This window comes from Arsenicicoccus piscis (genome assembly GCF_022568835.1).
Lineage (GTDB): Bacteria > Actinomycetota > Actinomycetes > Actinomycetales > Dermatophilaceae > Arsenicicoccus > Arsenicicoccus piscis.
On sequence record NZ_JAKZHV010000005.1, the window covers coordinates 115,344 to 173,014 of the forward strand.

The 57,671-nt window shown below is 72.8% G+C and carries 49 protein-coding genes and 3 pseudogenes (2 of these 52 cut by a window edge); 34 read left to right on the plus strand and 18 right to left on the minus strand.

Annotated features, from left to right (window positions below):
* The 4 genes from MM440_RS10860 to rsrA all read left to right on the plus strand — a co-directional run.
* Positions 1-408 carry the 3' portion of an SOS response-associated peptidase gene (locus MM440_RS10860; protein ID WP_241444318.1) on the plus strand. Its footprint begins 393 nt before the window's first position, so 408 of the gene's 801 nt are visible here — the last part of the coding sequence; its start codon lies off the left edge, out of view; the stop codon is at positions 406-408.
* Complete coding sequence (locus MM440_RS10865; protein ID WP_241444319.1) at positions 405-1,142, plus strand: alpha/beta hydrolase family protein; 738 nt, start codon at positions 405-407, stop codon at positions 1,140-1,142. The genes MM440_RS10860 and MM440_RS10865 overlap by 4 nt, the downstream gene beginning before the upstream one ends.
* A gap of 83 nt (positions 1,143-1,225) precedes the next feature.
* Positions 1,226-1,939 (plus strand): sigma-70 family RNA polymerase sigma factor, encoded by a 714-nt coding sequence (locus MM440_RS10870; protein ID WP_420914159.1) that lies wholly within the window; start codon positions 1,226-1,228, stop codon positions 1,937-1,939.
* Entirely contained in the window at positions 1,936-2,199 is a 264-nt protein-coding gene (gene rsrA, locus MM440_RS10875) for a mycothiol system anti-sigma-R factor (RefSeq protein ID WP_241444320.1), read from the plus strand. The genes MM440_RS10870 and rsrA overlap by 4 nt, the downstream gene beginning before the upstream one ends.
* An 84-nt stretch (positions 2,200-2,283) precedes the next feature.
* On the opposite strand, the gene MM440_RS17620 is transcribed toward rsrA, so the two are convergent.
* A complete protein-coding gene (locus MM440_RS17620; protein ID WP_369853652.1) occupies positions 2,284-2,358 on the minus strand; it encodes a 50S ribosomal protein bL37 in 75 nt (24 codons plus the stop codon).
* A gap of 104 nt (positions 2,359-2,462) precedes the next feature.
* Between MM440_RS17620 and MM440_RS10880 the strand changes: the two genes are divergently transcribed.
* Positions 2,463-2,933 (plus strand): hypothetical protein, encoded by a 471-nt coding sequence (locus MM440_RS10880; protein ID WP_241444321.1) that lies wholly within the window; start codon positions 2,463-2,465, stop codon positions 2,931-2,933.
* A gap of 101 nt (positions 2,934-3,034) precedes the next feature.
* Here the strand turns inward: MM440_RS10880 and sodN are convergent, their stop codons facing one another.
* A complete protein-coding gene (gene sodN / locus MM440_RS10885; RefSeq protein WP_241444322.1) occupies positions 3,035-3,433 on the minus strand; it encodes a superoxide dismutase, Ni in 399 nt (132 codons plus the stop codon).
* 122 nt (positions 3,434-3,555) lie between these two features.
* Positions 3,556-3,951 (minus strand): S24 family peptidase, encoded by a 396-nt coding sequence (locus tag MM440_RS10890; protein ID WP_241444323.1) that lies wholly within the window; start codon positions 3,949-3,951, stop codon positions 3,556-3,558.
* A gap of 82 nt (positions 3,952-4,033) precedes the next feature.
* Between MM440_RS10890 and MM440_RS10895 the strand changes: the two genes are divergently transcribed.
* Positions 4,034-5,002: a zinc-binding dehydrogenase gene (locus tag MM440_RS10895; RefSeq protein ID WP_241444324.1), complete on the plus strand. Its 969-nt coding sequence runs from the start codon at positions 4,034-4,036 to the stop codon at positions 5,000-5,002.
* Between the two features lie 80 nt (positions 5,003-5,082).
* Here the strand turns inward: MM440_RS10895 and MM440_RS10900 are convergent.
* From MM440_RS10900 to MM440_RS10910, 3 genes and pseudogenes are all read right to left on the minus strand, one after another.
* Positions 5,083-5,688: pseudogene (locus MM440_RS10900) on the minus strand (GDSL-type esterase/lipase family protein); the annotation flags it as partial.
* Positions 5,689-5,755: 67 nt separating this feature from the next.
* Entirely contained in the window at positions 5,756-5,932 is a 177-nt protein-coding gene (locus tag MM440_RS10905) for a DUF6104 family protein (RefSeq protein ID WP_241444325.1), read from the minus strand.
* Positions 5,933-6,027: 95 nt separating this feature from the next.
* Positions 6,028-9,933, minus strand: a complete 3,906-nt coding sequence (locus tag MM440_RS10910) for a multifunctional oxoglutarate decarboxylase/oxoglutarate dehydrogenase thiamine pyrophosphate-binding subunit/dihydrolipoyllysine-residue succinyltransferase subunit (protein WP_241444326.1) — start codon at positions 9,931-9,933, stop codon at positions 6,028-6,030.
* Between the two features lie 259 nt (positions 9,934-10,192).
* On the opposite strand from MM440_RS10910, the gene MM440_RS10915 reads away from it, so the two are divergent.
* Positions 10,193-11,536, plus strand: coding sequence for a hemolysin family protein (locus tag MM440_RS10915; RefSeq protein WP_241444327.1), 1,344 nt, complete (start codon positions 10,193-10,195; stop codon positions 11,534-11,536).
* Positions 11,533-12,621, plus strand: a complete 1,089-nt coding sequence (locus MM440_RS10920) for a hemolysin family protein (RefSeq protein ID WP_241444328.1) — start codon at positions 11,533-11,535, stop codon at positions 12,619-12,621. Before MM440_RS10915 ends, MM440_RS10920 begins: the two co-directional genes overlap by 4 nt.
* Positions 12,622-12,637: 16 nt before the next feature.
* On the opposite strand, the gene MM440_RS10925 is transcribed toward MM440_RS10920, so the two are convergent.
* From MM440_RS10925 to cofD, 3 genes are all read right to left on the minus strand, one after another.
* Positions 12,638-13,264 carry an AMIN-like domain-containing (lipo)protein gene (locus tag MM440_RS10925; RefSeq protein WP_241444329.1) on the minus strand — a complete coding sequence of 209 codons (627 nt, stop codon included), beginning with the start codon at positions 13,262-13,264 and terminating at the stop codon, positions 12,638-12,640.
* An 87-nt stretch (positions 13,265-13,351) separates the two neighbouring features.
* Positions 13,352-14,620, minus strand: coding sequence for a coenzyme F420-0:L-glutamate ligase (locus MM440_RS10930; RefSeq protein ID WP_241444330.1), 1,269 nt, complete (start codon positions 14,618-14,620; stop codon positions 13,352-13,354).
* A gap of 9 nt (positions 14,621-14,629) precedes the next feature.
* Complete coding sequence (gene cofD, locus MM440_RS10935) at positions 14,630-15,751, minus strand: 2-phospho-L-lactate transferase (RefSeq protein WP_241444331.1); 1,122 nt, start codon at positions 15,749-15,751, stop codon at positions 14,630-14,632.
* Between the two features lie 338 nt (positions 15,752-16,089).
* Between cofD and MM440_RS10940 the strand changes: the two genes are divergently transcribed.
* From MM440_RS10940 to MM440_RS10950, 3 genes are read left to right on the plus strand one after another with little or no spacing between them, the layout of a single operon-like run.
* The gene (locus MM440_RS10940) at positions 16,090-16,356 is read left to right on the plus strand and encodes a WhiB family transcriptional regulator (protein WP_241444332.1); all 267 of its coding nucleotides are present in this window, start codon (positions 16,090-16,092) and stop codon (positions 16,354-16,356) included.
* Between the two features lie 5 nt (positions 16,357-16,361).
* A complete protein-coding gene (locus MM440_RS10945) occupies positions 16,362-19,859 on the plus strand; it encodes a glycosyltransferase (RefSeq protein WP_241444333.1) in 3,498 nt (1,165 codons plus the stop codon).
* Positions 19,856-21,373 (plus strand): DUF5719 family protein, encoded by a 1,518-nt coding sequence (locus MM440_RS10950; protein ID WP_241444334.1) that lies wholly within the window; start codon positions 19,856-19,858, stop codon positions 21,371-21,373. The genes MM440_RS10945 and MM440_RS10950 overlap by 4 nt, the downstream gene beginning before the upstream one ends.
* A 4-nt stretch (positions 21,374-21,377) precedes the next feature.
* Here MM440_RS10950 and MM440_RS10955 read toward each other — a convergent pair whose 3' ends face one another.
* Complete coding sequence (locus MM440_RS10955; protein WP_241444335.1) at positions 21,378-21,860, minus strand: metallopeptidase family protein; 483 nt, start codon at positions 21,858-21,860, stop codon at positions 21,378-21,380.
* Between the two features lie 89 nt (positions 21,861-21,949).
* Here MM440_RS10955 and MM440_RS10960 point away from each other — a divergent pair, with 89 nt between their 5' ends.
* The 14 genes from MM440_RS10960 (at position 21,950) to secA (ending at position 39,783) form a co-directional block, all read left to right on the plus strand.
* Positions 21,950-22,426 (plus strand): DUF3499 domain-containing protein, encoded by a 477-nt coding sequence (locus MM440_RS10960; RefSeq protein WP_241444336.1) that lies wholly within the window; start codon positions 21,950-21,952, stop codon positions 22,424-22,426.
* A 1-nt stretch (position 22,427) separates the two neighbouring features.
* Positions 22,428-23,906 carry a phosphomannomutase/phosphoglucomutase gene (locus MM440_RS10965; protein WP_241444337.1) on the plus strand — a complete coding sequence of 493 codons (1,479 nt, stop codon included), beginning with the start codon at positions 22,428-22,430 and terminating at the stop codon, positions 23,904-23,906.
* A complete protein-coding gene (locus MM440_RS10970) occupies positions 23,903-24,127 on the plus strand; it encodes a Trm112 family protein (protein WP_241444338.1) in 225 nt (74 codons plus the stop codon). The genes MM440_RS10965 and MM440_RS10970 overlap by 4 nt, the downstream gene beginning before the upstream one ends.
* A gap of 3 nt (positions 24,128-24,130) precedes the next feature.
* Positions 24,131-25,297 (plus strand): SIS domain-containing protein, encoded by a 1,167-nt coding sequence (locus MM440_RS10975; RefSeq protein WP_241444339.1) that lies wholly within the window; start codon positions 24,131-24,133, stop codon positions 25,295-25,297.
* Between the two features lie 61 nt (positions 25,298-25,358).
* Entirely contained in the window at positions 25,359-26,834 is a 1,476-nt protein-coding gene (gene ahcY / locus MM440_RS10980) for an adenosylhomocysteinase (protein ID WP_241444340.1), read from the plus strand.
* A 120-nt stretch (positions 26,835-26,954) separates the two neighbouring features.
* The gene (gene mtrA, locus MM440_RS10985) at positions 26,955-27,632 is read left to right on the plus strand and encodes an MtrAB system response regulator MtrA (RefSeq protein ID WP_284283595.1); all 678 of its coding nucleotides are present in this window, start codon (positions 26,955-26,957) and stop codon (positions 27,630-27,632) included.
* Positions 27,633-27,636: 4 nt separating this feature from the next.
* A complete protein-coding gene (gene mtrB / locus MM440_RS10990) occupies positions 27,637-29,460 on the plus strand; it encodes an MtrAB system histidine kinase MtrB (protein ID WP_241444341.1) in 1,824 nt (607 codons plus the stop codon).
* Entirely contained in the window at positions 29,457-31,226 is a 1,770-nt protein-coding gene (locus tag MM440_RS10995; protein ID WP_241444342.1) for an LpqB family beta-propeller domain-containing protein, read from the plus strand. The genes mtrB and MM440_RS10995 overlap by 4 nt, the downstream gene beginning before the upstream one ends.
* Positions 31,227-31,338: 112 nt before the next feature.
* Positions 31,339-32,151, plus strand: a complete 813-nt coding sequence (locus tag MM440_RS11000; RefSeq protein ID WP_241444343.1) for a ComF family protein — start codon at positions 31,339-31,341, stop codon at positions 32,149-32,151.
* Between the two features lie 176 nt (positions 32,152-32,327).
* On the plus strand, positions 32,328-33,095 hold the full coding sequence (gene hpf / locus MM440_RS11005; protein WP_241444344.1) for a ribosome hibernation-promoting factor, HPF/YfiA family: 768 nt from the start codon (positions 32,328-32,330) through the stop codon (positions 33,093-33,095).
* 86 nt (positions 33,096-33,181) lie between these two features.
* A complete protein-coding gene (locus tag MM440_RS11010; RefSeq protein WP_241444345.1) occupies positions 33,182-33,889 on the plus strand; it encodes a response regulator in 708 nt (235 codons plus the stop codon).
* A 3-nt stretch (positions 33,890-33,892) separates the two neighbouring features.
* Positions 33,893-35,122: a winged helix-turn-helix domain-containing protein gene (locus MM440_RS11015; RefSeq protein ID WP_241444346.1), complete on the plus strand. Its 1,230-nt coding sequence runs from the start codon at positions 33,893-33,895 to the stop codon at positions 35,120-35,122.
* A 61-nt stretch (positions 35,123-35,183) separates the two neighbouring features.
* Complete coding sequence (locus tag MM440_RS11020) at positions 35,184-36,836, plus strand: GGDEF domain-containing protein (protein ID WP_241444458.1); 1,653 nt, start codon at positions 35,184-35,186, stop codon at positions 36,834-36,836.
* A gap of 154 nt (positions 36,837-36,990) precedes the next feature.
* Positions 36,991-39,783 (plus strand): preprotein translocase subunit SecA, encoded by a 2,793-nt coding sequence (secA, locus tag MM440_RS11025; RefSeq protein WP_241444459.1) that lies wholly within the window; start codon positions 36,991-36,993, stop codon positions 39,781-39,783.
* 11 nt (positions 39,784-39,794) lie between these two features.
* Here the strand turns inward: secA and MM440_RS11030 are convergent, their stop codons facing one another.
* Complete coding sequence (locus MM440_RS11030; RefSeq protein WP_241444347.1) at positions 39,795-40,313, minus strand: Rv3235 family protein; 519 nt, start codon at positions 40,311-40,313, stop codon at positions 39,795-39,797.
* Positions 40,310-41,110 carry a LysM peptidoglycan-binding domain-containing protein gene (locus MM440_RS11035; RefSeq protein ID WP_241444348.1) on the minus strand — a complete coding sequence of 267 codons (801 nt, stop codon included), beginning with the start codon at positions 41,108-41,110 and terminating at the stop codon, positions 40,310-40,312. The genes MM440_RS11030 and MM440_RS11035 overlap by 4 nt, the downstream gene beginning before the upstream one ends.
* A 274-nt stretch (positions 41,111-41,384) precedes the next feature.
* Here MM440_RS11035 and MM440_RS11040 point away from each other — a divergent pair, with 274 nt between their 5' ends.
* Positions 41,385-41,921, plus strand: coding sequence for a hypothetical protein (locus MM440_RS11040; RefSeq protein WP_241444349.1), 537 nt, complete (start codon positions 41,385-41,387; stop codon positions 41,919-41,921).
* Positions 41,922-42,063: 142 nt separating this feature from the next.
* Here MM440_RS11040 and MM440_RS11045 read toward each other — a convergent pair.
* Positions 42,064-42,258: pseudogene (locus tag MM440_RS11045) on the minus strand (helix-turn-helix domain-containing protein); the annotation flags it as partial.
* 222 nt (positions 42,259-42,480) lie between these two features.
* Between MM440_RS11045 and MM440_RS11050 the strand changes: the two are divergent.
* From MM440_RS11050 to MM440_RS11070, 5 genes are all read left to right on the plus strand, one after another.
* On the plus strand, positions 42,481-43,206 hold the full coding sequence (locus MM440_RS11050) for a hypothetical protein (RefSeq protein ID WP_241444350.1): 726 nt from the start codon (positions 42,481-42,483) through the stop codon (positions 43,204-43,206).
* Positions 43,203-44,588, plus strand: a complete 1,386-nt coding sequence (locus tag MM440_RS11055; protein ID WP_241444351.1) for a CpaE/TadZ family protein — start codon at positions 43,203-43,205, stop codon at positions 44,586-44,588. Before MM440_RS11050 ends, MM440_RS11055 begins: the two co-directional genes overlap by 4 nt.
* A gap of 340 nt (positions 44,589-44,928) precedes the next feature.
* Positions 44,929-46,398: a sugar transferase gene (locus tag MM440_RS11060; RefSeq protein ID WP_241444352.1), complete on the plus strand. Its 1,470-nt coding sequence runs from the start codon at positions 44,929-44,931 to the stop codon at positions 46,396-46,398.
* 46 nt (positions 46,399-46,444) lie between these two features.
* Positions 46,445-47,866, plus strand: coding sequence for a WS/DGAT/MGAT family O-acyltransferase (locus MM440_RS11065; protein WP_241444353.1), 1,422 nt, complete (start codon positions 46,445-46,447; stop codon positions 47,864-47,866).
* Positions 47,867-47,920: 54 nt separating this feature from the next.
* Positions 47,921-48,340 (plus strand): DUF6912 family protein, encoded by a 420-nt coding sequence (locus tag MM440_RS11070; protein WP_241444354.1) that lies wholly within the window; start codon positions 47,921-47,923, stop codon positions 48,338-48,340.
* Between the two features lie 78 nt (positions 48,341-48,418).
* Here MM440_RS11070 and MM440_RS11075 read toward each other — a convergent pair whose 3' ends face one another.
* From MM440_RS11075 to MM440_RS11085, 3 genes are read right to left on the minus strand one after another with little or no spacing between them, the layout of a single operon-like run.
* The gene (locus MM440_RS11075) at positions 48,419-48,916 is read right to left on the minus strand and encodes a DUF2505 domain-containing protein (RefSeq protein ID WP_241444355.1); all 498 of its coding nucleotides are present in this window, start codon (positions 48,914-48,916) and stop codon (positions 48,419-48,421) included.
* Positions 48,913-49,401 carry a hypothetical protein gene (locus tag MM440_RS11080; protein WP_241444356.1) on the minus strand — a complete coding sequence of 163 codons (489 nt, stop codon included), beginning with the start codon at positions 49,399-49,401 and terminating at the stop codon, positions 48,913-48,915. Before MM440_RS11080 ends, MM440_RS11075 begins: the two co-directional genes overlap by 4 nt.
* A gap of 31 nt (positions 49,402-49,432) precedes the next feature.
* Entirely contained in the window at positions 49,433-49,711 is a 279-nt protein-coding gene (locus MM440_RS11085) for a hypothetical protein (protein ID WP_241444357.1), read from the minus strand.
* Between the two features lie 265 nt (positions 49,712-49,976).
* On the opposite strand from MM440_RS11085, the pseudogene MM440_RS11090 reads away from it, so the two are divergent.
* A pseudogene (locus tag MM440_RS11090) lies at positions 49,977-54,739 on the plus strand (NAD-glutamate dehydrogenase domain-containing protein); the annotation flags it as partial.
* 10 nt (positions 54,740-54,749) lie between these two features.
* Positions 54,750-56,240, plus strand: a complete 1,491-nt coding sequence (locus MM440_RS11095) for a sensor histidine kinase (protein WP_241444358.1) — start codon at positions 54,750-54,752, stop codon at positions 56,238-56,240.
* Between the two features lie 175 nt (positions 56,241-56,415).
* Here the strand turns inward: MM440_RS11095 and MM440_RS11100 are convergent, their stop codons facing one another.
* On the minus strand, positions 56,416-56,664 hold the full coding sequence (locus tag MM440_RS11100; protein WP_241444359.1) for a WhiB family transcriptional regulator: 249 nt from the start codon (positions 56,662-56,664) through the stop codon (positions 56,416-56,418).
* A gap of 429 nt (positions 56,665-57,093) precedes the next feature.
* Between MM440_RS11100 and MM440_RS11105 the strand changes: the two genes are divergently transcribed.
* On the plus strand, positions 57,094-57,474 hold the full coding sequence (locus MM440_RS11105; RefSeq protein ID WP_241444360.1) for a hypothetical protein: 381 nt from the start codon (positions 57,094-57,096) through the stop codon (positions 57,472-57,474).
* A gap of 32 nt (positions 57,475-57,506) precedes the next feature.
* On the opposite strand, the gene MM440_RS11110 is transcribed toward MM440_RS11105, so the two are convergent.
* Positions 57,507-57,671, minus strand: partial view of an FtsK/SpoIIIE domain-containing protein gene (locus MM440_RS11110; protein ID WP_241444361.1) — the 3' portion only. The gene runs 4,152 nt beyond the window's last position; the window shows 165 of its 4,317 coding nt (coding positions 4,153-4,317); its start codon lies beyond the right edge, outside the window; its stop codon occupies positions 57,507-57,509.

Below are 57,671 nucleotides of genomic sequence, written 5' to 3' on the forward strand. Positions count from 1 at the left end.
CCACGCAAGCAGCCGTTCTTCGTGCACCGTCGGGACGGGCAGCGGCTGACGATGGCCGGGCTCTACGAGTTCTGGAAGGACCCGAGCGTCGACCCGGACGACCCGGCGGCGTGGCTGACGACCTTCGCGATCATCACCACGGCGGCCGAGCCCGGCATGGAGCAGCTGCACGACCGGCAGCCGCTGGTGCTCGACCCCGAGCAGTGGGCCGGCTGGCTGGACCCGGACGAGCAAGACCCGGACGTCGTGCGCGGCTACCTTGAGGGGGCCGCGCCGGGACGGCTGGAGGCCTATCCGGTGAGCCAGGCCGTCAACCGGCGGGAGAACGGCCCCCAGCTGCTGGAGCCTGCCGACCCCGCGACTCTCGAGGGGGTCGTCGACCTCGCCACGGGGGAGATCGTCGGATGAGCAGCCGCCGGGTCAAGGAGATCCCCACGTCGGTGGGCCTGGCCCGCGCCGAGATCCACCGGCCGGCTCGCGGCACGGCGGAGCGCGGGACGCTGGTGCTCGGCCACGGGGCCGGCGGGTCGGCCTGGTCCGCCGACCTGCGCGCGCTCACGGGGCTCGCCGACGAGGGGTTCGTCGTCGTGCTGGTCGAGCAGCCCTGGCGGGTCGCCGGCAAGCGGGTCGCCGCCCGCCCGCCCGTGCTCGACACCGCCTGGACCGAGGTGCTCGTCGCGCTGCGCCGCTCACGGCTGCCCCGACCGCTCGTGGTCGGCGGTCGGTCCGCGGGTGCCCGGGTGGCCTGCCGGACCGCGGCGGCGCGCGGCGCGCACGCCGTCCTGGCGCTGGCGTTCCCGCTGCGGCCCCCGGCGCCCGCGCGGTCCGCATCCGGGGCGGCGCAGCCGCGGGGTGTGCCCGCCCGGGCGTCGCGGGTCGACGAGCTGCTGCTCCCGGGCCTGGCCGGGCTGGACGTGCTGGTGGTGCAGGGTCTACGGGATCCGTTCGGCGCGGGCGCTGCGGTGCGTGCTGCCGTGCGTGCCGGTTCGCCTGGTGCGGTCCCCAGCCCGGCCGTGGGGGTGGTGGAGGTCGTCGACGTGCCTGGCGGGCACGGTTTCGGCGCCGATCCGACCCCGGTGGTCGACGCGGTGCGGGCCTGGCTCGAGGGGATCGCGCCGGCGGCCGGACGAGCCCGGGAATGAGAGCGCGACGGCGCGGCGTTGAACGGCCTGGGAGCCCCCATCGAGGTCTCCAGGAAGGGAGTCGCTCCATGCTTGTCGCAGCCATGCTGCCCTCCGTAGAGCTCGAGGGCTCGCTGGGCGGTGGGCACCGACCCACCGGTGGGGCCGCCGACGCGGGGTTAGGCTTGTCGGTGATGACTGACATCGACCGCGCGGACGCGTCCGCCGAGACGCCGGAGCAGCGGCAGGCCAGGTTCGAGGCGGAGGCGCTGCCCTTCCTGGACCAGCTCTACAGCGCTGCGCTGCGGATGACGCGCAACCCCTCCGACGCCGAGGACCTGGTCCAGGAGACCTTCGCCAAGGCGTACGCCGCGTTCCACCAGTTCCGGCCGGGCACCAACCTCAAGGCGTGGCTCTACCGGATCATGACGAACGCCTACATCAACACCTACCGCAAGAAGCAGCGGGAGCCGCTGCAGTCGGACGCGGCCGACATCGAGGACTACCAGCTGCACCGCGCGGAGTCGCACAGCTCGAGCGGCCTGCGGTCCGCCGAGACGGAGGCGCTCGACCACCTGCCGGACAGCGACGTGAAGCGGGCGCTGCAGGCCATCCCTGAGGACTTCCGCCTCGCGGTCTACCTCGCCGACGTGGAGGGCTTCGCGTACAAGGAGATCGCCGAGATCATGGACACCCCGATCGGGACCGTGATGTCGCGGCTGCACCGTGGCCGCCGTCAGCTGCGCGAGCAGCTCGAGGACTACGCGCGCGAGCGGGGCTTCGGGACGGCGCAGCCCCGGAAGGGAGCGGAGTCATGAGCTGTGGCAACCCCCACGAGACGCCGTGCGACCACATCCGGGAGCACTGCTACGAGTATCTCGACGGTGAGATGACAGAGGAGGAGTGCCAGCGCATCGCGGCGCACCTCGCCGAGTGCCCGCCGTGCCTCGCGGAGTACGAGCGCGACCGGGCCCTCAAGGCGCTGATCCGACGCTCCTGCGCCTGCGAGCCGGCGCCGACGACGCTGCGCACCCAGATCATCGCGAGCTTCACCTCGATCCGGAGCGAGTACTACTGATCGAGTCGTGCTGATCGGGTCGTCGCGACCATGCGAAAGCCCCGCACCTGCCAGGCAGGTGCGGGGCTTTGTGCTGAACGCGGCTCAGGCGTTGGGCTTCTTGCCGTGGTTGGCGGCGTTGCCCTTGCGGGAGCGGCGCTTACGAGCGCGCTTGCTCATCGGGGCCTCCTTCAGGTCGGGGGATATCCGCACCAGTCTCTCACAGAGTCCTGCGTGGCAGGTGCGAGTGGCCGGTGGCCGGTGACCTGGGGGAGGATGGCGCCATGACGACGAGGGAGGACGAGCAGCGCGCAGCCCTGCGGCAGGTCCACGAGTGGGCGGCCCGCAGCGCCGAGGTGCTGTCCGGGGCCGGGGTGCCGCTCTGGGGGCTGCCGGCCCGCGGGTTCCGCGGCCTGAAGACCTGGGCGACGGCGTGGCCGCTCACCGGGCACGGGCTGACCGGGCTCGGGGTGACGCCGACCGGTGAGCTGGTGCGCCTGCCGCGGTCGGCGGCGGCCTACGACTACACCGAGAAGGTGCTCGCCTGGGTGGCCGACAACGGCTACGGCGGGATCCTGCAGGGGGTCGTGCCGCTGCAGCCGGGGGACGTGGACGTGGACGGCTCGAACCCGCCCGGCACCGCCCTGGTGCGGGTGGCCGGCGACGGCCGGATCCGGGTCGTCGCCACCGCCATGGCGCTCGAGGACGCCTTGCTGGAGGCCACCGCCCAGCTGGTGCGCGAGCAGCGTCCCTGAGGCCGGGCTGGCTGAGGTCGTGACATGGCTCGGCCCGCCGCTGGAGAACCAGGGCGGGCCGAACGTGGTGCGGGAGCGGAGCGCGAGCTCCGGGAGGGGCCTCAGGCGGCCTTCTTGGTCTCCCAGAAGATCGCGGCGATCTCGTCGATCTTGGCGAGCAGGTCGTCGGCGACCTTGGGGTCCCACGAGCCCTTGGTGCCGCCCGCGCCGGCCAGCTTGGTGGCCTCGTTGAACAGCTGGTTGAGCTGCGGGTACTTCTCGAAGTGCGGGGGCTTGAAGTAGTCGGTCCACAGCACCCACAGGTGGTGCTTGACCAGGTCGGAGCGCTCCTCCTTGATCATCAGGGCGCGATCCTTGAAGGTCTGGTCGTCGCTGTCGTTGGCCTTGGTCATGCAGGCCTTGACGGACTCGGCCTCGAGGCGGGCCTGAGAGGGGTCGTAGATGCCGCACGGGAGGTCGCAGTGGGCGCTGACCTCGACGGTGGGGGCGAAGACGAACACAGGCGTTCCTTTCGCTAGCAGGGCGGTGACGTCACCGACAGCGACGGGCGCTGCAGGACATGCTGCCAACCTACCCCCGAGGGCTACGGAAGACACTCCTGCAGTTGGTTCGCAACAAGGGCTCAGGCGCCCGCGGGCGGCGAGAAGCGCGGCAGCCGGGTGAGGGGCGTCGGGACTCGCTTGATGACCACAGCCTCGATGTCCTGGTCGGCGAGGGCGCCGACGTGCCAGGAGTCGATGCCCTCGCGCGGGTTGTCGCGCTCGACCCACCAGCCCTGACCCGTCTTGGGGTCGCGGCCCATGACCCGCTTGACCGAGAGCGGTCGGGGACCGGTGGACCCGTCGGGCAGCCGCACCAGCGCCATCCGCCCGATGATGGGCGTCACGCCGTAGGCGACCAGCAGCCAGTCTCCCTCGTGCAGCGTGGGCTCCATCGACCGGCCGTGGACGATCGCGAACCCGAGACGGCGACGGATCGTCCCCGAGGGATGGGTGGAGAGGCGGCGGGTCCGGTGCACCGACCGATCATAGGTGTGCTGCAGCCCACACGAAAGGTGCCCGCCCGCGCCTGCGACGGTTGGTGCGGGTAGGTTGAGGATCATGCTCGCCTGCTTCGCTGCCAGCCAGTCCGCCGACAACCCGCTCTCGGGCCTGCAGATCGGGGAGCAGCCCGCTCCGGTCGCCGAGGACGGGTGGACCGTCGTCACCGTCCGCACCGCCGGGCTGAACCACCACGACCTGTGGTCGCTCAAGGGGGTGGGTCTGCCCGCCGACCGGCTACCGATGATCCTCGGCTGCGACGGGGCCGGCACCACCCCGGACGGCGCGGAGGTGCTGCTGCACGCCGTCGTGGCCTCGCCGGGCTGGCGCGGGGACGAGACGCTGGACCCGCGCCGCACGCTGCTGTCCGAGCTGCACCCCGGCACGTTGGCCGAGCAGGTGGCCGTGCCGACCGCCAACCTGGTCCCGAAGCCCGCGGGCATGTCGTGGGAGCAGGCGGCCACCTTGTCGACGGCCTGGCTGACGGCCTACCGGATGCTGTTCACCAACGCCGGCGTCGCGCCCGGTGCCACGGTGCTCGTGCAGGGTGCGGGCGGCGGGGTCGCGACCGCGCTGATCCAGCTGGGGTCCGCGGCCGGTCTACGGGTGTGGGTGACGTCGCGCGACGAGGCCAAGGGCGCGGCGGCGGTGGCTCTCGGCGCCGACGCGGCGTTCGCCTCCGGCGAGCGGCTGCCCGACCGGGTGGACGCGGTGCTGGACACCGTGGGGGCCGCGACCTGGAAGCACTCGATCAAGTCGCTGCGTCCGGGCGGCACGCTGGTCACGTCGGGCGCCACGTCGGGCGACCCGGCCCCGATGCTGCTCACGGACATCTTCTTCCGCCAGCTGCGTGTGGTCGGCTCGACGATGGGCACCCGGGACGAGCTCGACCGGCTGGCGCGGTTCGTCCTGGCGGCCGGCATCACCCCGGCCATCGACTCGGTCGTGCCGCTCGCGGACGCGCGGCAGGGCTTCGAGAAGATGGCGGCGGGGGAGCTGATGGGGAAGGTGGTCGTCAGCGTCGGCTGACGGGGCGTCAGCGGGCCGGAGTCAGCGGGAGAGGCGCATCCACTCGTCCCAGCCGCCGTGCAGGACCAGCCAGGCGATCAGGCCGTAGCCGGCCTGGCCCGGGTGGAACCCGTCGGCGGAGGAGTCGAGGTCCGCGGTCCACTGGTCGTGGCCGAGGAGCGGCTTGTAGCAGTCGACGAACGGGACGCCGCGGCGTGCGCACACGTCGGCCTGGGCCTCGTTGACGATCTCGAGGGTGGCGTTGAAGACCTGGTCCGCGCTCGGGGAGTGCCGACGACGAAGGCCGCGATGCCCTGGCTCTGCGCGTCGTCGAGGATGTTGGCTAGGTTGAGCCGCGAGCGCGCCGTGGTGATGCCGCGCTGCACGTCACCCGCGCCGACGCCGATGACCAGGCGCCGCTCGGTGCGGGCCGCCCAGCGCGGCGGGCACTCGGTGCGCCAGCGGGCGAGGACGTCGGCCGAGGAGTCGCCGCGGATGCCGAGGTTGTAGCTCGTCAGGTCGAGGTCGGGGTGCTGGGTGCGGGCGACGACGCGCGAGACCCAGCCCAACCCCTTGGGGTCGCCGTAGCCGGCGACCAGCGAGTCCCCGATGAACACGAGGCCCACGTCGCGCGGACCGGCAGCGGGGTCCGCCGAGGCGTCGGCGTGCGGGGAGGGGTTGAACTGCTGCGGGTCGCGGAACACCACGGGGTAGGTCCTGTTCTGTCGTGCGTGCGTTGGTCGTGCCCGAGGGGGATCGGGCGGGTGCGCTGCGTCAGTCCTCGTCGTCGTCGAGCCGGGCCAGCCAGGTGGCGAGCCGCTCGACGGGGGTCTCGAACTCGGGGTTGAGGTCGACGAAGGTGCGCAGCTGCTCGGCGAGCCAGGCGAACGTCACGTCCTCGTCGCCTCGACGTGCCTCGAGCTCTTCGATCCCCCGGTCGGTGAAGTACACGCCCCACATTCTGCCCTACTCGTGCGACGAGGGTCCGTCACCTCGCAGGTGACGGACCCTCGACGGTCGCCGGTGGCGCGGGTGGGGCGCTCCGGTCAGCGCGCGAACGCGCGCTCGACGAGATCGGCCTGCTCGGCCGCGTGCTTCTTGGACGACCCGGTGGCAGGCGACGCCGACGCCGGACGGCTGACCAGACGCAGCGGTCGCGTCTCGCCCTGGTCGACCAGCAGCTGGCGGTTGAGGTCGACGAACGACCACGCGCCCTGGTTGGCCGGCTCTTCCTGCACCCACACCAGCTCGGCACCCGGGTAGGCGGCGACCTCCTTGGCGATCTCGGCCGCGGGCAGCGGGGCGAGCTGCTCGAGGGTGAGGATCGCGGTGCGGGTGTCCTTGCGCTTGGCGCGCTCGGCGTCCAGCTCGTAGTAGACCTTGCCCGCGCACAGGAGCACCCGGTCGACCGACCCGGCGTCCAGGGCCGGCTCGGAGCGGTCGTGCATCACCGGACGGAAGGTGTCGTCGGTGAACTCCTCGACGCTCGAGGCGGCGGCCTTGAGGCGCAGCATCGACTTCGGGGTCGCGACGATCAGCGGCCGGCGCGGCCTGGCGTAGGCCTGGCGACGCAGCAGGTGGAAGTAGGACGCCGGCGTGCTCGGGTAGGCGACCGTCATGTTGTCCTGCGCGCACATCTGCAGGTAGCGCTCGATGCGCGCGGAGCTGTGGTCGGGCCCTTGACCCTCGTAGCCGTGCGGCAGCAGCAGCACCACCGAGGAGCGCTGGCCCCACTTCTGCTCCGAGCTGGAGATGAACTCGTCGATGATCGTCTGCGCCCCGTTGGCGAAGTCGCCGAACTGGGCCTCCCAGAGGACCAGGGTCTCGGGGCGCTCTACGGAGTAGCCGTACTCGAAGCCCATCGCGGCGTACTCGGACAGCAGCGAGTCGTGCACGGTGAACCGCGCCTGACCCGACCCGAGGTAGAGCAGCGGGGTCCACTCCTCGGCCGTCACCTTGTCGATCAGGACCGCGTGGCGCTGCACGAAGGTGCCGCGGCGGCTGTCCTGGCCGGCGAGGCGCACCGGGGTGCCCTCCATCAGCAGGGTGCCGAAGGCGAGCAGCTCGCCCATGCCCCAGTCGATGCCACCCTCGCGGACCATCTGGGCGCGCTTCTCGAGCAGCGGCCGCAGCTTGGGGTGGACCGTGAAGCCCTCGGGGATCGCCACGAAGGCGTCGCCGATGTGCTGCAGGATCGCCGCGTCGACGGACGTCTTGATGTCGCGGGCCGGGGTGCGGTTGTCGACGGCCTGCGCCTCGGGACGCTCCAGACCCGCGTTGTCGCGCGGGTTCTCGCCGGTGCCGGCCTTCTTGGCCGCCCGGGTCTCGACGAAGACGCGCTCCAGCTGCTGCTGGTAGTCCTTCAGCGCGCCCTCGGCCTCGTCCATGGTGATGTCACCACGGCCGATCAACGACTCGGTGTAGAGCTTGCGGACGCTGCGCTTGGCCTCGATGAGGTTGTACATGAGCGGCTGGGTCATCGACGGGTCGTCGCCCTCGTTGTGGCCGCGGCGGCGGTAGCAGACCATGTCGATGACGACGTCCTTGGCGAACCGCTGGCGGTACTCGAAGGCGATCTCGGCGACCCGCACGCAGGCCTCCGGGTCGTCGCCGTTAACGTGGAAGATCGGCGCCTGGATGGTGCGCGCCAGGTCCGTCGAGTAGACCGAGGAGCGGCTGCTCGACGGGGCGGTGGTGAAGCCGACCTGGTTGTTGACGACCACGTGGATGGTGCCGCCGGTGCGGTAGCCGCGCAGCTGGGACAGCTGCAGCGTCTCGGCCACGACACCCTGGCCCGCGAAGGCCGCGTCGCCGTGCATCAGGATCGGCAGCACGGTGAACGCCTCGCCGGCGAGGCCGAGCCGGTCCTGCTTGGCGCGCACGATGCCCTCGAGCACGGGGTCTACGGCCTCGAGGTGGGAGGGGTTCGCGGCGAGGTAGACCTTGGTCTGCGCGCCCTCCTCGGAGGTGAAGGTGCCCTCGGTGCCGAGGTGGTACTTGACGTCACCGGAGCCCTGGACCGACTTGGGGTCCTGGGTGCCCTCGAACTCCTGGAAGATCTGGCCGTAGGACTTGCCCGCGAGGTTGGCGAGCACGTTGAGCCGGCCGCGGTGCGGCATGCCGATGCAGACCTCGTCGAGGTCCTCCTCGGCGGCCCGCGACAGGATCCGGTCCAGCAGGGCGATCACGGACTCGCCGCCCTCGAGGGAGAACCGCTTCTGCCCGACGAACTTGGTCTGCAGGAAGGTCTCGAAGGCCTCCGCCGCGTTGAGCCGGCGCAGGATCCGCAGCTGGTCCTCGGAGGACTGCTTGTCGGCGCGGTGCTCGACCTTGTCCTGGATCCAGGCGCGCTGCTCGGGGTCCTGGATGTGCATGTACTCGACGCCGACGGTGCGGCAGTAGGAGTCGCGCAGGATGCCGAGGATCTCGCGCAGGGTCATGATCGGCTTGTTGCCGAACCCGGCGGTGGGGAACTCACGCTCGAGGTCCCACAGGGTCAGGCCGTGGTTGGCGACGTCGAGGTCGGCGTGCCGGCGCTGTTGGTACTCGAGCGGGTCGATGTCGGCCATCAGGTGACCGCGGACGCGGTAGGCGTGGATGAGCTCCTGGACGCGACCGCCCTTGGAGACGTCGTCCTCGTGCCCGGCGGAGATGTCCTGGATCCAGCGGACCGGCTCGTAGGGGATCCGCAGGGACACGAAGATCTCGTCGTAGAACCCGTGCTCGCCGAGCAGCAGCTCGTGGATGATCTTGAGGAACTGGCCCGACGCGGCGCCCTGGATGACCCGGTGGTCGTAGGTGCTGGTCAGCGTGAGCATCTTGCTCACGGCCATCCGGTTGATCGTCTCCTGGGAGGCGCCCTGCCACTCGGCTGGGTAGTCGAGCGCACCGACGCCGATGATCGTGCCCTGGCCCTTCATCAGCCGCGGCACCGAGTGCACGGTGCCGATGCCGCCGGGGTTGGTCAGCGAGATGGTGGTGCCGGCGAAGTCGTCGATCGTCAGCTTGTTGTTGCGCGCCTTGCGGATGAGGTCTTCGTAGGCGGTCCAGAAGTGGACGAAGTCCATCTGCTCGGCGGCCTTGATGCTCGGCACGACGAGCGAGCGGGTGCCGTCGGGCTTCGGCAGGTCGATCGCGATGCCGAGGTTGACGTGACCCGGCTTGACCAGGGCGGGCTTGCCGTCCTGCTCGCCGAACGAGTAGTTCATGTCGGGCATGATCTCGAGCGCCTTGACCATCGCGTAGGCGATGACGTGGGTGAACGAGATCTTGCCGCCGCGGCTGCGCCGCAGGTGGTTGTTGATGACCGTGCGGTTGTCGATCAGCGCCTTGGCGGGCACCGAGCGGACGCTCGTCGCCGTCGGCAGGGTGAGGCTCGCGTCCATGTTGGTGACGATGCGTGCGGCCGGACCCTTGAGCGCCACGACCTGGTCCTCGGTGGAGGCCTCCTTGCGCTTGACCTGGGGGATGTCGCGCGGCATCGCCTGGGCGGCCTGGGCCACGGGGGCGTTGGGCGTCGGCGCCTCGACCTGAGCAGTGGGCCGCGAGCTCGGCACCTGGGCGCTGCCGGCGAGGTCTACGGGACGCTCGGAGGCGCGCACCGGCCGACCGCCGTGGTCACCGGGGTCGGTGGGGGTCTCGCCCGATTGGTCCGCCGGGGCCTTCGCCTCGGGCCGGGACTGGGTCGGCTGGGGCCGCTCGGACGGCACCGTGGCCGGGGCCTGGTTCTGAGCACTGGACTGATCCTCGGACTGAGCCGTGGGTCGAGCCGAGGACGTCGCGGCGGCGGCGCCGGCAGTGGGGGTGCCGGAGCCGTTCTTGCCCGACTGCTCACCCGTGGGCTTGTAGTTCTGGAAGAACGGCCACCACGCCTTGTCCACGGAGTTCTTGTCCCTGAGGTACTGGTCGTACAGCTCGTCGACCAGCCACTCGTTGGCTCCGAAGGAGGCCATGGAAGGAGTCGGGGTAGCGGACACGGCGCGAATTCGCCTCTTTCTTGCGTGGAGGTTGTCAGTCGCTGACATCTGCGACCTGGCCCCGGCCTGCTCCGGGCGGACGGCAGGGTGCACGACGGGCGCAACGCTGCACGGGACACACTCGCAGGCAAGAAACCAGGAATCGTAGCCCAGCCTATCTCGCGCGCGGCGCCGCTGCAGACCGACGACCAAGGTGAGGGGGTCTGTCGGTGCCGAACCGTAGACTTCGGGGACTATGAACGAATGGCTCCTGCTGGCACTCGGCGTCCTGCTCACGGCGGGCGCCGCCGTCTTCGTGGCCGCGGAGTTCTCGCTGGTCGCCCTCGATCGCACGGGCGTCCAGCGGGCCGTGGACGGAGGCGACCAGCGCGCCGCCACCGTCCTGGACTCGCTGCGACACCTCTCCACCCAGCTCTCGGCGGCCCAGGTGGGCATCACCTTGACCACCCTGCTCGTCGGCTATCTCGTCGAGCCGTCGCTCGGCACCCTGCTCGTCGCCCCGCTGGAGGCGCTCGGGCTGCCGGCCGAGGTGGTCCGCACCGGCTCGACCGCCCTCGCCCTCGTCGTCGCCACCGTGTTCTCGATGGTGATCGGCGAGATCACGCCGCAGTTCCTCGGCATCTCGGCCCCGCTGGCCACGGCCAAGGTGGTCGCCGGGCCGGTCCGCTTCTTCAGCATCGTGGCGCGTCCGCTCGTGGTCGTGCTGAACGGCTCGGCCAACGCCTTCCTGCGCTGGGTCGGGGTGGAGCCCCAGGAGGAGCTGTCCGGTGCCCGCACCCCGCAGGAGCTGTCGTCGATGGTGCGCCGCTCGGCCGAGGCCGGCACGCTGGACGAGGACACCGCTCGGCTGCTCACCCGCACCCTCAGCTTCGGGGAGCGCACCGCCGACGACGTGATGACGCCGCGGGTGCGGGTCACCACCATCGAGCGCACCGCGAGTGCCTACGACGTGCTCACCCTCGCCCGACGCACCGGCCACTCACGGTTCCCGGTCACCGGTGAGGACTTCGACGACATCGACGGCGTCGTGCACGTCAAGCGGGCGCTCGCGGTGCCGCACGACCGCCGCCGCGACGTGCCCGTCTCGGCGCTGATGGCCGACACGCTCTACGTGCCCGAGACGATCCGGCTCGACCCGTTGCTGCTGCAGCTGCGCGAGAGCGGCTTCCAGCTCGCCATCGTGCTCGACGAGTACGGCGGCACGTCCGGGGTGGTGACCCTCGAGGATGTCGTCGAGGAGATCGTCGGCGAGGTCGCCGACGAGCACGACCGTGGCGACCGGATGGCCCGGACCAGGGCCGACGGCAGCTGGAGCCTGCCCGGGCTGTGGCGCTGCGACGAGGTGCGCGACCGGCTCGGTGCGGCCATCCCGGAGGGGTCGGCCTACGAGACGGTCGGCGGCTTCGTCATGGCCCAGCTCGGTCGGATCCCGGTCGTCGGGGACGTTGTGACGTTCGACGGGTGGTCCCTCACGGTCGAGGGGATGGAGGGCCGCCGGGTGGATCGGCTGCGGCTCACCCGCGCCGCGTCGGACCCGGTCGACGGGCCGGACGCCGCCGAGGACGGTGAGCGCCGATGAGCACCGCCACCGCCTTGTGGGTCTCGCTCCTCCTGCTGCTCGGCAACGCCTTCTTCGTCGGCGCCTCGTTCGCGCTGATGGCGGCTCGCCGCTCCCAGCTGGAGCCGCTCGCGGCCGAGGGGTCACGCAGCGCCCAGCTGTGCCTGGACGCGCTGGAGCGGGTCGCGACCCTGCTCGCCGGTGCCCAGCTCGGCATCACCGTGTGCTCGCTCGGCCTCGGTGCGCTCGCGGAGGTGGCCCTCGAGGTCCTCTTCGAGGACCTGTTCCACTCCCTGCACGTGTCCGCGTCGCTGGCCACGCCGCTGGCGCTGGTCGGCGGCCTGCTCGTCGTCATCTACCTGCACGTCGTGGTCGGCGAGATGATCCCGAAGAACCTCGCGCTGGCCGGGCCCGATCGCGCGGCCCTGCTGCTCGTGCCGCCCCTGCTGTACTTCGCGCGCGCGTTCGGTCCAGTCATCACCGTGATGGAGCACCTCGGCAAGCTGCTCGTGCGCTGCTTCCGGGTGGAGCCCAAGGACGAGGTCACCTCGACCTACACGATCGAGGAGGTCGGGCTGATCGTCGAGGAGTCCCACCGCGAGGGGCTGATCGAGGCCGACCGGCACGGTCTGGTGCAGGGCGCGCTGGAGTTCAGCGACCGGCTGGCCCGTGAGGTGGCGGTGCCGCTGGACCGGCTCGTCACGCTGCCTCTCGGCGCGACCCCGGAGGACCTGGAGCGTCTGGTGGCCAAGCACGGCTACTCCCGCTACCCGGTCGTGAGCGACGAGGGCGACCCGGTCGGCTACCTGCACCTCAAGGACGTCCTCTATGCCCGCGACGAGGACTTCGACGAGCCGGTGCCCGCCAAGCGCGTCCGCCGTCTCGCGACCGTCGGCACCGACGACGAGGTGGAGGACGTGCTGGCGACGATGCAGCGCACTGGCAGCCACCTCGCGCAGGTCGTGGACCGCGAGGGTCGGGTGCGCGGTGTCGTCTTCCTGGAGGACGTGCTCGAGGAGCTCGTCGGCACCGTCACGGACGAGTCCCAGCGGGCGCTGGAGCGTCGGGCCGAGCGGCAGCGGCTGAGCGGCGTCGAGCGCAGCTGAGCCGCTGAACGCTGCGCTACCAGCGGTGCGCCACGTCGACCACGATGCGGCTGTTGCCGCCCGGGCCGGCCAGCAGGAACACCCGGAACGGCAGCCGGGCCCGGGTCAGGGCGCCGAGCGCGTTCACGCTCCCGGTGCCGCCGGTGGTCTTCACCGAGCCGGCGTTGACGAGGCCGCGGACGGTCGGCAGGCCGGTGGGGGAGTATGCGCCGACGGGCACGCCGCGCGGGACGACCTGGGTGGTCGACACGACCGCGAGGGCCCAGCCGGCGGCGGTCGAGCCGCCGTAGGCGGCGGCCACCTTGCCGGGGCGGCCCTTGAGCTCGATGACGACCCGGTCGTAGCAGGTGTGGTGGCCGGTGCGCAGCTGGGCCACCGGCGTCACCGCCGCGGTGTTGCTGAGTCCCACGGCCTTGGGCAGCGAGCCCCAGGAGACCCGGCAGGTGGCGGCTGGCGCGGTGGTGCGGGCCGGGGCTGCTGCGGTGACGTGGGACGGGGCTGCGGTGGTCGTGCGGGAGGGTGCTGCGGTGGCCTGCGCGGAGGGCGCGGGGGCGATCAGCCCGACCGCTGCCAGCCCGAGGGCGAAGGTCAGGGCACCAGAGGTGGCGGGTGTGCGGGTGAGTCGACGGCTCGTGGTGGACATGGTTTCCCCTCATGACCAGGCCATCGGAGGTCCGCTGGGGCCAGCGGCGGTGCTGGTGAGCCGACAGTAGAGCTCAGCGCCGACTGATCATGGCCGAACGCGAGATCCTTGCGCCGAGTGAGTGGTGGGGACCGGGTGCAGGGCGACCCGCGCCGAGTGCTGGTCCGGTGCAACCTCCGCCAAGGCGTGCAGGTGGTCGGCCCAGGCTGCCACCTCGAGGCGGGCGAGCAGTCGGCCGAGATCGAGGGGGGTGTCCGCGCTGACCTGGATGGCGCTCTGGCGGGCGGTCGGCTCTGCGGGCGGGTCTGCGGGCGAGTCTGTGGGCGGGGCCGCCTCGACGAGCGCCCAGGTCGCCCCGGGGACGGCGTGGGTGGCCAACCGGGCCACCCGGGTCAGGCGTGCCTCGGCGGGCTCGTCGTGCACCGGGACCAGCCCCACGGCCTCGCTCTCGGGGCTACCAGGCGCGACCCCGAGGGCGGCGCGGACGGCTTCGACGTGACCCAGGGCGAACCAGTCGCCCGGTCCGGTGCGGACGAGCGACCGGGCGCCGGGGACGGGGTTCACCCGCGGCGGGTCGCAAGGGTCCGGCGCTCCCGGTGAGGGGTCCGTGACCTCGGCCGGGAGGTCGCGTAGCACCGCGGCGGGCACCTGCCACGCCTTGCCCTTGACCAGGTCCGCGGCGGCAGCCAGCTCGTCGGCCACCGCGCGGGCGGTGACCGCGATCGGACGCCCGTCGGCGTCCACCTGACCGCGGCGATCGTCCAGCACGGCCAGCCCGGCCGCCCCGAGCGCGAAGTCGGTCTGACCCACCCGCCACGGTCGGCCCGCCGTGTCGGAGACGAGCAGGCCCAGCCGAACCGGGGCGCCGAGGCGGCGCAGGTCGGCGAGCAGCCGGGCGGCTGCGGCGTCCGGGTCGGCCGGCAGCAGCAGGTAGGACTCCCGCGCGCCGGTGTTGGACGCGTCGATCCCGGCGGCGGCCATGACCGGGCCCGCCAGCGCCTCGACGACCCGGGTGGTGCCACCAGGCGTCGCTCGCTCGGCCACCACGCGGTGGGACTGCTCGAGGACCAGGGCGGCCTTGTCGTGGGCGGGGGATGCGCGCAGGCCGGCGGCCTTGGAGAGCACCTTGCTCGACACGACGAGCACGTCGCCGGGCGCCAGACCGCCGATCGGAGGGCGCGCGATCGCCCCGAGCAGCGCCGCCGCCAGGTCGGTGCCCTCGTCGATCTCGGGGAGGCCGCTGACCGGGTGGATGGTGACCGGGTTGATGGTGACCGGGTTGATCGAGGTCGGGTGGGTGGCGCCCGGGTGGGTGGTGGCGGGGTGGGTGGCGCCCGGGTGGTTGTCGGGAGTCATGCGCCGGGGTCAGGCGGTGGCGGAGCCGGGCCCAGCGTCCCGGCGGCGCTCCGCGAGCCGCACGCCGAGGTCTACGGCTGCGGCGGCGATGGCCTCGGTCGCGTCGGGACCGGACATGAGCAGCGGGTGGGCCTCGACCACGAGGTCGGGCTGCGTGCGGCGCAGCGTGTCGACCGCGTCGTCGTCGGAGTCCGCGACGAGCCAGCCGTCCAGGAAGTCGGCGTAGAGCCCGGCCACCGCGGCCGCGCTCGTCTCGACGCCGATGGCGTCCAGGCAGGCGTCGGCATGACCGCGCACCGGTCGGCCCGCGACGATCGGGGAGATGCCGACCACGGGGGCGGAGGTGCCCCGCAGGGCCTCACGCACGCCGGGGACCAGCAGGATGATGCCGATCGACACGACCGGGTTGCTCGGGGGCAGGACGACCAGGTCCGCGCCGCGGATGGCGTCGAGGACGCCGGGTGCGGCGCTCGCGCGGTCCAGGCCGGCGACCACGAAGCGGGACGCCGGCAGCGCCGCCTGGTGGCGCACCCACCACTCCTGGAAGTGGATCGCCCGCTCGCCGTCGGTCGCGGCCGAGTCAGCCTGCTCGGCGTCGGGGAAGGCGGACTCGGGGACGATCACGTGCGTCTCGACCGGCTGGTCGGTCATCGGCAGCAGCCGGATGTGCTGCTCCGGCAGCCCCCAGCGGTCGGCCAGGCGCGCGGTCACCTGGGAGAGGGTGTCACCCTGGGCGAGCAGCCGGCTGCGCATGATGTGGGTGGCGAAGTCGCGGTCGCCGAGCCCGAACCAGTCCGGCCCGCTGCCGTAGGCCAGCAGCTCGGTCTGCACCGCGAAGGTCTCGTCGGCCCGGCCCCAGCCCTGGCCCTCGTGGACGCCCCCGCCGAGGGTGTAGAGCAGGGTGTCCAGGTCCGGGCTGACGCGTAGACCGTGCAGCCAGATGTCGTCGCCGGTGTTTCCGACGATGGTGAGCTCGACCGGGCCGTCGAGCGAGGGGGCCAGCCGGTCGAGGTAGGCGCGCAACCCGCGCAGGAAGCGGGCACCGCCGATGCCGCCGGCGAGGGCGGTGATGCGGGTGGGACAGCGACCGGGCAGCGACGGGGTCGACGGCGAGGCGGGCGTGGACGGCATGAGCGGCATCTTCTCATACACTCTTTCGGCGTAACTTGTCCGGCGGCCTGCCTGACCCTGTGCGACAGCCGTCACCCGGCCGTGACGTGCGCGGATGGGCCGTTGGGGCGCCGTGGATACGGTCCGTGCACGCTCGGGAGCACGAATTTTTCGGCGGACAACCCCCCGCTGCTAGCACTGATGGGCTTGACTACCAACGTATGACACGCATGTAATTTGATCGTTGCTCGCCCTCGCCACGGGGTTCCGAGCCGGTTTCGCTAACAAAACGTAGTCATCTGGTAACTGAAAGCATCAGCTGCCGACACCGCATTCACGACCTGGTCGAGGAGGGGCACGTGCACGAGCTTCAGCTGGTTCCGTTGATCGACGGCGATGACGAGACCGAACTGTCCTGGCAGGAGCGGGCGCTGTGCGCCCAGACCGATCCGGAGGCATTCTTCCCCGAGAAGGGCGGCTCCACCCGCGAGGCCAAGAAGGTCTGCGTCGGGTGCGAGGTCCGGGCCGAGTGCCTGGAGTACGCCCTCGCCCACGACGAGCGCTTCGGCATCTGGGGCGGTCTGTCCGAGCGCGAGCGGCGCAAGCTCAAGAAGCGCGCCGTCTGAGCCTCGTGGTTGCCGGCGCCGTCCACGCACCACCGCGCCTGACGCAGGGGCCGGCGGCCTCGCCCGTCGATGCGATCCTGGTCGTCCACGACGGTGGCCGATGGCTTGCCGCCACGCTGGCGGCGATCGCCGACCAGACCGTGCCGGTGCGCCGGCTCGTCGTCGTCGACACCGGCTCCCTGGACGACTCGCCGGCGCTGGTGGACCAGTTCCGGCAGGCCCGGGCCGGCGGCCCGACCGATGTCATCGTCTGCTCCCTCGACCGGTCCGCCGGCTATGCCGACGCGGTGGCCGCCGGCCTCGCGGAGCTCACGGCCGGCGCGGATGGCGCCGTCGGCGGGGATGGCGCCGTCGGCGGGGATGGCGCGGTTGGTGGGGATGGCCCGGGCCGCCCTGACACAGCGGACCAGGCGCCCGAGGCGGAGTCCTGGGTCTGGCTGCTGCAGGACGACTGCGCGCCGAGACCCACCGTGCTGGAGCAGCTGCTCGAGGTCGCCGCCACCTCGCCGGTGCGACCGGCGATCCTCGGCCCCAAGTACGTCGTGGCCGACGACCCCTCCCGGCTGGCCGAGGTCGGCCAGCGGGTGAGCCGGACCGGTCGGCGCGGCGGTGCCCCGCAGCACGGCGAGCTGGACCAGGGGCAGTACGACGGGCGCACCGAGGTGCTGGCCGTCGGCACCGGCGCCGCGCTCGTGCGGGCCGACGTGCTGCGCGAGCTGCACGGCCTGGAGCGGGCCCTGCCCGGTGCCACAGACCTCGACCTGTGCTGGCGAGCCCGGCTCGCGGGGCATCAGGTGGTCGTGGTCCCGCAGGCGGTGGCGCTCGATCATCGCGCCGGGGCGACGGGTGTCCGCGGGCTGCCGGACAGCCCGCACCAGGGCGCCAGCACCCGGGAGCTGCTCGACTCCGGCGCCGGCCTGCGGGCCATCGCCCGGGAGCGGCGCGAGTGGGACCGCACCCGTCGCCAGCGGGCGCGCCGGGCGCATCGCGCCGAACGACGAGCGACGCGGCTCGTGGCGCTCACCCGGGCGCCCTGGTGGGCCGCACCGTTCCTCACCGTCTGGATCGTGCTCGCCTCGCTCGCCACCGCCCTCGGCATGCTCGTGGTCAAGCGGCCGCGCACGGCCCTCGCGGAGGTCGGCGACCTCGGCGCGCTGGTGCACCCGCTCGGCTCGCTGCGCTCGCGGTGGAGGGAACGTCACGGCACCGTGCCGGGTGGTCGAGCGGCGGTCGCCGCGTTGTTCGTCTCGAGCGGCTCCGCGCTGCGGGCCGTCGCGGACGAGCTCTACGAAGGCCTGCCGCACCTGCCGGGGCTGGGCCGGCGCGACCGCGACCCGCTGCTCGAGCCGGTCGAGCCCGGGCCCGTCCCCGAGGAGTCCGTAGACCTCGTGGGGCCTGGGGGGAGCGCCGCCCGTCACCCGGGGGTGCTCGCGACCCTGGCCGCCCTGGTCGTGGCCCTGATCGCCTGGCGGCCGCTGCTGCTGGCGCACCCGGTCGACCTGTTCACCCACGGCGTGTCCGGGGGCGAGCTCGCCGGCCTGCACAGCGACGCCGGGACCGTGCTGCAGTGGATGCGCCAGGCGTTCGACCCCTCGGGGCTCGGCCGCCCGGGGGAGGCGCCGGCGTGGGCGCCGGTCGTGGCCGCCGGCTCCTGGCTGGTGGGGCTGCTGCCGAGCGCGGCGGGCGGCTCGGCCAGCGGCGTCGCCGTCGGCCTGACCCTGCTGCTGGCCATGCCGGCGTCGGCGCTCAGCGCCTACCTCGCCGGCCGGGTCCTCACCCCACGCCCGTGGCCCCGCGCCCTGGTCGCGGTGCTCTGGGCGCTGCTGCCGGTCCTCACCCAGGGCCTCGCCGAGGGCCGGGTCGGCATCGTCGCGCCGCACGTGCTGCTGCCGCTCGTCGTCGCCGGCGTCGTCCGGACGATGTCGGGCGAGGCGTCGTGGACGGTCGTCGCCGCCACCACGCTGGCCCTGGCCGTGGCGGGCGCGTTCGCCCCGATGCTGCTGGTCCTCGGCGCGCTCGCCGGGCTGGCCCTGCTCGTCCGCGGCCCCGGTCGCTCCCGGCTCGCCGGGCTCGTGCTCGCGCTCGGCCCGGCGGCGGCCCTCGGGCCGGCCCTGCTGCGGTGGTGGCACACCCCGGCGCTTCTGCTCACCGGGCCCGGCCTGACCCAGTGGGGTGGCCCGTCGGCGACGGCGCTGCCCTGGCAGCTGGCCCTGCTGTGGCCCTCGAACCCTGACACCTGGAGCGACTCCACGCCCGTGCCGGGACCGGTGGGCAGCTGGCTGCCAATGGTGCTACCGCTGCTGACCGTGCCGGTCGTCGCGGGTGGCGTGCTCGCCCTCGTGCGCCGGGGGCGGGTCTCGGCAGGCCTGTGGACGCTCGGTGCGCTCACCGTCACCGGCCTGGTGCTGGCCCTCGTCGCCCCGCGCGTGACGATCGGCCGGGCCTACCTGGACGCGAGGCCGGGCCACACGGGGAAGCTCGCGAATCTCACCACCTGGCCGGGCGTGCCGCTCGACCTCGCCGCCATCGGCCTGCTCGGGGCGCTGCTCGTCGTGCTCGGCTCCGGCTCCGGCGGTCTCGTCGAGGGGCGCTGGCGCCGCGGCCTGCGGGTCGGCGCGACCGGTGTCGCGGCCGCGGGCCTGACTCTGTGCGCCCTGGCGCTCGCGGTGGTCCTCGGCTACCGCACGATGGGGGCCACGATCACCACCGCGGGGGACGCGGTGCCGCAGGCGGCCCGCGACCAGCTGAGCTCGCCGCTCGCCAACCGCTATCTCGTGGTGGAGGTCCGGGGTGGCCGACTGGGCTACGAGCTGTGGTCGGACGCGTCCGGCACGCTGGCCCGCGAGCTGCCGACCGGCGAGGCACCGCCCGCGGTCGAGACCGAGGCGCTCGATCGCGCGCTCGCGTCGGGGAGCGCCTCGACGGCCGGCCCGGACGCTGCCGCTGCTCTCGCCGACCTCGGGGTGGGCTTCGTCGGAGTCACCAGCGCCACCGAGGCCCCCGTGATCACCCGGCTGGACACCACGGCCGGCCTCTCCCGGGCCGCGGGCGAGGGCGAGATCAACCTCTGGCGGGTGCTGCCCCGGACCTCACCGACCCACGGCGAGGCGGTGCCGAGCTCACGGCTGCGCCTGGTCGACCCCGCCGGGGTGCCCCTGGCCATGGTCCCGGTCTCGGGACCCGGGCTCACGGTCGACACCGAGCTGGACGCGGCCGACGCCACGGCCGGCGCCCGCCTGGTCGCCGCCCAGGACCCGCGCTGGAGCGCCGCGGTCCGGGTGAGCGCGGACGGTCGGACGATCGCCGCGAGCCCAGGGACGGGCTACCCGAGCTATGTCCTGCCGCAAGGGGCCAAGCATCTGCAGGTGGAGTCGCTCGCGGCGCACTCCTGGTGGTGGTGGGCGACGATCGCCTGGGTCGGGCTGCTCCTGCTGCTCGCCCTGCCGTTCGGCACGCGGAGCCGTCAGCCCGGGGCCGGCCCAGCGCGGGAGGGGATCGCATGAGGGGGTCCGCCGTGCTGCGCGCCGCACTCGTCGCCGCCGTCGGCGCCGGGGCGGTCACCGTCGCGACGATCGGGCCGCAGACCAGGGTCATCCTCGCCGGCGCGCCGACCCAGGAGGCCGCGGCCCAGACGGCGCGGCCCGTGCCCGTGACCAGCCGCGTGCTGGTGTGCGGTGGCCAGGCGCTGCGCGGTGTCGACGGCATCTCGGACGCCGGGCGACCCGCTCCGCCCCCGGTCTCCGTGCTGTCGGCGATGGCGCCGGCCGGCCTGGCGGGGATCCTCCCCGCGGGGCCCGGCACGCCTGGACTCACCGCTCGACCGCTGCCGTTCGGCAGCTCGACCCCCACCCCGCTGGCGCCGGGTGCCGTGCCGGTCGCCACCGCCGTCACCGGCGCGACCGCCCTGCAGCTCGCCGCGACCGGGTCGGCCGCGGCCACGCTGACCGGAGCGCAGCGTCAGCTCGCCGCCGGCACCGACAGCCGAGGGCTCGCCGCCGCGCCGTGCGGCACGGCTCGCGCCGACAGCTGGATCGTCGGGGGCGGCGGGGAGCCCGGACGCCAGGAGCGACTCGTCCTCACCAACCCGAACCCGACGGCGATCTCGGTCGATGTCACGGCCTACGGCGAGCGCGGGCCGATCAGCTCGCCCAACGGTCTCGGCATCGCCGTCGGCGCGCACGAGCGCCGGGTCGTCCTGCTGGACGCCCTCGACAACGGCGAGACCGCCCCCGTCTTCCGCGTCCAGGCCTCGGGCGGGGTCGTGCACGCCCAGCTGCACGACTCCTGGCTGGACGGCATCGTGCCGCGCGGCGAGGACGACACGGTCGCGACCGCCGGCCCAGCCACCGCCCAGGTCGTGCCAGGAGTCACCCTGCGCGGCAACCAGGACCACCTCTCGGTGCGGGTGGCCGTCCCCGGCCAGGTCGGCGCCACGGTCACCATCCGCTCGCTCGGGCTGCCGGGGCAGCAGGTGCCCGCGGCGGCCACCGCCACCATCAAGGCGGGCGGCGTCAAGGAGGTCGAGCTGCCCGACGCCTCCGGTGCGCTCGGGCTGAGCATCACGTCCTCGGCGCCCGTGGTCGCGTCGGCTCTGGTCACCCGCGGTGATGCGACGGGCGGGGTGCAGGACTTCGCCTGGGTGCCCGCGACCCCCGCGCTCACCGGCCCGGCCGGGCTGCCCCTGCAGGTGGCGCCCCCGGCCGGCAGCGCGGTGCCTGCGGGGTCCGGGGCGCGGCTCGTGCTCTCGGCCCCTGCGGCGGCGCAGACCGCCACCGTGTCGCTCGTCGACGCCCAGGGCGCGATCTCGCCGCAGCCGGTGCGGGTGAGCGCGGGCTCCTCGACCAGCGTCGACCTGACCGGCGCGACGGCCGTGTGGGTCACGCCCGGGTCGGGGGCGCTCTACGCCGCGGTGGTGGTGACCCAGGCCAGCGGGGACGCCGAGCTGGTGGCCGCGCTGCCGCTGGAGTCGCGGCCCCAGCAGGAGACCCCGCCCGTGGTGGAGCCGCTGCACCCGTGACGGCTCAGAGGTCGTCGAGCCCGTCGTCGTAGCCCGGGTCCAGGTCGTGCGGGTCGACCGACAGCAGGCTGGCCATCTGCTCCACGAGCACAGACGAGACCAGGACGGCGAGCTCGCGGTCGTCCGCGGCGCGCACCTCGATCGGACGCCGGTAGAGCACCACGCGCGTCCGCGACCGCCCGCTGGCCGCGATGACCTCGCCCAACGGGATCTCGGGCGTCAGGTCTGCGGTCGACAGGGCGGGCGACACGGCCGGCGTCGTCTCGACGACCACGTCGATCTCGTCGAGGATCGCCCCGGCGCGCGGCTCGATCCGCTCCACGGCGTCGAGGACCAGGTCGTCGAAGCGCTCCGAGCGGGTCCGCATCGCCGGCACCGCGGGCCAGGCCAGCGGGCCGCGCACCCCGCGACCGTGGCGGTCCCGGCGCACGGGACGCGGCCGCTGCAGGGCAGCGGGGCGCTCGGGACGGCGCTCTCGACGACTCACCAGGTCAGCCTACGTCTCGCCCGCGTCGGTGCGTCGCCACGGGCCCGGCGTGCGCGTCCCGGCCCGGAGATAGCGGATAAGGTGCGAACGTGACCGTCCAGCGCCTGTGCTCCAAGACCCCCTGCGGGCGGCCGGCCGTCAGCACCCTCACCTATGTCTACGCCGACTCGACGATCGTGCTGGGGCCGCTGTCGACCCAGGCCGAGCCCCACACCTACGACCTGTGCGCCGACCACGCCCGGCGGATGACGCCGCCGCGCAACTGGGAGGTCGTGCGGCTGACGTCGGACTTCACCGAGCCGCCCCTCACCGACGACCTGCTCGCGCTCGCGGACGCCGTCCGCACGCCGGCCGAGCCGTCGGCGCGCACGGTGGTGGCCGAGGCGGGTCAGCAGGGTCAAGCGGCTCAGCCAGGCCAAGCGGGTCAGCCGGGTGGGCCCGCGCGTCGGGTCGAGCGATCGGCCGCGGCCGAGCGCGCCGGGCTGGGACAGCCCCGCTCCGTCAGCGAGGTGGCGGCCGTCGAGATCGGGCGACGAGGTCATCTGCGCGTCCTGCGGGACGAGTGACGTGCCCGAGCCCATCGACCTGGCGACCTTCGTCAAGGCCTACGACGTCCGCGGGCTGGTGCCCGACCAGCTGAACCCCCAGGTTGCGCGCGCCCTCGGGAGCGCGTTCGCCACGGTCGTGGTGGTGCCCGAGGGCGCCCGCGAGGTGGTGGTGGGGGAGGATATGCGCCCCTCCTCGCCGGAGCTGGCGCGTGCGTTCGCCGACGGCGTGGCCGAGCACGGGGTCGACGTCCGGCTGATCGGGCTGTGCTCGACGGACGGTCTCTACTACGCGTCGGGCGTCCGGGACGTGCCGGGCGCGATGTTCACGGCCAGCCACAACCCCGCGACCTACAACGGCATCAAGCTGTGCCGCGCCGGTGCTCGCCCCATCGGTCAGGACACCGGCCTGGACGAGATCCGGCGCCGGGCCCAGGCGCTGCTGGACGGTGGTCTGGACAGTGGGCTGGACGGTGGTGAGGACAACGAGCCCGACGGCTCGACGGGGACGATCGTGGCGGCGGACGAGCTGGGCGGCTACGCCGAGCACCTGCGCACGCTCGTCGACCTCACGGCGCCGCAGCGCCGGGCACCCCTGCGGGTGGTCGTCGACGCCGGCAACGGCATGGCCGGTCTGACCGTGCCCGCGGTGCTGCAGGACGCGGCCGGCCTGGCCGCGCTGCCGCTCGAGGTGATCCCGCTGTACTTCGAGCTCGACGGCACCTTCCCCAACCACGAGGCCAACCCGCTCGAGCCGGCCAACCTGGTCGACCTGCAGGCGGCGGTCCGCGAGCACGGCGCCGACCTCGGGCTGGCGTTCGACGGCGACGCCGACCGGTGCTTCGTCGTCGACGAGCAGGGGCGGGCCGTCAGCCCGTCGGCGATCACCGGCCTGGTCACCACCCGCGAGATCGCCAGGGCCCGCGCGAGCGGTGCCGACCCCGGGAGGCTCGCCGTGGTCTACAACGTCATCTCGTCGCGCGCGGTCCCCGAGGTGATCGCGGAGGCCGGCGCTCGGGGCGTGCGCACCCGGGTGGGGCACTCGTTCATCAAGGCCGAGATGGCCGAGCACGACGCGTTGTTCGGCGGCGAGCACTCGGCGCACTACTACTTCCGCGACTTCTGGTTCGCCGACACCGGGATGCTGGCGGCCCTGCACGTGCTCGCGGCGCTCGGTGAGCAGGAGGGACCGCTGTCCGAGCTGGTTGCCGAGTTCGACCGCTACGTCGCCTCCGGCGAGCTCAACACGCGGGTCGCCTCGCAGGCCGACACCCTGGCTCGGGTGCGCGCGTTCGCCGAGCAGCGGGGGCTCGCGATCGACGAGCTGGACGGCCTGACCGCGACCCACGAGCCGGGTGACGACGGACCGCTGTGGTGGTTCAATGTGCGCGGCAGCAACACCGAGCCGCTGCTGCGGCTCAACGTCGAGGCCGCGGACGCGGCCACGATGACCCGGGTGCGCGACGAGCTGCTCGCCCTGATCCAGGAAGGTGCCGCATGACCGCCACCATCGAGCCTTGGCTGCGTGCGATCCTGCGCTCGCCCGGAGGCCAGCACCGGCTGATCGACCACGATGGCCCGGAGGGTCCCGAGCTGGCCTGCCCCGCGCTCGGCATCGCCTACCCGGTCGTCGACGGCATCCCCGTCCTGCTCCAGGACGAGGCGCGCGAGCTCACCGCCGAGGAGATCGAGGCGCTCGGCGCCGGCCCGGAGCAGGGCTGACCCGTGGCCTCGCTGGACGAGCGGATCCTCGACGACCCGGACGAGCTCGCCGCGCGGGACTCCCTCGGCCACCTGCGGGCGCTCGCTACCGCCGGCGCGCAGGTCCGCGAGGCCATCGCCCGCACCACCGAGGCCGGCATCGACCGGCTCGCGGGTGAGGAGCGCCCCCGGTCGGTGCTGCTCGCGGCGCTCGGCTCGTCCGCGATCGTGCCCGCCGCCCTCGACGCGCTGACCGACCCCGCGTCCGCCGTCGCCGTGGCCGCCCGGCGCGGCGGACCGTTGCCCGGCTGGGTCGGCCCGATGGACGTCGTCGTGGCGATCTCGTTGTCCGGCAACGCTCCTGGCCCGGTGCGTCTCGCCGAGGCTGCCGGCCGCCGGGGTGCGCTGCTGCTCACCGTCGGTGCGGCCGGGTCCCCGCTGGCGGACGTCAGCGCCCGCTACCGCGGCATCCACGTCGACACCGGGAGGGGACGGGTCTCGACCCGCACCAGCCTCTGGTCGCTGCTCACCCCGGTGCTCATGGCGGCGGACCGGATGGACATGCTGGACGCCGGTGACGGCGTGCTGCACGAGGTCGCCGCGCGCCTCGACGTCGTCGCCGAGGCCTGTAGACCGAGCTCGGAGTCCTTCATCAACCCCGCCAAGGTGCTGGCGGCGGACCTGGTCGAGACGGTGCCGGTCTTCCTCGGCGACGGCCGCCTGACCGGTGCGGCCGCGCAGCGTGGGGCCGGCATGATGATGCGGACCACCCGGATCCCGGCGACGCACGGCATGCTGCCGGACGCCGCCTCGGCCATCGTCGCGACCTTCGGCGGTCCCTCGACGGCGATCGCGGGGGAGGGCCTCGAGGGCTCGGGTGCGCGCCGGCGCGGCGACGACATCTTTGCCGACCCCTTCCTCGACGGGCCGGCGAGCACCCCGCTCGGCCTGACCCTGCTGCGCGACGCCGTGCCGCGCCCCGACCCCGAGGCCGTGCGGCTGGCCGAACGGGTGGAGGCCGAGGCGCGCCGCTGCGGCGTCCGGGTGCGGGTCGTCGAGGCCGAGGGGGTCGAGCCGCTCGAGCGGCTGGCGTCGCTCGTCTCGCTGCTCGACTTCGCCACCACCTACGGCGCCATCGGGCTCGGCTACGACCCCGACCAGGCCCCGACCGTCGCCCACCTGCGCGACTGACGCCTGAGCGCGGCCCGACCGGCGGTGGGGGTGTGTCGGTGGGCTCGGCTAGGCTGCGGCCATGCCATCGCAGCCTTTCGACCACAACGTCCGCGACCTCTCGCTGGCCGCCGCCGGCCGCCACCAGATCCGCCTCGCCGAGCACGAGATGCCCGGCCTGATGGCCCTGCGCGAGATGTATGGCGAGAGCAAGCCGCTGGCCGGCGCTCGCATCGCGGGCTCGCTGCACATGACCGTGCAGACGGCGGTCCTGATCGAGACCCTGGTCGCCCTCGGCGCCACCGTCCGCTGGGCCAGCTGCAACATCTTCTCGACCCAGGACGAGGCCGCCGCGGCGGTCGTCGTCGGCCCGCACGGCACCGTCGAGGACCCCCAGGGTGTCCCGGTCTTCGCCTGGAAGGGCGAGACCTTGGAGGAGTACTGGGACTGCACCGAGCAGATCCTCACCTGGGGCGAGGACGAGGCGGGCGAGCCGGTCTACGCCAACATGATCTTGGACGACGGCGGCGACGCCACGATGCTGGTCCACAACGGCCGGGCCTGGGAGCAGGCGGGTGTCGTGCCCCCGACCGATGACGACGACAGCGTCGAGGTGGGCGTCTTCAAGGCGCTGGTGCGACGCACCCTCGCGCAGGACCCGACGAAGTGGACCCGGGTCAGCGAGCACATCCTCGGCGTCACCGAGGAGACGACGACCGGCGTGCACCGGCTCTACGAGCTGGCCCGGGCCGGTGAGCTGCTGTTCCCGGCGATCAACGTCAACGACAGCGTCACCAAGTCCAAGTTCGACAACAAGTACGGCTGCCGGCACAGCCTGATCGACGGCATCAACCGCGCGACCGACGTGCTCATCGGCGGCAAGGTCGCCGTCGTCTGCGGCTACGGCGACGTGGGCAAGGGCTGCGCCGAGTCGCTGCGCGGCCAGGGTGCGCGGGTCATCGTCACCGAGGTCGACCCGATCTGCGCCCTGCAGGCGGCGATGGACGGCTACCAGGTCGCGACGCTGGACGACGTGGTCGGCCAGGGCGACATCTTCGTCACAGCCACCGGCTGCTTCGACGTGATCCGCGCCGACCACATGCTCGCGATGAAGAACAAGGCGATCGTCGGCAACATCGGGCACTTCGACAACGAGATCGACATGGCCGGCCTCGCCCGCGTGCCCGGCGTCACCAAGACCGAGATCAAGCCCCAGGTGCACGAGTGGACGCTGCCGGCGACCGACGACCAGCCCGAGCGGTCGATCATCGTGCTGTCCGAGGGCCGGCTGCTCAACCTGGGCAACGCGACGGGCCACCCGAGCTTCGTCATGAGCAACTCGTTCGCCAACCAGACGATCGCCCAGATCGAGCTGTTCACCAAGCAGGACGACTACACCACCCAGGTCTACGTGCTGCCCAAGCACCTGGACGAGATGGTCGCCCGGCTGCACCTGGATGCCCTGGGGGTCGGCCTCACCGAGCTCAGCAAGGCCCAGGCCGAGTACCTCGGCGTGGACGTCGCCGGCCCCTACAAGCCGGAGCACTATCGCTACTGACCCTGCTGATCGCTCCTGACCCCGATCGGGCCGCAGGTCGGCGCGCCGCCGTGACCATTCCGTTACGGCGGCCACGGGGTGTGTCACGATGTGGTCACCGCAACGGAGGAGGCTAGCTGCGTGAAGAGCCGGATCCTGGTCGTCGACGACGACCTCGCTCTCGCCGAGATGCTCGGCATCGTGCTGTCCGCCGAGGGCTACGACGTCACCCACGTCGCCACCGGCACGGCCGCGGTGCCCGCCTTCCGCGACACCAAGCCCGACCTCGTCCTGCTCGACGTCATGCTGCCCGGCATGGACGGCATCGAGGTCTGCCGCCGGCTGCGCGCCGAGTCCGGCGTGCCGATCGTCATGCTGTCGGCGCGCACCGACACCACCGACGTGGTGGTCGGCCTGGAGTCGGGTGCCGACGACTACATCGTCAAGCCGTTCAAGCCCGCCGAGCTGCTCGCCCGGATGAAGGTCCGGCTGCGGCGCGGCGAGGAGGCCGACCAGGTGCCGCTGTCGATCGGTGACCTGGCCATCGACGTGGCCGGTCACACGGTCCGCCGCGGCGAGGAGGTCCTCAACCTCACGCCGCTGGAGTTCGACCTGCTCGTCGCGCTGGCCCGCAAGCCGTGGCAGGTCTTCACCCGTGAGGTGCTGCTCGAGCAGGTCTGGGGCTATCGGCACGCCGGTGACACCCGCCTGGTCAACGTCCACGTCCAGCGGCTGCGCTCCAAGATCGAGCACGACCCCGAGCACCCCGAGATCGTCGTGACGGTGCGCGGCGTCGGCTACAAGGCCGGCACGGGCTGACCCGGTGGCACGCACGCTGCGTCAGGACCTGGCGACGCTGCGTGCGGCAGCGGCGCGGACCGCGCGCGCGGCGCAGCACCGGCTGGGCCCGGCCTTCGAGGACGCCTCCGAGCGGGCCTGGGCGCTGTGGCAGCGCTCCCTCGGCCTGCGGGTCGCGCTCTCGATCGTGGTGCTCGGCTCCGTCGTGCTCCTCGTCGTGGGCAACTACACCTACGGTCGGATCGCCGACGGGCTGCTGAACGACAAGCAGGTCTCGGCCCAGCGCGACGCCGAGACCCAGGGCAAGATCGCCCAGCGCGTGTTCGACGTCATCGACAAGACCGACCAGACCAGCCTGCGCCAGGCCACCCTCGACGTCGCCGAGAACCAACGAGCTCCCGACCACACCCGGGAGCTGATCATCACCCCGGCGCTCGGCAACAACCGGCAGGTCATCTCGACCACCACCTCCAGCAGCACGATCGGGCTGGAGGTGGTCCCGACCGAGCTGCGGCGCGCGGTGATGGCCGACCGCTCGCGCCAGCAGGTGCAGATCGCCCCGGTGCCCGAGGGGGAGGACACCGTGCCGGCCGTCATCGTCGGCCAGGTGCTGCAGCTGCCCCCCAACGCCGGCCCGATGGAGCTCTACTTCGTCTATCCGATGAGCGCCGAGACCGGTGCCCTGCGGGTGGTCGTGCGCTCGCTAGCGTCCGCGGCGATCTTCCTCGTCCTGCTGCTCGCGGGCATCGCGTTCGTCGTCACCCGCCAGGTCGTCGAGCCGGTGCGGCGCGCGGCGCAGGTCGCCGAGCGGCTGGCCTCGGGCCAGCTGGACCAGCGGATGGCCGTCCGCGGCACCGACGACCTGGCCTCGCTCGGCCGGTCGTTCAACCGGATGGCGGCCAGCCTGCAGGCCCAGATCGGCCAGCTGAAGACCCTCTCGACGCTGCAGCAGCAGTTCGTCTCGGACGTCTCGCACGAGCTGCGCACCCCGCTGACGACCGTGCGGATGGCGGCCGACCTGCTCTACGACTCGCGGGCGGACTTCCCCCGGCACACGGCCCGCTCGGCCGAGCTGCTCAACAACGAGCTCAACCGGTTCGAGACGCTGCTGGCCGACCTGCTCGAGATCAGCCGGTTCGACGCCGGAGCCGCCCAGCTCGCCGCCGAGCCGGTCGACCTGCGCGACGTCGTCAACCAGGTGGTCGACGACGCGGAGCCGCTCGCCCGGCACAAGGACACCCAGGTGCGGGTCGTCGCCCCGGCCGAGCCGGTGGTGGTCGAGATGGACAGCCGACGGATCAGCCGCATCCTGCGCAACCTCGTCGTCAACGCCATCGAGCACAGCGAGGGCAAGCCGGTCACGGTCGAGGTGGCGGGCACCGCCCAGGCGGCCGCGGTGGCGGTCCGTGATCAGGGTGTCGGGCTGCACCCCGGCGAGGCCGCCAAGGTCTTCACCCGGTTCTGGCGCGCCGACCCGGCGCGGGCGCGCACCACCGGCGGCACCGGTCTCGGGCTCGCCATCGCGCTCGAGGACGCGCACCTGCACCACGGCTGGCTCGAGGCCTGGGGGCAGCCCGGGAAGGGGTCGACCTTCCGGCTCACCCTGCCGCGCACCACGACCGGCAAGATCACCGAGTCGCCGCTGCGGATGCGCCCGGACGGGCTGCTGGCCATCGAGGCGCCGCCGGCCCGCGAGCCCGAGCCGGAGCAGATCCCGGGCGTGCTGCCGGTGGGCCCGCTCACCGAGACGGCGCAGTCGTTCGTGCTGCACGGCGAGGTGCCCGACTACGTGCCGCACGGCCTCACGCTGAACCCGCCCGGCAGCTCCCATGCGACGGACGAGCCATGACCTGGCGGATGCCGGCGACCGCGCTGGTGCTCGTGCTGGGGCTGCTGCTCGGCGGGTGCACCGGCCTGCCGGAGCACAGCACCGTGCAGCCCGGCCTGGTCGTCGACGGGCCGGACGAGGAGTCCGTGCGCGAGGTGCCCGCCGGGCCGGTCACGGGAGCCAAACCGGTCGACATCGTCTGGGGGTTCCTGCGCGCCGGCATCGCGGTGTCCGACGACGTCGCGGTGCCGCGCTCCTTCCTCGCCCCGGCAGCCGAGCAGAAGTGGGCGCCCGACGGGTCCGCCTATGTCTACGGCAGCACCGAGAACGTCAGTGTCAGGTTGATCGGGCCCCGCGAGGTGGCCGTCGTCGCGCACGTGGTCGGGCGGATGGACTCCGACGGGCACTACCAGGAGCTGCCCGCCGGCTCGACCCGCTCGCTGCGCCTCGGGCTGGAGCAGGTCTCGGGGCAGTGGCGGATCGCCTCGGGTCTGCCGGACGCCTCGGTGCTGCTGAGCGCTGCGGACTTCGCGCGCTACGACAGCTTCCCGACGACCTACGTCTCCGCGCGGGCCCCGATCCTCGTGTCCGACAATCGCTACCTGCTCAAGGGCTCCGGGCTCGCCACCCGCCTCGCCCGGGCCCAGCTCGCGCCACCGCCGAGCTACCTGCAAGGGGCCGTCGGCACCGGCATCCCGGAGTTCACGACGCTCGTCGGCTCGGTCACCGAGGACAACGGCGTCGCGACGGTGACGCTGAGCGAGCGGGCCAGCAGCACGGACGAACGCCAGCGCCGCGCCATGTGGGCGCAGTTCGCGCAGACGCTCACCCAGCTGCGCACGGTCACGGCCGTCCAGCTCGAGGTCGCCGGCAAGAAGCTGTCCATCGCGGGCCTGCCGGACCGTCCGCTCACGGTCGGGGACCTGGGCTACACCGGTGTGGCGCTGGACGCGAGCGTCGCCTTCCTGCGCTCCGGCACCGCCGTCCAGGCCGTAGACCCTGCCTCGCTCGCCGTGCCCGCGGACCCCGCGAGCCGGGACGCCCCGACGCCACCGGTCCGCCAGATCGACAACCACTGGTTCATGCTCGCCGCGGCGGCCGACCGCAGCGAGCTGGCCGCGGTCGGCGGTGACCTCAAGGAGCTCAGCCGGTGGCGGGGTGGCCGCCAGCTGCGGCTGCCGCACTTCGCCACCGAGCTGTCCCGGCCGGTCTACGACCGCAACGGCTATCTGTGGGTGGCCGGGCGCACCGCTGCGGGCACGCGCCTGTTCGTGCAGCCCACCACCACCACCGCACCGGCCCTGCCGACCGCCCTCAACGTGGCCTGGCTCGAGGGCCGCACGGTGACCAGCTTGAAGCTCGCCGCGGACGGCCTGCGCATCGCCGTCGTGTCGGTCGACCCGAAGACCGAGACCTCACGGATCGACGTGGTGGGGGTCAACCGCAACGCGGCCGGTGCCCCCGTGGCGCTGTCGGCGGCGACCGCCGGCTCCACCTTGCAGATCGGTGCTCGGGTGACCTCGGTGACCGACCTGGTCTGGGTCGATGACCAGACGCTCGGTGTGCTCGGCCGGGTGGGGAAGGGGCAACCGGTGCGCGTGGTGCTCGTGCCGTTGAGCGGGCCGTCCCAGGACCTCGGACAGGTGGCCGGGGGACAGGCCATCATGTCCTTCGGTGGCCCGCGCTCGATCGCGGTCGTCACGGACCGGCACGAGGTGCTCGTGCGGGCCGGCAACGGGTTCCTGCGCCAGGGCAGCGGCACCGACCTGGCCGTGCCGGGCCGCTGAACGAGGGCGCTGAGCGACGCGTTGGGGGGTTTCGGAGCTATGCGACCCCGGCGCCGTCCACAGGACGCACCTCGCGGGTGACGCCGGCCCCGGCACCCGGCACGCTCGGCTCATGTCTGCTCGCCGCGCACCGCCCCTCGCCCACTCGACCCGCCACCCGGCCATCCGCTCGGCGCTGGCCCAGGGTCTCGACCTGGTCCTGCCGCGCGCCTGTGCGGGCTGCGGGGCGCATGCGACGGCGCTGCAGCAGGGGCTCTGCCTCGGCTGCGCCGGTGACCTCGGCGACCAGCTGTTCACCGGCGGCCCCGCCCTCGTGCGCCCGGTGCCGTGCCCGGCGGGGCTCCCGCCGGTGGTGGCTGCGGGGCACTACGCCGAGCCGCTGCGCAGCCTGGTCCGCGTCTTCAAGGAGGAGGGCCGCGACGACCAGCTCCGGCTGCTCGTTTCCCTGCTCGCGAGCGCCCTCACCACGCTGCGGGGTCCGGTCCTCGGCCTGCCCGCGGACCGTGGCGTGCTGCTCGTGCCGGTGCCGTCGTCGCGGTCGGCCTGGCGCGCCCGCGGCGAGCTGCCGACCCGGCGGCTGGCCCGCGAGGTGGCGGGTGCGGCCGACCGCGCGGGCCACCCGACCCGGGCGGCCGACCTGCTCGCGGTGCGGCGGGCGGTGGCCGACCAGAGCGGGCTCGGCGCCGAGGCCCGGGCCCGCAACCTGCACGGCGCGCTCGGGGTCCGGCCCCGCCGACGCGCCAACCCTGCCCAGGCCCTCCCTGCGCAGCTGCACCCCACCCAGCCCGACCCCGTCGTCGTGCTGGACGACATCCTCACCACCGGCTCGACCCTCGTCGAGGCGACCCGGGCGCTGCGGGAGGAGGGGGTGCCGGTCGTCGGTGCGGTCGTGATCGCCGCGACGCCGCGCCTGGGACTTTGCTGACGATCCTCTGGGCGGGGTGCGGCTCTGCTTCCGTGCGGCCCCGCCGTGTACTAGGTTCTTGTCATGGCCCCCACGGGGGCGTGCTTCCTTTGATGGGAGGGGTGATGCCGCGCGAATCCCGGCCTGGCGCAGGCCAATTCGAGAGTGAGCAGCGAATACCCCTAGGAGGGCAAGCCATGGACATTCAGGTCACCGGTCGTCACGTCCCGATCTCGGACCGATTCCGTGAGCACATGCAGAGCAAGCTCGGCAAGATCGAGCAGCTGGCATCGCGAGACCCGCGACTGGACGTCGTGGTCTCCAAGGACCAGGGCTCCCACTCCGACACCGCCACGAACGTCGAGATCACCTGCCACGTCAAGGGCCCGGTGATCCGCGCGGAGGCGCGATCGGATGACAAGTACGCCGCGTTCGACGCGGCGGCGACCAAGCTGCTCGACCGGCTCCGCAAGGCCAACGACCGTCGGCGCGTCAGTCGACGCCGGGCCGCCAGAGCCGAGGCCATCCCTGATCCGGACGTGACCCTGCCCACCCCGCTGCCCCCTGCCGCGGCGCCGCCGGCCGAGCCCTCGTCGGGCGCGGGCCGGACCGGCGCGGCCCCGAGCTCGAACGGCAGCCGGAGCGGCGTCGGCTCGAGCGGCCAGAGCGGTCAGAGCGGTCAGAGCGTCCCCGACGCCGAGGACGGACCGGACGTGCGCGACGTGGCCGGGAGCCCGATCGAGGTCCGGGTCAAGCACCACCAGTCCGACCCGATGAACCTGGAGCAGGCGCTCTACGAGATGGAGATGGTCGGGCACGACTTCTACCTGTTCACCGACTCCGAGACGGGGCTGCCGAGCGTGATGTACCGCCGCCGCGGCTGGTCCTACGGCGTCCTGCACCTCGAGCGGGCGTCCGGCGGGGCGGCGGACGTCGAGGAGGACGTGCGGGTCGAGGCGGTCTGACCTCGATCGGTCCACATCACCACCTGGCGACCCGGGGAGCGCGCCGCACCCCGGGTCGCCTCGATGCTCGTGCGAGGATGCAGGACATGACTCCCGTGGCTGAACCGTCCGGTCCGGCTGACCCGACCGTCGAGCGGATCCGGGTGCTCGTGGCGGACGACCACGTGCTCTACCGGCGTGGGCTCGAGATGGTCCTCGGTCAGGAGGGCGACATCGAGATCTGCGGCGAGGCCAACGACGGCGCCGAGGCGATCGTGCAGGTCGAGGAGCTGCTGCCGGACGTGGTGCTGATGGACGTGCGGATGCCCCGCCTGTCCGGGCCGGACGCGACCGCGCAGATCAAGGCGAGCGTGCCGTCGACCCGGATCATCATGCTGACCATCTCCGACGAGGAGCAGGACCTCTACGACGCGGTGCGGGCCGGGGCCAACGGCTACCTGCTCAAGGATGTCCCGGGTGAGCAGATCGCCGACGGGATCCGTCAGGTCCACGCCGGTCAGTCGCTCATCTCGCCGTCGATGGCGTCCAAGCTGCTCGCGGAGTTCGCGTCGCTGATGAAGCGCGCGGACGAGCGGCCGGCCATGCCCGTCCCGAAGCTCACCGATCGCGAGCTCGAGGTGCTCAAGCTCGTCGCGCGCGGCATGGCCAACCGGGACATCGCCAAGGAGCTATTCATCTCCGAGAACACCGTGAAGAACCACGTGCGCAACATCTTGGAGAAGCTCCAGCTGCACTCGCGCATGGAGGCCGTGATGTTCGCGGTGCGCGAGAAGATCCTCGACCTGCCCACCTGATCCATGGCGCTGCGACAGATCTCGGCGGCGCAGGCGCGTCGCACGGCGCTCGCCGCGCAGGGGTTCGGCCGGCCGGTGCCACCGGGTGGGGTCACGGCGCGCCAGCTGCTCCGGGTCGTCGACGACGTCGCGGTCGTGCAGATCGACAGCGTCAACGTGCTCACCCGAAGCCACTACCTCCCGTTCTACTCCCGCCTGGGGCCCTACGACCGCGCCCGGCTGGACGCGCTGCGGGACCAGGCTCCGCGCCGGCTGGTGGAGTACTGGGTCCACGAGGCGAGCCTGATCGCGCCGGACCTGTGGCCGCTCCTCGGCTTCCGGATGCGTAGAGCGCTCCAAGACTCCTGGGGCGGCATGCAGCGCGTCGTGCACGAGAACCCCGCGCTGGTCGCCGCCGTGGCCGCGGAGGTGCAGGCCCGGGGACCGCTCACCAGCCGCGAGCTGGAGCGAGCCCTGGCGCACGACGTCCCGCGCTCGCGCGACGACTGGGGCTGGAACTGGTCGGCGGTCAAGAACGCCCTGGAGCACCTGTTCTGGTCCGGGGTGATCACGAGCGCGGGCCGCACGAGCAGCTTCGAGCGGCGCTACGCCCCGCTGGAGCGGGTGCTGCCGGCCGCACTGCTCCCGCAGGCGCGGGTCGCCCCCACCACGCCGGAGCTGGACGCCGACCGGTTCCGGGCGCTCGTGGAGCGATCGGCGCGCGCGATCGGGATCGGCACGGCGCACTGCCTGCGGGACTACGTGCGGCTGCGGCCCGAGCAGGCGAACCCCGCGATCGCCACCCTCGTCGACGAGGGCGTGCTTGAGCCGGTGCAGGTCGAGGGCTGGCGGCAGCCGGCCTACCGGCACGTGCTGGCCCGCAGCCCTCGGCGGGTCGAGGCCCGCGCCTTCCTCAGTCCGTTCGACTCGCTGATCTGGACCCGGCCGCGGGTGCGCGCGCTGTTCGGCTTCGACTACCGGCTCGAGATCTACACCCCGGCGGCGCAGCGCCGCCACGGCTACTACGTCCTGCCGCTGCTGCTCGGGGACCGGCTGGTCGCCCGGGCCGACCTCAAGGCGGACCGCCAGAGCGGGGTTCTGCGCGTCCACCAGCTCACCTGGGAGCACCCGCCGATGGCCGCCGAGGTGGAGGCCTGCCACGAGGAGCTGACCGTGCTCGCCGCGTGGCTGGGTCTGGACACCCTGACTCTTTCGGACATTTCGTCGCTGTATGCACGCAAAGTTGGGCTATAGTCACAATCAGTAGCAAACTTCCGCTCACCGCGGGTGCATCGCAGGGGAGGCGACAACGGTGATGGAGCACACGACGACGACGGCCTTGCGTCTGGAGCCCGACCGCGATGCGGACTCGTTGGCGCTGAGCGAGACGGCGTGGGGCCGGCGCGTGGGTGCGGGCGGGGAGGCCCGCGAGCTCGCCGAGCGGGCCAGCGAGCTGGCGGTGGCGTCGGGGGACTGCTTCGCCCAGGCCGCCGCGGCGGTGGTGCTGGCGCGGCTCGCGTTCAAGGCCGAGGACTTCGGCGAGGGGCTGCAGCTGGTGGTGCCGGCGCTCACCCGCCTCGAGGACTACCGCACCAGCGGCTGGCTCGGCCGGGCCCACGGCGTGCTCGCGGGTGCCTTCGCGATCCTGGGTCAGCGCGAGCGCTGCCTCGAGCACCACTTGCACGCCCGCACCATCGGTGAGCACGTCGGAGATCTGGAGCTGCAGGCCACGGCGGTGCACAACCTCGCGCTCGCCATGCCGGCCGGCGCGGACCAGGTCGCCGCCTTCCAGCGGGCCGAGGAGCTCTTCGAGCAGTGCGCGGCGGTCGACCCGCAGGCGCAGGCCGCGCTCGCGTTCGCCCGCTTCAACCTGCTCTTCGCGCGCTTCGAGCTGGGTGAGACCGAGCAGGTCGCCGAGCTGCTGCCCGAGGCGCTGGCCGAGGCACGCCGGCTGCACCTGGACGACCTGGTGCTGCTGGTCGTGAGCCTGCAGGCGCGCACCCTCGCCGCGCAGGGCGCGACGGCACCGGCGGTCGAGGCCGCCCTGCACGCGCTCGCGCAGGCCCGTGAGCAGCGTCGCACCCTGTTCGGCGACCTGGTCTGCGACGTGGCACCCATGCTGATCGAGGGGGGACGCGCCGGCGAGGCCATCCCGCTGCTGCGCGAGGCCATCGTCGAGGCCGGCGACAACCAGGAGCGCCGGTTGCGCGCCTACGACAGCCTGGCCCGCGCGTATGCCGCCGAGGGAGACCACGGCAGCGCCTACCAGGCGCTGGTCGCCTTCGACCGCATCGACACCGACCTCAACTCCGAGAGCGCGAGCCGGCGGATGGACGCCATGCGCACCTTCCACCGCACCTGGGCGGCCGAGCACGAGGCGGCCGAGCAGCGACGCCTGAGCGCCAGCCTCACCGACGAGGTCGGGCGGCTGCTGGCCGTCCAGCACGAGGTGCAGGAGCTGTCCTCCCGCGACGAGCTCACCGGCATCCACAACCGCCGGTTCTTCATGGCCGAGCTGGCTCGACGCGCCGGTCGGCAGGTGCTCGGCACCTCGCTCACCAGCGTCGTCGTCATCGACGTGGACCGGTTCAAGCGGGTCAACGACGGGCACGGGCACGCCGTGGGGGACCGGGTCCTCGCCGAGGTGGCGCGACTGCTCGCCGACACGGTGCGCGCGGGGGACCTGCTGTGCCGCTACGGCGGCGAGGAGTTCGCGGTCATCCAGTCGCACCCCGACCGCCGGTCCGCGTGGCGCGCCGCCGAGCGGCTGCGGACCGCCGTCGAGGAGCACGACTGGTCCGTCTTCGGCCTGAACGACGACCTGACCGTCAGCCTCGGCCTCGCGGCGCGCTTCACCCCCACCGTCCCGGAGGCGCTGCTGGCCTCGGCGGACGCTGCGCTCTACGAGGCCAAGCGGCGCGGCCGCAACCAGGTGTGCGACGGCAGCGACGTGCCGCAAGCCTGTTGACGGACCCGCCCGGACGACGGCCCGTCCGAGATGACAGCTCGCTGAGGGCGGGCTGACACGAGGCCACGGCGTGAGCGACTACCCTGGTCCGAGCGTCGGCGCCCGGCCCGGGCCGTCGACCCGTTCCATCGGTGGCACCAAGGGAGAGACACACGTGGCGATTCTCGAGCGGCTGCTGCGCGCAGGCGAGGGCAAGATCGTGCGCCAGCTGCAAGGCATCGCGGCCCAGGTCAACGCGATCGAAGAGGACTTCGAGGCGATGACCGACGCCGAGCTGCGGGCCGAGACCGACGTCTTCCGCAAGCGGCTCGCCGACGGCGAGTCGCTGGACGACCTCCTGCCGGAGGCGTTCGCGGCCGTCCGCGAGGCGAGCAAGCGCACCCTCGGCAAGCGGCACTTCGACGTGCAGATCATGGGTGGCGCCGCGCTGCACATGGGCAACGTCGCGGAGATGAAGACCGGTGAGGGCAAGACGCTCGTCGCCACCTTGCCGTCCTACCTCAACGCGCTGAGCGGCAAGGGCGTGCACGTCGTCACGGTCAACGACTACCTCGCGCAGTACCAGTCCGAGCTGATGGGGCGCGTCCACCGGGCCCTCGGGCTCGAGACGGGCTGCATCCTCGCCTCGATGACGCCCGAGCAGCGCCGCGCCGAGTACGCCAAGGACATCACCTACGGCACCAACAACGAGTTCGGCTTCGACTACCTGCGCGACAACATGGCGTGGTCCACGGCCGAGCTGGTGCAGCGCGAGCACAACTTCGCCATCGTCGACGAGGTCGACTCGATCCTCATCGACGAGGCCCGCACGCCGCTCATCATCTCCGGGCCCGCCGACCAGGCGACCAAGTGGTACCAGGAGTTCGCCCGGCTCGTCGGCCGGCTGCACCGCGGCGAGGACGGCGAGGGGGACTACGAGGTCGACGAGAAGAAGCGCACCGTCGGCGTGCTCGAGAGCGGCATCGCGAAGGTCGAGGACTACCTCGGCATCGACAACCTCTACGAGAGCGTCAACACCCCGCTGATCGGCTACCTCAACAACGCCATCAAGGCCAAGGAGCTGTTCAAGCGCGACAAGGACTACGTCGTCCTCAACGGCGAGGTGCTGATCGTCGACGAGCACACCGGCCGCATGCTCGCGGGCCGGCGCTACAACGAGGGCATGCACCAGGCGATCGAGGCCAAGGAAGGCGTCGAGATCCAGAACGAGAACCAGACCCTCGCGACGATCACGCTGCAGAACTACTTCCGCATGTACGACACCCTGTCGGGCATGACGGGCACCGCCCAGACCGAGGCTGCCGAGCTGCACCAGATCTACAAGCTGGGCGTGGTGCCGATCCCGACGAACCGGCCGATGATCCGCAAGGACCAGGCCGACCTGGTCTACCGCACCGAGGTGGCCAAGTTCGAGGCCGTCGCCGACGACCTGATGGAGCGGCACGCGAAGGGCCAGCCGGTCCTCGTCGGCACCACCTCGGTCGAGAAGTCCGAGTACCTCGCCGAGTTGCTGCGCCGCCGCGGCGTGCCGCACGAGGTCCTCAACGCCAAGCAGCACGAGCGCGAGGCCGCGATCGTGGCCGACGCCGGCCGCAAGGGCGCCGTGACGGTCGCCACGAACATGGCCGGTCGAGGCACCGACATCATGCTCGGTGGCAACCCCGAGTTCCGCGCGGTCGCCGAGCTGAAGGCCCGCGGCCTGGACCCGGTCGAGACGCCGCAGGAGTACGAAGCCGCCTGGGACGAGGCGCTCGCCGCCGCCGAGAGCGCGGTCGCCGCCGAGCACGACGAGGTCACCGAGCTCGGGGGGCTCTACGTCCTCGGCACCGAGCGGCACGAGTCGCGCCGCATCGACAACCAGCTCCGCGGCCGGTCCGGTCGCCAGGGCGACCCCGGTGAGTCGCGGTTCTACCTGTCCTTGCAGGACGACCTGATGCGCATGTTCAACGGCGCCCTGGTCGACCGCATCATGACCTCCGCCGGCGTGGGGGACGAGGTGCCGATCGAGTCGAAGATGGTCACCCGCTCCATCGCGAGCGCGCAGACCCAGGTCGAGGCCCGCAACTTCGAGATCCGCAAGAACGTCCTGAAGTACGACGACGTCCTGAACCGACAGCGCACCGTCATCTACGACGAGCGCCGCAAGGTGCTGCACGGCGAGGACCTGCACGAGCAGGTGCGCCACTTCATCAACGACGTGGTCTCCGGCTACGTCACCGCCGAGACCGCCGAGGGCTTCCCCGAGACGTGGAACCTCGAGCGGCTCTGGACGGCCCTCGGTGGGGTCTACCCCGTGGGCGTGTCGATCGAGGAGCTCGAGCAGGAGGCCTCCGGGCGCTCCGGGCTCACGGCCGACCAGCTGCGCCTCGAGCTGCAGTCCGACGCCCAGCACGCCTACGACGAGCGCGAGCGCTCGCTCACGCCCAGCGTCACCCGCGAGGTGGAGCGTCGGGTCGTCCTGTCGGTGCTCGACCGCAAGTGGCGCGAGCACCTCTACGAGATGGACTACCTGCAGGAGGGCATCGGCCTGCGCGCCATGGCCCAGCGCGACCCGCTCGTGGAGTACCAGCGCGAGGGCTTCATGCTCTTCGAGGCGATGACGGACGGCATCAAGGAGGAGTCCGTCGGCTTCCTGTTCCACCTCGAGGTCGACCCGGCCGAGATCGAGGCCGCTCGGGCCGCCGAGGCCGAGGCTGCCGCGTCCGGCGGTGGTGCGGAGGGCGGGGCCGAGGGTGGCTCCGAGGGTGCTGCCGGTAGCGCCATCAAGGGCCTGGAGCCGCAGCGCCCCGCCGGCCGGCTGCACTACAGCGCGCCGTCCGAGACGGGCGAGGTCGAGGTGCGCGAGGAGGGTCCGGGCGGTTCCTCCGGTAGCGCCGGTGGCTCCGGTCCGCGCCTGTCGCGCGCGGAGCGTCGGGCCAAGAAGGGCAAGGGCAAGGGCAAGCGCTGAGCCGGGGCGGGTCAGCCGACGTGCAGCGCGTCGACGACCCAGCGGCCGTCGCGGCCGACGAGGCGGAACGCCAGCGCATAGGCCCGATCGTCGGCGAGCCAGATCACGGCGCTGACCTCGGCGACGCCGTCGCGGCAGTCGTCGACGAGCACCGTGCCGACGCGCGGTCGGCGACCGGGCCGGGCGCTGAGGCGCCGAGCCCGCTTGCTGTGGCCGCTCAGCCGGGCCTGGACGTCCAGCGTGGTGTGGCGCACCAGCTGGGCCGGGCTGCGGTGCCCGGAGGTCACCTCGCAGATGGCCTGGGCCAGCTGCCGGGCCCACGGTCCGACGTCGCACAGGTCCTTGGTGCTGGTGCGCCGGTAGCCGAACAGGTCGTCCTCGTCGTCGAAGCGCAGCGCGAGGGCTGGGCGCTCGGCGACGTCGTGGACCGTGGTCGGGTGGCCGGCCCGGTCGACGAGGGCGTCAGGGGAGATGACCTCGGGGTCGGTGCTCGGTGCGCACCGCACCACCAGTGCGTGGTGGGCGCTCATGCCCGACCTCCCGTCGGCGGACGCAGCCGCTGCCCCGGCAGGAGCAGCCCGGGGTCGCTGCCGATGACCGCCCGGTTGCGGGCGTACCACCGCGGCCAGGCCGCTGCGACCTGCTCCACGGTCGCGCCGGGGCCGAGGTGGCGGGCCGCGAGGTCCCACAACGTGTCGCCGCGCCGCACGACGACCTCGTCGTCATGCACCAGCCGGTGCGCGACGGCAGGCGGCGGGGTGTGCACGATGCGCGGTGGCGGGCTGGGCACGAAACGGGGCACGACGGGCTCCTCGGGGGTGTCGCCATCCGCGGTGATGGCGTGGGTCGGGCTGGTGCTGGTGGGGCTGGTGCTGGTAGGGCTGGTGCTGGTGGGGCCGGCGCTGGTGGGTCCGGTGTTGATGGCGCCGGCGGTGGTGGGCCGCGCCGTGGCGTGAGCGAGGCCGGACGCGGGTCCGCTCAGCAGCGCCGCCCCGACCAGGGCGGCCGCCAGCCGGCGCAGCGCGGAGGGGGCCAGTCGCTCGGCGACCCTCGCCACGGGCCGGTGGGGGAGGGCTACGGCCAGCGCGGCGAGCCCGACGCCGGTCGCGATCCACGCGACCAGCAGGCAGGCCGCCACCGTGGCGATCGCCACGAGCAGCGCGGCGCTGGTCGGCTGGGGGCCGTGGCCACCGATCACGGCCTGGACCGTCGGCGCTCCCTGCTGCCAGGCCAGCAGGAGCGCGAGGCCGGCCGCCGCGACCGCGCTGACGAGCAGCGCGGCCACCCGCAGGGGTGCGGGGCCGGGCCGGGGCATCGTCGACGTCATGGCGACGACCCTATGCGCAGTTTGATGCTGTTTGCGTGTGTTAGAGCCTAAAGAGGAGGATCCGACGCAGACAGGGACGACGATGTGACATGAGGTGATCGAGGTTGGTTCAATCGGGTTTGCCGATATTTGCGCCAAACGAGTGACTTTCACACGTCTGGGCGTACAGATGAGACTGTTCTCTTCCGCACCCTCCGCTCTCACCCGACTCGCCTGGGCCAGGCCCTGTGGACAACCACAGAGGCGCGGCGCGGACGCCCGTAGCCTCGCCTCCATGCGCTGGGATGCCCTCTTCGACGATCTCGATGGCCAGTGGGACGCCGAGCAGCGCCTCGAGCGTGAGGGTGAGGTCGTCGACCGGCTGCGCCGCGAGCAGGCGGCGCTCACCCTCGACGACCGGCTGGCGGCGACCCACGGCCGCCGGTTGTCGGTCGAGCTCCTCGGTGGGCTACGGCTCAGTGGTGCGGTGGTCGACCTGGGGGACGGCTGGTTCCAGCTTGAGGACGCCGGACGCGCCCTGGTCGTGACGTCCGCGGTGACCACGCTCACCGGCCTCGGCCGTGGCGCGGGGCCGGCCGGTGGCAGCCGGCGGCTGGGGCTGGGCTACGCGCTGCGACGCGTCAGCCGCGATCGGCGCTCCGTGCGCATGCACCTGGTGGACGGCCAGGTGCGCGAGGGGCACCTGGGTGCTGTGGGAGCGGACCACGTCGAGCTGCACGAGCACCCGGTCGACGTCTCCGCGCGTCGGCGAGAGACCCGGGCGGTGGTCGTCGTCACGCACCGGGCGCTCGCCGCGGTGCTGGAGGCCTAGCAGGTCCAGGCCGGCCGGGTCACGCCTCGTGCTGCTCGCGCTCGACCTCGGGGGCGGCCTTGCTGGTGGTGTCCTTGCTGGTGCCGTCGGCGGGCTCCGCGGACCCGGCCTCGATCGACTCGGTCCCGCCGAAGGGGTGCCGGTCGACGAAGTCCCGGGTCTCGGAGTACATCCGCTGGATGTAGCCCTCGAGCTCGCTGACCTCGACCCGCCACTGGCCGCGGCCGCCCACCTTGATGGCGGGCAGGTCGCCCGAGCGCACCAGGGCATAGGCCTGGGCCGAGGAGATGTCGAGGATCTCGGACACCTCGGCGAGCTGGATGAATCGCTTGGCCATGGGGTGCTCCTGGTCGGTCGGCTGTGCTGGGGGAGGGCGCGACCTGCGCCGAATGGCGCTGCTTGTGTCGTTAGCGGCAGTTTACGCGCATTCATGGGCACTGGACGCGGCACACCAGGGGTCTGTGGATAACTTCTGAACCGGGTTCCTGGGGTGGGCCATTATGGCAAGCCAGCCGGCCGGCCCGTCCCTGGTCGGCCCGTCTCGTGGAAGGAATCGCCCGTGAGCGCTTCGACCCTGGCCGGTCCCCGGTCGTCCCGTCCTGCACGTGACACCGGGCGGGGTGGGTCCGCCGCAGGAGGCACGCGGGCGCGTCGCCTGCAACCGCCCTCGTGGCGCGACGCCCGGCTGCTCGGCGGCGTGGCGCTGGTGCTCGCCTCCACCGTCGCCGGTGCCAAGGTGGTCGCGAACGCGGCCGACACCACGAGCTACCTGGTGATGACCACGGCCGTCGCGGCCGGTGAGCCGCTCACCGCCTCGGACGTGCGCCAGGTCGACGCACGCCTCGGCGACCGGGCCGACAGCTATCTGCCGGCCACCACCGACCTGACCCAGCCCCACTTCGCGACGCGTGATCTGGTGCCCGGTGAGCTGGTCCCGGTGGCCGCGGCCGGCGACCAACGCGTCGCCGAGCGGCGCCAGCTCGCCCTCCCGGTGACGTCCGGAGCTCTCCCGGCGCTGGTGAAGGGCACCCAGGTCGAGGTCTGGGTGAGCGATCGCACCAGTGCTGCGGGCGTGGACCGCTACGGCGCACCGCACAAGGTCGTCGAGCGCGGCACCGTGGCCCGGGACCCCGACCGGTCCGGTGTCCTCGGCGGCGCCGCGAGCACCACGCTCTCGGTCTTCGTCCCGGTCGACGCCGTGCCGGCCCTGCTGACCGCCGTGGACTCCGGGGCCAAGGTCTCGCTCGTGCCGCTGCCCGGCACCGTCGTGGGGGACGGCTCGTGACCCTGCGGGTGCTCACGGCGCTGCGCGACGACATCGAGGGTCGACTGGTCTCTCTGGTGTCGAACCGGGGCGAGTGCACGGTGACCCGGCGCTGCGCCGACCTCGCGGACCTGCTCGCCAGCGCCGCTGCGGGCCACGGGGACGTCGTGCTGCTGTCGGCGGACCTTCGTGGCCTGGACCTCAGCGCGCTGCGCACCCTGCGCGAGGCGGGAGTCGGCACGGTGGGGGTCGTCGGGCTCGGGGAGGCGGAGGCGGGGCGGCACCGGCTGCGCCAGCTCGGCGTCGGCTCGGTCGTCACCGACGCGGTGGGCGACGACGAGCTGGCCGCGGCCCTGGCGCAGGCCGCGGAGTCGGTGGCGGCGGGTGCTCACGCGCCGTTCGGCCGCGCCGAGGCCTCGTCGACCGCCGACCCCGACGCGGCGCTGGCCGACCTCGTCGAGCAGCTGGCATCCGGCCGGCCCGACCGGCCCGGCCGGGACGGCGAGGATGACAACCGGCCGGGCGTGCGGGACGGCCACGACGGGCACGAGCTGGGGCAGGCGTCGGGGCAGGGGGCGGAGCGGGACGGGCTCGGCCACCTGGTGACCGTCTGGGGGCCGCTCGGCGCCCCGGGTCGCACGATGCTGGCCGTGAGCCTGGCCTGCGAGCTGGCGGTGGCCGGCCACCGGGTGCTCCTGGTCGACGCCGACACCTACGGTCCGTCGATCGCCCAGACGCTGGCGCTGCTCGACGAGGCCCCGGGTCTCGCGGCCGCCTGCCGGGCGGCCGAGCAGGGGCGCCTGGACGCGGCCACGCTGGTGCGGCACGCGCCCGAAGTGGTGCCCGGTCTACGGGTGCTCACGGGGTTGCCCCGCGCGGACCGGTGGGTCGAGCTGGGCGCGGCCGCCGTCGAGCGGGTGCTGCAGGTCGCGACCGGGGTGGTCGACGTGGTCGTCGTCGACGCCGGGTTCTGCCTCGAGGACGACGCCGAGCTGAGCTACGACACGTTGGCGCCACGCCGCAACGCGGCAGCGTGCACCGCGCTCGACCTCGCTCACCTGGTCGTGGCCGTCGGTGCCGCGGACCCCGTGGGCGTGCAGCGGCTGGTGCGGGGTCTGGCCGAGCTGTCCGACCGCGGGACGCCGGCCGACCTGCTCGTCCTCAACCGGGTGCGCCCGGGCGCCCTCGGGCCCGCGGGCACCGAGCACGCTCGCGCCGTGGTCGAGCGCTACGCCGGGGTGCAGGTGCACCACGTGCTGCCCGAGGACCGGGGGACGATGGATGCCGCGCTGCTCGCCGGGCGCACGCTGCTGGAGACGGGCCCACGGACCGCGCTGCGCCGCGCGGTGGCCCAGGTCTGTGACTCCGTGACGTCCGCCCTGCGCGGTGAGTTGGTATCCTGATCGTCTAGACGTAATCAGACGATCACGCCGGGTAGTTCTTGGCGTCGAATGGGCGTAAAGGGTGGCTCGTCGCCTCGACCCCTCACATCTCTGCCTAGGGTGTTGATCAGGAGAACGGACGCCGACGGCTGCTGGATCGCGCTGGCAAATCCCACCGGGGGGAAGTGCGGATGCCCGCCTGGGCACATCAGGATTCCAGACGTTGGCTCGTGGAGGTTCAGGGGAGCAGATGACGATTCTTCACGACCGTGGAACCGGTCTGAGCGAGGAAGAGCCTGCCGACGATCGTCGGCAACCGACGAGTCGCAAGCGCGTCTCGTGGGCTGCGGATCGCCCCTACGTGCTGCCCGCTGCGGCCGCCGAGGCGGGGGTCACGCAGTCGGACTTCGACCCCGTGAAGCGGGCGACCGACCGCCGCCGGGCCTGGATGCGCCCCATCCTGCTGCGCGCGGTGCTCGGCGACTTCCTGATCACGGCCGTCATCACGGCCATGCTGATGGTCAACGACTACCGCTCGCTCACCTCCGCCGCCACCACCGGTGTCGTCGCGGCCATCATCTGGTGCACCCTGCTGCAGCTGCGGCGCGGCTACGACCAGCGTCGGATGAGCGAGGCGTCGGCCTCCTTCCAGACGGTCGTCGGTGCGGCGCTCGCCTCGATGGCCGTCCTCGGTCTGATGTCGTATGTCGCCAAGGTCGAGCTGCCGCGCCGCTACGTGCTGGTCGGCATCCCCGCCATCGCCGTGTTCACGATGATCCACCGGATGCTGATCAGCCGGTCGCTGCGGCGCATGCGTGCCCACGGCCAGGCCCTGCAGCGCACCCTGGTCGTCGGTGACGGTCTCACCGCCGGCGCGTTCGCCCGTGAGCTCGCGACGGTCAAGGACCACGGTCTACGGGTCGTGGGTCTGGCGCTGTCGAGCCTCGACGTGGTGCCGATGACCCGCGGACCCCAGCTACCCGTCTGGGGCGTGCTCTCGGAGATCCCGCAGATCGTCGTCGACCACGACCTCGACGTCGTCATCGTCACCGGTGGTGGGCTGTCCGGCGACTCGCTGCGGCGCCTGTCCTGGGCGCTCGAGCGGGTGGGTGCCGAGCTCATCGTCTCGCCCGGCATGGTCGAGACCACCCCGTCGCTCGTGTCGATGCACCCGACCTCGGGTCTGCAGCTGCTGCAGTGGGAGCGTCCCTCCGGCAAGCTCGGTCGCGGGCTGGTCAAGAACCTCCAGGACCGCACCATCGCCGGCCTGGCGCTGCTCGCCGCCTCGCCGATCATGATCGCGACGGCGGCCGCCATCTGGCTGACCGATCACGGCCCGATCTTCTACCGGCAAAAGCGCCTCGGCCTCGACGCCAAGCCGTTCATGATGATCAAGTTCCGCTCGATGGTCGTGAACTCCGACGCCCTGCGCGCCAACCTCGTCAAGCAGCAGAACAGCACCAACGGCGACAAGGTGCTGTTCAAGATGGCCGACGACCCGCGCATCACCAAGGTCGGCAAGATCATCCGCCGCTACTCCATCGACGAGCTGCCCCAGCTGTTCAACGTCCTCAAGGGCGAGATGGCGCTCATCGGGCCGCGGCCGCCGCTGCCCGAGGAGAGCGAGAAGTACCACGACAAGGACAACCGCCGCCTCCGCGTGAAGCCGGGCCTCACCGGCCTGTGGCAGGTCAGCGGCCGGTCCGACCTGTCGTGGGACGACGCCGTCGCCCTGGACCTGCGCTACGTCGACAACTGGTCGGTGGGCATGGACATGCAGATCCTGTTCAAGACGGTCCGCGCCGTCCTCAAGGGTGACGGGGCCTACTGAGCCGGCTTGCTGACCGGCGTTGCCGCGTCGGCGCCCGGGTGCGACCATGAGCCTCGTGCCTGACCGACTCACCGCGCTGGACGCGTCCTTCCTCTACGTGGAGACGCCGGCCACGGCGATGCACACCGGGTCGGTTATGGTCTTCCAGCCGCCGTCGGGCGGCTTCGACTACGCCCGGCTGCTCAACCTCGTGGCCAACCGGATCACCTACGTGCCGCGCTACCGGCAGAAGATCAAGGAGGTCCCGGGCCGGCTCTCGCTGCCGGTCTGGGTGCCCGACTCGAGCTTCGACGTCACCTACCACGTGCGCCGCTCGGCGCTGCCGCGTCCCGGCACGGACGAGCAGCTCCAGGAGTTCGTCTCGCGGGTGCAGGCCCGGCCGCTGGACCGCCGCCGGCCGCTGTGGGAGGTCTACCTGGTCGAGGGGCTGGAGCACGGACGGTTCGCCATCGTGACCAAGACCCACCAGGCGCTCGTCGACGGGGTGCACGCCGACGACATCGCCGCGCTGATCCTCGACGACCATCCGGGCCCGCGGGACGCGCCGGCCCCCACGTGGGACGCGGCCCACGAGCCGAGCGACGTAGACCTCGTGGCCCAGGCCGTCCTCGGCGCGCTCACCAGCCCCACGAGGCTCGTGGAGACGCTGCGCGGCGGGGCGGGTGAGCTGCAGGCGACGGGGAGCAAGATCCTCGGCGGGGTGGGGGAGGTCGTGTCGACGCTGGCCCGCTCGGCCACCCGACCCACGATGTCAGGACCGCTCAACGTGCACACGGGGTCGGCCCGCCGCTACGTCATGGTGGGCACCGACCTCGACGACCACCGGGCCGTGCGGGCCGGTCTGCCGGGGCCGACGGGGGCGCAGGACCAGGTGAGCGTCAACGACGTCGTGCTCGCCGTGCTGACCGGCGCCTTGCGCATCTGGCTGCTCAACCGCGGCGAGGCGGTCACCCGCAGCACCAGCGTGCGGGCGCTCGTCCCGGTCAGCGTCTATCACCGCGACGGCGCCCAGGCGGGCAACGAGCTGATGGCCTGCTTCGTCGACCTGCCGGTCGGGGAGCCCAACGCCGCGATGCGGCTGCACCAGATCGCGTTCTCGATGCGTCGGCAGATGGAGGGTGGCCAGGCCATGGGCGCCGACGCGCTCTCCGGGCTCGCCGGGTTCACCTCCCCGACGCTGCACGCGCTCGGCTCTCGGCTCGGTTCGGCGGTGACGCGGCGGCTGTTCAACATGGTCGTCACCAACGTCCCGGGTCCTCAGCACGAGCTCTACGTCGCGGACGCGCCGATGCTGTCGACCTACCCGGTCATGCCGGTCATGGGCGGGCAGGCGCTGTCGGTGGGCCTGACCAGCTACGACGGGGGCGTCTACTACGGTTTGAACGCCGACCGTGACGCGATGCCCGACCTCGACGTGCTGGGCGCCGGCATCGTCGACGCGCTCGCCGAGCTCGTCGGGTCGCTCTAGCGCCGACCGGGTGCAGCCCAGCAGCGCCCGCCGAGACCGAACGAGGTGGTCCCCATGACCCGACGCCGCGTCTACCTGCCGGTGGCTCCCACCGACCTGGCCGCTCTCGCCGAGGCCGGGCGGATCGAGCGCGGCACCGGCTACGCCGTCACCGCCAACGTGCGCGCCGAGCTCGAGGAGCGGGACGCCGAGGAGCAGGAGTTCGAGGCGTTCAGCGAGGCGGCAACGGCCGCCGGTGAGCTGGTCGCGGAGCCGACCCGGCGGGTCGTCGTCTCGGTCGACGTCGACGCCGCCGGGCTGCGCGAGCACGCCGAGGAGTTCGCTCGGGTCGACGGGGTGCCCGCCGTCACGGCGCGCGACGTGGCCGCCTTCCACGTCGACGAGGGCGAGCAGCACGACGACGACCAGCTGCTGTGGTTCGACGCGGCCGAGCTGCCGGCCGTGATCGCACTGGTCGGACCGGCCGGCGGCTGACCAGCCCGGGCAGCGCCTGACCGGCCACCCGACCGGCCGCCCGACCGGCCGCCCGGCCCGCGGCCGGAGCGAGCGGCGTCAGCCGGCGTGCTCGGCGAGGTAGCGCTCGCCGGTGCGGTGCTCGGCCCGCATGCCGGCCTCGATGGCGGGGGCGGCCGCCTGCTCGATCTTCTTGCCGACCAGCGGCACGTTGGCGCGCAGCTCGCCGTCGATCGACTCGCGGGTGCCGGCCCCACCCGGCTCGAGCACCAGGTCGCCCTGGAAGGTCAACGGGGTGCCGACGACCTGCACCTCGAGCGTGCCGGTGCGCCGCCCGGAGGCGTCCGCGGCACCCCAGCGCTGCGTGGTGCGCACCGTCAGCGTCGACGCCGACAGGATGCTCGGGAGCGACATGCCCTCGGTCGACAGCTCGCGGCTGAGCTCGGTGACCAGGGTGTCGCCGTCGGGCTCGACCGTCACCGACGAGGTCACCGCGTCGCTGTCGGCCGCCACCTGCTCGTGGAACGCCGGGTCCGCCAGCATGGCGTAGACCTGGTCGGGGGTCGCGGTGAACTCCACCTCGCGCGTGATCCTCATGGGCGCAGACTAACCGCCCGGGCGGTCTCGGTCACGCCCTCGGCGACGGTCGCCAGCCGGAGCTGGAGCTGCGTGCGGGCGGCGAGCAGGAGGTCTACCTCGGCCTGGAGGGAGGGCGCCACGTTGATCTGCTGGTAAGCGGACTCCACCGTGCTGGTGCCGAGCGGGGCGCGCACGACGCCGGCGACCAGGTGCAGGTCGCTGCGGGCCAACCGCTCGCGCAGCACGCGCTCGCGCTGCTGCAGCGCCGCGAGCTCGACGCCGTGGTCGGTCAGCGCGGCGCCGAGCTCACCGAGAGCGGCGACCACCTCCGGGTAGACCGTCCGCAACCGGGCCGCGTGCCGGGCCAGCCGGCCGCCGAGGGCCGTGCAGGACGCCGGGTCGCCGGCGAGCAGGGGACGGTGGGGACGCTCGGGGACGACCGACGGGCCGTGCGGCCCGGCCTTCACGCCGCCCTCGTCCAGGGGCGTCGACGCCGCCCTCATCCAGCCCTCATCCAGCCCTCATCCAGCACCCTCAGCCGAGCAGCGTCCTGCAGCGGTCGGCGCTCTCGAGCGTGCGGGACCGCTGCTCGAGCTCCTGGGCCCGACGGTGGGCCTCGGCCTCGGCGGCCACCGACCACGCGACCAGCGCCTCGAGGGCCTCGTCGACGGTGTCGGTGAGCGGGTCGGTCGGGTCGCCCACGGCCACGGCGTGGGTGCGCAGGTCGGCGACCACGGCACCGAGTGCCTCGGCACGGGCCAGCTCGCGACGGGCGCTCGCGCGCAGCGCAGCCGAGGGGGAGGGGTCGACCATGGCTGCACCTTAGCGAGGCGTCCTCGGGGTTCCCTGAGTTGTCCACAGCCCTTGTGCCAGGCGATAGCCTGGGCGCAGCAGCACACCGTCGTGCTGCCCTAGAGGTGAGGAAGCCATGACCGCCAGTGACCGGGTCCGATCACGCCTGCTCGCCGCCGCCGCCGAGGCTGCGGGTTCCGACCGTACCGACGACCTCGACGTGCTGCTGGAGCGCTACTACCGGCACGTCGCCGTGGAGGACCTGCTCGACCGCAATCCCGAGGACCTGCTCGGGGCGGCCCTGACCCATCGAGACCTGGCCTCTCGCCACCACCCGGGTGACGCCGCCGCCGTCCGCGTCTTCACCCCGTCGGTGGCCGAGCAGAAGTGGTCCTGCGGCCACACGGTGGTCCAGGCGGTCACCGACGACATGCCGTTCCTCGTCGACTCGGTCCTCGCCGACCTGGCCCGCCAGGACCGCCGGGTGTACCTGGTCATCCATCCCCAGCTGGTCGTCCGCCGCGGGGAGGACGGGAGCCTGCTCGAGGTGCTCGACGTCGACCCGGAGAACGTCTCCGACGTCGAGGCCGCTCCGGGTGAGGTCGTCGACACCGAGTCCTGGATGCACGTCGAGGTCGACCGCGAGAGCGACCAGCAGGACCTGCTCGCCATGGGGGATCGGGTCCGCACGGTGCTGGGCGACGTGCGCGCGGCCGTGCACGACTGGCCGGCGATGCGGGGTCAGATCATCGCCATCGCCGACGAGCTCGACTCGACCCCGCCCCCCGGCGTCCCCGCGGCCGAGGTAGACCAGGCGGTCGGCTTCCTGCGCTGGCTCGCCGACAACTTCACCCTGCTCGGCTACCGCGAGTACACCCTGGACGACGACGACGCCCTGGTCTCGCGACCCGAGTCGGGGCTCGGCATCCTGCGCCAGGACGAGAGCGACGCGCCGGTGCGGCGCCTGCAGCTGACCGGCTCGGTGCGGGCCAAGGCCCGCGAGCCGCACGTGCTCATCATCACCAAGGCCAATTCGCGCGCCACCGTGCACCGCTCCGCCCACCTCGACTACATCGGCATCAAGGAGTTCGACGACCAGGGCGCCGTGGTCGGCGAGCGCCGGGTGCTCGGCCTGTTCACCTCCGACGCCTACACCGAGTCGGTGTTCAACGTCCCGGTCCTCGGGGCCAAGGTGATGGAGGTGCTGCGCCTCTCGGGCTACCAGCCCGACGGCCACGACGGGCGCGACCTCGTCGGGCTGCTGCAGTCCTACCCGCGCGACGAGCTCTTCCAGACCGAGACCGAGGAGCTGCTCGGCACCGCGAAGGCGATCCTGCACGCCTCCGAGCGCCGTCAGGCGCGACTGTTCGTGCGCCGCGACGTCTACGGCCGGTTCTACTCGGTCCTGGTCTATCTGCCCAAGGACCGCTACACCACGACCACGCGGCTGCGCATCGAGGCGATGCTGCGCGAGGTGACGGGCAGCACCACGATCGACTACGCCACCACGATGGGCGAGGGGCTGATGGCACGCCTGCACTACGTCGTGCGGCTGCCGACCGGCTCCACGCTGCCCGAGCTGGACCAGGAGGACCTCGAGCGCCGGATGATCGAGGTCACCCGGGCCTGGGGTGACGAGCTCGGCGCGGCGCTGGTGGTCGAGCACGGCGAGGAGGAGGGCGGCCGGCTCGCGAAGGCCTTCGCGGGCGGCTTCCCGGAGGCCTACAAGGAGGACTTCTCGCCGCGGGTCGCGGTGATCGACCTCGCCCACCTGGTCGACCTGCAGCCCGACGGGCTGGCGCTCAACCTCTACCAGCCGCTCGCCGCGCCGCCGCACGTGCGCCGGATGAAGGTCTACCGCCGTGAGCCGTTGTCGCTCAGCCGGATCCTGCCGTTCTTCACCCACCTCGGGCTCGAGGTCACCGACGAGCGGCCCTACCACCTCACCCGGCTCGACGGCACCTCGTTCTACGTCTACGACTTCGGCCTGAGCGTGCCCGACGCGTCGGTCTGGGACCGTCCCGGGGCCCGGCTGCGGGTGCAGGACGCGCTGGCCGACGCCTGGCACGGCCGGGTCGACTCCGACGACTACAACGGGCTGGTGGTCGGCTCTGGCCTCACCTCCCGCCAGGTCGTCATCCTGCGTGCCGTCAGCCGCTACCTGCGTCAGGCGGGCACCCAGTTCTCCGCCTACTACCTGGCCGAGGCGCTGCTGGCCAACGGCGCGCTGGCCCGGCTGCTGGTCGAGCTGTTCGAGGTGCGCTTCGACCCGGACGCCTCCGACGAGGGCCGCGCCGAGCGCGAGGCGGCCGTGGTCGCCGAGATCCACGCCGGCCTGGACGAGGTCGCGAGCCTGGACCAGGACCGGATCGTGCGCTCCTTCCTCGCGGTGATCCAGGCGGGCCTGCGCACCAACTTCTTCCAGGTCGACGCCGACGGCCACCCCAAGCCGTGGCTGTCGATCAAGCTGGACCCGCAGGCCATCGCCGGGCTGCCCGAGCCGCGGCCCGAGTTCGAGATCTGGGTCTACGGACCACGGGTCGAGGGCGTGCACCTGCGCTTCGGCCCGGTGGCGCGCGGCGGGCTGCGCTGGAGCGACCGCCGCGAGGACTTCCGCACCGAGATCCTCGGTCTAGTCAAGGCCCAGATGGTCAAGAACGCCGTCATCGTGCCGACGGGCTCCAAGGGCGGCTTCTTCGCCAAGCAGCTGCCCGACCCGGCCGTCGACCGCGACGCCTGGCTGCAGGAGGGCATCGGTGCCTACACCTACTTCATCTCCGGGCTGCTCGACCTCACCGACAACCGGGTCGGCGCCGACGTCGTCGCGCCGGACCGGGTCGTGCGGCACGACGGCGACGACCCCTACCTCGTCGTCGCGGCCGACAAGGGCACCGCGACCTTCAGCGACATCGCCAACGCGGTAGCCCAGGACTACGGCTTCTGGCTCGACGACGCCTTCGCGTCGGGCGGGTCCGCGGGCTACGACCACAAGGGCATGGGCATCACCGCGCGCGGCGCGTGGGAGTCGGTCAAGCGGCACTTCCGCGAGCTCGGCGTCGACACCCAGACCGAGGACTTCACCGTCGTCGGCGTCGGCGACATGTCCGGTGACGTGTTCGGCAACGGCATGCTCCTCTCGGAGCACATCCGGCTGGTCGGCGCGTTCGACCACCGGCACATCTTCGTAGACCCCGACCCCGACGCCGCGTCCTCCTACGCCGAGCGTCGTCGCCTGTTCGAGCTGCCCCGCTCGTCCTGGGACGACTACGACCGCAGCCTGCTGAGCGAGGGGGTGGGATCTACCCCCGCTCGGCGAAGTCCATCTCGCTCAGCCACCGGGCCGCCGTGGCCCTCGGCCTGCGCGAGGAGGGTGCCGACACCGACAGCGACAGCGGGTCCGGCTCCGACAGCGACAGCGAGGGCGCGCCGCTCGAGCTCACGCCGGCCGAGCTGATGCGGGCCATCCTGCTGGCGCCGGTGGACCTGCTCTGGAACGGCGGGATCGGCACCTACGTCAAGGCGCGCGGGGAGTCCAACGGCGACGTCGGCGACCGCGCCAACGACGCCATCCGGGTCAACGGGGCCGACCTGCGGGTCAAGGTCGTCGGCGAGGGCGGGAACCTCGGCGCGACCCAGCTGGGCCGCATCGAGGCGGCGCTCGCGGGCGTCCAGATCAACACCGACGCGATCGACAACTCGGCCGGTGTCGACACCTCCGACCACGAGGTCAACCTCAAGATCCTGCTCACCGAGCAGACCCGCGCGGGGAACCTCACGCTGAAGCAGCGCAACACCCTGCTCGCCTCGATGACCGACGAGATCGGAGCGATGGTGCTGCGCGACAACTACGAGCAGAACGTCCTGCTCGGCAACGCGCGGGCCCAAGAGCTCACCATGGCCCCGGTGCACCAGCGCCTGATGCACCGGCTGGAGGAGCGCGGCGAGCTGAGCCGCGAGCTGGAGTTCCTCCCGTCCGACGCCGACCTGCAGGCCCGGGCGGCCGACGGCAAGGGACTGACGTCACCGGAGTTCGCGGTGCTCGTCGCCTACGCGAAGCTCGCGATCAAGGCCGACCTCACCGAGAGCGACCTGGTGGAGCAGCCGTTCTTCGAGAAGGTGCTGCGCCACTACTTCCCCCAGGCGATCCAGGACCGCTTCGACGACGAGATCGGCGAGCACCCGCTGCGCACAGCGATCATCGTCAACGCGATCGCCAACTCGATGGTCAACCGCGGCGGCATCTCGTTCGCCTTCCGGACCAGCGAGGAGTCCGGCGCGACCACCGCGCAGATCGCCCGGGCCTACGTCATCGCCCGCGAGATCTTCGACCAGGCAGCGTTCGTCGACCAGGTCGAGGCGCTCGACAACATCGTGGCGACCGGCGTGCAGACACAGATGTATCTCGAGTTCCGCCGCCTGATGGACCGCGCGACCCGCTGGTTCTTGCAGAGCCGGCCGCTGCACTCCGACATCGAGAGCGAGGTCGAGCGGTTCACCGAGGCGGTGCGCCGGTTCACCTCCGTGGTGCCCGACCTGCTCGGCGGTGCGGAGCAGACCCGGCTGGAGGGAGAGGTCGAGCGGCTGAAGGACGAGGGTGTGCCCCTGGACCTGGCCCGCCGGGTGGCCTCCCTGCTGGACTGCTTCTCGCTGCTCGACATCGTCGAGATCGCGCACGCCACCGGCCGAGACGTAGACCTCGTGGCCGCCACCTACTTCCTGCTCTCGGAGCGCTTCGAGGTGGACGCCCTGCTCACCCGGGTGTCCCGGCTGCCGCGCGAGGACCGCTGGGACGCGCTGGCCCGCGGATCGCTGCGCGACGACCTCTACACCCTGCTGGCGTCGCTCACCACGGCGGTGCTCGAGGCCTCCCCGGAGGCAACCGACGCGACCGAAGGGGTCGACGCGTGGGCCTCGGCGAACGCCGACGGACTCGGTCGCGCCCGCACCGCGCTCAAGGACATCGACGCCGTCGAGGGTGCCGGCATCGCGCCGCTGTCCGTGGCCCTGCGCACGCTGAGGGGAGTCATCCGGTCCGGGTCCGCACACTAGAGTGACGGTTGTGGCGACCCTCACCGATGTGCTGCGTGACGAGACCTCGCTGTCGGACTACGAGATCGACTGGCTGCGCTTCCTCGTGGGCGACTGGCAGATCATCTCGGACCTGGCCTTCGCCGACCTGGTGCTCTGGGTCCCCACGACGGCGGGCGAGTGGCTCGCCGTCGCGCACGTGCGGCCCACCACCGGCCGCATGGTGTTCGTCGAGGACGTCGTCGGCACCCGCACGCCGAAGACCCGGCGGCCGCTGCTCAACGAGGCGATGAAGACCCGGCGCATCGTGCGCGACCAGGACCCCGGCTGGCTCGACGACGACGGCATCCGCCAGGACGCCATCCCGGTCGTGTGCGCCGGGCGCGCCGTCGCGATGGTGTCGCGCTGCACCAACCCGGCCTACCTGCGGGTCCCCTCCCGGCTGGAGCTGATCTACCAGACCACCGGCGACGCCCTCTGCACGATGATCGCGTCGGGCGACTACCCCCACAAGGAGGTGCCCACCGGGCTGCGCCGCGGCAGCCCGCGCGTCTCCGACGGCCTGATCCGGCTGGACATCGAGGGGCACGTCACCTACGCGAGCCCGAACGCGATCTCCGCGCTGCACCGCCTCGGCCACAACGGCGTGGTGGTGGGGGAGTCGTTGGCCGAGATCGCCACCTCCGTGCTGCGCGACCACGCGCCCGTCGACGAGACCTTGGCGCTGGTCGTGACCGGCCGGGCGCCGTGGCGCACCGAGATCGAGACCCGCGCAGCGCACGTGACCCTGCGCGCCATCCCGCTCACCCAGCGGGGCACCCGCTCGGGAGCGGCCATCCTGCTGCGCGACGTGAGCGAGCTGCGCCGGCGCGAGCGGGAGCTGATGACCAAGGACGCGACCATCCGCGAGATCCACCACCGGGTCAAGAACAACCTGCAGACCGTCGCCGCGGTGCTGCGGTTGCAGGCGCGCCGGCTGCCCGAGGGCGAGGCGCGCACCGCCCTCGACGAGGCGGTCCGCCGGGTCGGCACGATCGCGTTGGTGCACGAGACGCTGAGCCGCGGCTTCGACGAGATGGTCGACTTCGATGACATCGCCCGCCGGGCCATCAACTCCTTCGTCGACGTCGCCCGCACCGACGTGCCCGTCCACACCCGGCTGATCGGGTCGTTCGGCCGGCTGCGGGCCGAGGACGCCACGAGCTTGTCGATGATCGTCACCGAGCTGGTCTCGAACGCCGTGGAGCACGGGCTCGCCGAGTCGGGCGGCACGCTGACCATCGAGGCGACCCGGGAGGCCGATCCCACCCCCGAGGAGGAGGACGGCGAGGTGCTCACCGTCACCGTCACCGACGACGGGGCCGGCGTGCCCGAGGGGTGGTCGCCGGAGGGCAAGGGGCTCGGCACCCAGATCGTGTCGTCGCTGGTCGAGGACCTGCGCGGGCGGATCACCTGGGAGCGTGGCGACCCCGCAGGCACCCGGGTGCAGTTCACCGCGCGGCTGCGGCCGCCGCGGGACTGAGCGGTCCCCAGACGCACGAAGCCGGCCCGAACCATCTGGTTCGGGCCGGCCTCATCGGTCTCGGTCGCCGTGCGAGCGGGGTCCGATCGTGGCTGTCCGGGCGACACTTCTCAGGGGGTCGCGGCGGGTCAGCGGTCGAAGGTTGTCGTGCCGGCGAGGTGCCGGGATGGGAGAGTCAGCTCGCGCGTCGTGCGCGGGCGTTGCGTCGCTTGAGAGCGCGACGCTCGTCCTCGGACATGCCACCCCACACACCAGCGTCCTGACCGGACTCGATCGCCCACTTGAGGCAGGTATCGATCACCGGGCATCGCCGACACACGGCCTTGGCCTCCTCGATCTGCAAGATCGCGGGGCCGGTGTTGCCGATCGGGAAGAACAGCTCGGGATCTTCCTCGAGGCAGGCTGCGCGGTCGCGCCAATCCATGGGTTTGTGCTCCTTGCGCTCTGGCTGGTTACTTGGGGCCTTGCAGCGAGGCGCTGCCATCGTGTCGTCTGCCGTGGCGTCAGCCCCTCCGGGAAGACCTCCCTGCGCCACGGCGTAAACTTCAACGTCAGTACCATGCGGTATGTTCCGGATCCACAGCACGTAGACCGATCCGCGTGGCACCGAGGGCCGCGCGAGCTCTGTCTGCGTCCTGCCCCGTTGCACACCGACTGTCCACTGTAGCCGGTTGGTCAGTCCATTGGCTAGACATTCGGCCATAGTTCGTGGTCGTCGTCGAGACGAAGAGGGAACTTTGTGCCGCGGGACCACAATTTTGTCACGCTGCGTGCTCACTGGGAAGAGGTTAGGGTGAATTCGTCGCGTTCTGTCACTGAGCATGACTCAGGATCGGAGGGGCGGGCGCGCGGGGTGCCCCGCGGGTCGGTGCCCGTCGGCGCGAAGGTCGCCGCAGTGCTGATCGCCCTGCAGGCCCTCGTCATCGTGGGCGCCATCGTCTTCTACGGCTACGAGATCCTCCAGGGCGCCACCGACGACGTGACCCGCGCGGTCATGTCGATGGTGATGATGGCACTGTTCGTCATCGGCCTGGCAGTCTGCGCCCGGGGCCTCGCGGCCAACCGCGCCTGGGCGCGCACCCCCACCGTCGTCTGGAGCGTGCTGCTCATCCCGGTCGGCTACGGCATGGTGCAGGGCCACGTCGAGTGGATCGGCATCGCCGTGCTGACGGCCGCCATCGCCACCATCGCCGGTGTCGTCACCAGCGCGCGGCGCACGACCGACGAGGCGTAGACCCCTCGGACCGCCCGGCACCCTTGCGCACCTCAGTCGGGCGACCGCCCGTCCGGGTGGGCGAGCTGGACCGGCGTGACGCGCGAGCTCTCCACCACCACCCCACGCCCCGGCCGGGCGCTGCCGACGGTGGGCACCGGCACGCCGAACACCTCGTGGTCGAGCACCCCCGACGGCGCCAGCACCAGCCCCGTCCG

What these genes read in the sequence shown, in the direction of transcription:
- MM440_RS10865 (WP_241444319.1), top strand. Translation starts at nt 405, where the DNA reads ATGAGCAGCCGCCGGGTCAAGGAGATCCCCACGTCGGTGGGCCTGGCC.
- MM440_RS10870 (WP_420914159.1), top strand. Translation starts at nt 1,226, where the DNA reads ATGCTGCCCTCCGTAGAGCTCGAGGGCTCGCTGGGCGGTGGGCACCGA.
- rsrA (WP_241444320.1), top strand. Translation starts at nt 1,936, where the DNA reads ATGAGCTGTGGCAACCCCCACGAGACGCCGTGCGACCACATCCGGGAG.
- MM440_RS10880 (WP_241444321.1), top strand. Translation starts at nt 2,463, where the DNA reads ATGACGACGAGGGAGGACGAGCAGCGCGCAGCCCTGCGGCAGGTCCAC.
- MM440_RS10895 (WP_241444324.1), top strand. Translation starts at nt 4,034, where the DNA reads ATGCTCGCCTGCTTCGCTGCCAGCCAGTCCGCCGACAACCCGCTCTCG.
- MM440_RS10910 (WP_241444326.1), bottom strand. Translation starts at nt 9,933, where the DNA reads ATGGCCTCCTTCGGAGCCAACGAGTGGCTGGTCGACGAGCTGTACGAC.
- MM440_RS10915 (WP_241444327.1), top strand. Translation starts at nt 10,193, where the DNA reads ATGAACGAATGGCTCCTGCTGGCACTCGGCGTCCTGCTCACGGCGGGC.
- MM440_RS10920 (WP_241444328.1), top strand. Translation starts at nt 11,533, where the DNA reads ATGAGCACCGCCACCGCCTTGTGGGTCTCGCTCCTCCTGCTGCTCGGC.
- MM440_RS10925 (WP_241444329.1), bottom strand. Translation starts at nt 13,264, where the DNA reads ATGTCCACCACGAGCCGTCGACTCACCCGCACACCCGCCACCTCTGGT.
- MM440_RS10930 (WP_241444330.1), bottom strand. Translation starts at nt 14,620, where the DNA reads ATGACTCCCGACAACCACCCGGGCGCCACCCACCCCGCCACCACCCAC.
- cofD (WP_241444331.1), bottom strand. Translation starts at nt 15,751, where the DNA reads ATGCCGTCCACGCCCGCCTCGCCGTCGACCCCGTCGCTGCCCGGTCGC.
- MM440_RS10950 (WP_241444334.1), top strand. Translation starts at nt 19,856, where the DNA reads ATGAGGGGGTCCGCCGTGCTGCGCGCCGCACTCGTCGCCGCCGTCGGC.
- MM440_RS10970 (WP_241444338.1), top strand. Translation starts at nt 23,903, where the DNA reads ATGACCGCCACCATCGAGCCTTGGCTGCGTGCGATCCTGCGCTCGCCC.
- ahcY (WP_241444340.1), top strand. Translation starts at nt 25,359, where the DNA reads ATGCCATCGCAGCCTTTCGACCACAACGTCCGCGACCTCTCGCTGGCC.
- MM440_RS10995 (WP_241444342.1), top strand. Translation starts at nt 29,457, where the DNA reads ATGACCTGGCGGATGCCGGCGACCGCGCTGGTGCTCGTGCTGGGGCTG.
- MM440_RS11000 (WP_241444343.1), top strand. Translation starts at nt 31,339, where the DNA reads ATGTCTGCTCGCCGCGCACCGCCCCTCGCCCACTCGACCCGCCACCCG.
- hpf (WP_241444344.1), top strand. Translation starts at nt 32,328, where the DNA reads ATGGACATTCAGGTCACCGGTCGTCACGTCCCGATCTCGGACCGATTC.
- MM440_RS11010 (WP_241444345.1), top strand. Translation starts at nt 33,182, where the DNA reads ATGACTCCCGTGGCTGAACCGTCCGGTCCGGCTGACCCGACCGTCGAG.
- MM440_RS11015 (WP_241444346.1), top strand. Translation starts at nt 33,893, where the DNA reads ATGGCGCTGCGACAGATCTCGGCGGCGCAGGCGCGTCGCACGGCGCTC.
- MM440_RS11020 (WP_241444458.1), top strand. Translation starts at nt 35,184, where the DNA reads ATGGAGCACACGACGACGACGGCCTTGCGTCTGGAGCCCGACCGCGAT.
- MM440_RS11030 (WP_241444347.1), bottom strand. Translation starts at nt 40,313, where the DNA reads ATGAGCGCCCACCACGCACTGGTGGTGCGGTGCGCACCGAGCACCGAC.
- MM440_RS11035 (WP_241444348.1), bottom strand. Translation starts at nt 41,110, where the DNA reads ATGACGTCGACGATGCCCCGGCCCGGCCCCGCACCCCTGCGGGTGGCC.
- MM440_RS11040 (WP_241444349.1), top strand. Translation starts at nt 41,385, where the DNA reads ATGCGCTGGGATGCCCTCTTCGACGATCTCGATGGCCAGTGGGACGCC.
- MM440_RS11065 (WP_241444353.1), top strand. Translation starts at nt 46,445, where the DNA reads ATGAGCCTCGTGCCTGACCGACTCACCGCGCTGGACGCGTCCTTCCTC.
- MM440_RS11070 (WP_241444354.1), top strand. Translation starts at nt 47,921, where the DNA reads ATGACCCGACGCCGCGTCTACCTGCCGGTGGCTCCCACCGACCTGGCC.
- MM440_RS11075 (WP_241444355.1), bottom strand. Translation starts at nt 48,916, where the DNA reads ATGAGGATCACGCGCGAGGTGGAGTTCACCGCGACCCCCGACCAGGTC.
- MM440_RS11080 (WP_241444356.1), bottom strand. Translation starts at nt 49,401, where the DNA reads ATGAGGGCGGCGTCGACGCCCCTGGACGAGGGCGGCGTGAAGGCCGGG.
- MM440_RS11085 (WP_241444357.1), bottom strand. Translation starts at nt 49,711, where the DNA reads ATGGTCGACCCCTCCCCCTCGGCTGCGCTGCGCGCGAGCGCCCGTCGC.
- MM440_RS11100 (WP_241444359.1), bottom strand. Translation starts at nt 56,664, where the DNA reads ATGGATTGGCGCGACCGCGCAGCCTGCCTCGAGGAAGATCCCGAGCTG.